The sequence below is a fragment of the Paraburkholderia solisilvae genome (genome assembly GCF_902859875.1).
Classification (GTDB): Bacteria; Pseudomonadota; Gammaproteobacteria; order Burkholderiales; family Burkholderiaceae; genus Paraburkholderia; species Paraburkholderia solisilvae.
The window spans coordinates 57,106-114,776 of the sequence record NZ_CADIKF010000019.1; the positions used below are offsets into that span (position 1 = coordinate 57,106).

A 57,671-nucleotide genomic window follows, 5' to 3' on the forward strand; every position below is an offset into this window, starting at 1 on the left:
ATCGGCGGCCTGATCGCCGTGGCGGCGGTGCGCGCGGGACATGCGGTGAGCGTGCTCGCGCGCGGCAAGACGCTCGACACGCTGCGCGCAGACGGACTGAAGGTGATCGACGGCGCGCGCGAGTCGGTGGTGCGCGTCAGTGCCAGCGACGACCCGGCCGGACTGGGTGTACAGGACTACGTGGTGATCGCGCTCAAAGCGCAGACGCTGCCGGCGGTTGCCGCGAGCCTGCGGCCGATGGTCGGCCCGGACACGGTGATCGTCGCCGCGATGAACGGTCTGCCGTGGTGGTTTCCGCACGATTTCGAGGGGCCGCTCGCCGGCCAGCATATCGACGCGGTCGATCCGGGCGGCAGCGTATCCGCGGCGTTGCCGCCGGCACGCGCGATCGGCTGCGTAGTGCATCTGTCTTCGTCGACCGATGCGCCGGGTGTCGTGCGGCGCGGCCGCGGCAATCAGCTGATTGTCGGCGCGCCGGGCGCCGCACTGGCCGCCGAGGCGGGCGCGTTTGCGCAGGCGCTGCGCGCCGGTGGTTTCGACGCCACGTTATCCGACGCAATCCGCAGCGAGATCTGGGCGAAGCTGTGGGGCAACATGAACATGAACCCGTTGAGCGCGCTGACCGGCTCGAGCGCGGACCGCCTGCTCGACGACCCGCTGACGCATGCGCTCGTGCTGCGGATGATGGAAGAGGCCGCTGCGATCGGCGCGCGGCTTGGGTTGTCGACCGGCATGACGCCGGCCGAACGGGTCGCGCTCACGCGCAAACTCGGTGCGTTCAAAACGTCGATGCTGCAGGATTTCGAAGCGGGCCGGCCGCTCGAGGTCGAACCCATTCTCGGTGTGTTTCCGGAGCTGGGCCGCAAGCTCCATGTGCCGACGCCGTTCTGTGATGCGGTGCTCGGATTGCTGCGACAGCGCGCGGCAAACAGCGGGCTGTGAATGACGCACGGGCAGCGCTGCGCGAGTCTTGCTTCGCGCAGCGGAGCGCGGGCTTTGCTGGCTGTCAGGCGTGAGGTTTGATCAGGCGTGGCATGACATGACCCGGCACGCCGGGTGCGATACGTCCGCTTTTGCCGCTCGCGTCAATTGCGCCGTTTTGTGCGGCTTGTGCCTCTTTGTGCCGCTTTCGACCGGTAGCCGATATTCAGCGTTACTGCGCGTCGCGCTCGAGCACAGCTTCGATCACCTTGTCGAGCGCCGCACCCAAAGCGGCCTTCTCGCGTTCATCAAGACAGTCGAACAGTTCGCTATTCCACTTGCGCGCAATCGGCATCACCTTCCGGTGCAGCGCGCGTCCTTCGGCGGTGAGCGAAACAAGCACGACGCGTCCGTCGTCGTCGCTTGCGTCGCGTTGCACGAGTCCCTGTTTGATCAGGGCTTCGGCTGCGCGGCTCGCTTGACTCTTGTCGAGGTTTGCATGGCGCGCGAGATCCATGATCGAAAAGGGTCCAAACGAGCCAACTGATGCAATCACGCGCGCCTCAGGCAACGTCACGCCAAGCTTCTCCAGATATCGTTCACTGATACCGCGCTCGGAGAGTTTGTTGAGTATGTGCAGACGATACGTCAGAAACTGTTCGAGTCCGGCTTTATCGGAGGCCTTCATGGTCTTCCTGTTGTGAGTGAATGCGGTCGTTGCGTTGTGATTGTTGCCGCATCCGCTGCGCCGGTCAACGCATGCTGCGCGTGTCGTATCGCAGACGCGTCAATTGCTCCGCTTCATTCGCGAGCAACCGGGCTGCGTCGCGAATCGCGGTTTCCAGCGTGATCGGTCCGGGCGCGGGAGAAAAGCAGCCGCTGAAGTGTTCGGTGAGACGCGGCAGCGCCGTCGGGTCGACCGCACCGGAGAGCAGGGTGGCCGGCACGCCCGCCGCGCGCGCATGCCGGCATGCAATGAACGGGGCCTTGCCGTGCAGCGTCTGCACATCCGAACGTCCTTCGCCGGTGATGAGCCAGTCCGCGCCTTGCAGTGCGTCGTCCAGACCGATCTGCCGCGCGACCACTTCCGCGCCCGCTTCGAACTGCGCGCCGAGCATATGCAAGGCGAAGCCGAGTCCGCCGGCCGCGCCCGCGCCCGGCAAGTCGCGCGCGGTGCGCCCGAGCGCGGGCTCGAGCAGATCCGCGAAGCGGGCAAGGGCGGCGTCGATGGCGACGAGCTGGTCCGGCTTCACGCCTTTCTGCGGACCGAAGATCGCGGTTGCGCCGTGCTCGCCGGTGAGCGGATTGTCGACATCGGACATGCCGATGAACGAGGCCTGCGCAACGCGTGCATCGAGTTGCGATGCGTCGATGCGCGTCGCGCGCACGAGTTGTTCCGGCGTCGGTTCGAGTTCGCGTCCTTGCGCATCGAGAATCCTGAGACCGAGGCCGACCAGCAATCCGGCGCCGCCATCGTTCGTGCTGCTGCCGCCGAGCGCGACATAGAAGCGTCGCACGCCTTCATCGAGCAGTGCGCGAATCGCCTCGCCCATTCCGCGCGTGCTGCGTTCTTCGACCGCGACACCCATGCCGACCGGGTCGGTGATGCCGACTACTTCGGCCGTCTCGATGATCGCGCTGCCGTCGCCGATCAGGCCGGTGGCGGCATCGCGCGCGGGGCCCGCCGCGCCGCGCACGGTCAGCGTGCGCCGCTCGCCGCCGCGCGCCAGCATCGCGTCGAGCGTGCCTTCGCCGCCGTCCGCCATCGGGCAGATGCGCACGGTCGCATCGGCGCGCGCGCGGCGGATGCCGTTGGCGATCGCCTGCGCGACCTCCTCGGCGCTGAGCGAGCCCTTGAACGAATCGGGAGCGATGACGACGACAGGCGCGGACGACGGATTGGGCATGATGTCTCTGACTGATTGGAGTTGTGGCCGTTGGGCGTGCGGGTCATGGCCGTGAAGGCCGCATGCCCGACCGCGTCCGCTAGCTTATCAGCATGGCGCGCGCGACTGAATAGGCCGGACGGCATAGCGCGGATTGGTCTGCGCACGCACGTTGCGCGAAACGACGCCGGGCTTTTCAGCGGGGTTACGCGATGCGTTCGCGGCCATTGCATGCCCGATGGGGATTTCGTCCGGCGTTCAAGGGAAAGAGGCGAAAAAGAAGCGGAAAACCGGCCGCGAATGCCGTCGAATTCGCCTCGACGTCAATTCACCGCGAACCGCGCGAATAGTTTGCTAAAATATTCGGCTCTCTGACCCAACTGCGCCTGACTGGCCCGCGGCAACAGCCGTGCGAGCAGCGAAACTGAGGAGCGGCGCCGGTGAGGCATGCGATCGTTGCGATCGCATGCCATTCGGACGCCGGCGGAAGGCGCAGACAAGATAACTGATTCGCTCGAATAATTTTAGGACGATTGAAGCCATGGCTAACGTTGTTGAGAACCTCGGCAAGCTCGAACGCCGCGTGACGATTTCCCTGCCGAAGGATGCGGTGCAGAAAGAAGTGGATTCGCGCATCCGTCAACTGGCGAAGAACGTGCGCATGCCCGGCTTCCGTCCGGGCAAGGTGCCGCTCAAGATGGTGACTCAGCAGTACGCGGGCCAGGTCGAAGCGGAAGTGCTGAGCGACAAGGTCGGCAAGGAATTCTTCGACATCAGCCGCGCGGAAAATCTGCGCGTGGCGGGCCAGCCGAGCTTCAGCCCGAAGACCGAGGCGGACGAAGCCGCGTATGCGTTCGATGCAACCTTCGAGGTCTACCCGGACGTCAAGCTGGGCGACGTGGCCACCGCTGAAATCGAACGCACCAAAACCACGATCAGCGACGCTGAAATCGATCGCACGCTGGATATCCTGCGCAAGCAGCGCGTGCATTACCACGCGCGCGGTGAAGACAGTGCGCACGGCGATGGCGGGGCCGACACGGGAGCGAAAGACGGCGACCGCGTGACGGTCGACTTCGTCGGCAAGATCGACGGTGAAGCGTTCGAGGGCGGCAGCGCGGAAGACTTCGCGTTCGTGCTCGGCGAAGGCCGCATGCTGCCGGAATTCGAAAAGGCGGCGCTCGGTTTGAAGGTCGGCGAAGCGCGTGAATTCGACCTCAAGTTCCCGGACGACTATCACGGCAAGGAAGTCGCCGGCAAGACCGCGCAGTTCACGATCACGATGAAGAAAATCGAGTGGCCGCATCTGCCCGAGATCGACGCTGAATTCGCGAAGTCGCTCGGCATCGAAGATGGCGACCTGACGAAGATGCGCAACGAGATCAAGGACAACCTCGAGCGCGAAGCGAAGCGCCGCACGCAGGCGGTCGTGAAGAATCAGGTGATGGACGCCCTGCTGAAAATCTCCGAACTGGATGTGCCGAAGGCGCTCATCGAACAGGACCAGGAGCGTCTCGTTGAAATGGCGCGTCAGGATCTCGTGCAGCGCGGCGTGCCGAATGCGGCGAACGCGCCGATTCCGGGTGAGATGTTCAAGGAGCAGGCGGAGCGTCGCGTGAAGCTCGGCCTTGTGCTCGCCGAACTCGTGAAGGCGAACGATCTGCAGGCAAAGCCAGAGCAGATTCGTGCGGAAGTTGATGAATTCGCGAAGAGCTACGAAGACCCGAAGGAAGTCGTCCGCTGGTATTATTCGAACAAGCAGCGCCTCGCGGAGATGGAAGCGTTCGTCGTTGAATCGAACGTCGTCGATTTCGTGCTCGCCAAGGCGAAGGTAACGGACAAGGAAGTGAGCTTCGAAGAGCTGGCAAGCGCAACGGCGCAACAGGCTTAATCGTTGCTGCTACGGCGTGCCGGCTGTCGGAACGATGGCCGGTACGCCGTTTTTGCGTGGGTTTGCGTCGGGCGTTATGCTTGTTCGAACGTGCTTTTTCTGCGGATGGTGCGCAGGCGCATTGAAGATCCATTGAAGATCCCTGAGCGGGCACTTGAATACCACATTCCCGCACTCACCTGTTCTGTATGACTATCTCCAGACAAGGATCCATTGCATGACTTTCCGCGCTCAAATGCTGGACACGTTGACCTCCCAGACGTTGACTTCCCAGTCGAGGGATCGGGATCTCGAAGCGCAGGCGCTCGGCCTCGTGCCGATCGTTGTGGAAACGAGCGGCCGCGGTGAGCGCTCGTACGACATTTACTCGCGGCTGCTGAAGGAGCGGGTGGTATTCCTGGTCGGCGAAGTGAACGATCAGACTGCGAACCTCGTGATAGCGCAGCTACTGTTCCTTGAGAGTGAAAATCCGGACAAGGACATCAGTTTCTATATCAACAGCCCGGGCGGTTCGGTGTCGGCCGGCATGGCCATCTACGACACCATGCAGTTCATCAAGCCGGATGTTTCGACGCTGTGCATGGGACTCGCCGCCAGCATGGGCGCGTTCCTGCTCGCCGCCGGCGCGAAAGGCAAGCGTTTTGCACTGCCCAATGCGCGCGTGATGATTCACCAGCCGCTTGGCGGCGCGCGCGGCCAGGCGTCGGACATCGAAATCCAGGCCCGTGAAATCCTGTATTTGAAGGAACGGCTGAATCAATTACTGTCCCATCACACGGGTCAGCCGGTCGAACGCATCCAGCGCGATACGGACCGCGACAATTTCATGTCGGGTGACGATGCGCAGGCGTACGGCCTGATTGACCAGGTGCTGCACAAGCGTCCTTGAGTGGAACGCAGGCGTCGCTGATCCGGCGCGTTTTTCCCGCAAATTGGGGAAAGAGCGCCGGGCAAAAACGTTGTGAAATAATAAGACCCGTCTGATCGCCTGCGGCAAACGCCGTCAGCTTTTGCACATGAGCCCGCCCCACAGATGGCGGCGCGGCAAACGGCGTATCATGTTACTCGGAGTGTCCGGAGGCTTACACATCTATGGCGGACAAAAAAGGTTCGAACAGCGAGAAGCTGTTGTATTGCTCGTTTTGCGGCAAAAGTCAGCACGAGGTCAAAAAGCTGATCGCCGGCCCGTCGGTGTTCATCTGCGATGAATGCATCGACCTGTGCAACGAAATCATTCGCGATGAAGCGGCGGGTGCCGGGCTCGAAACCGGTATGTCCAAGTCGGATTTACCGAGCCCGCAGGAAATCCGCGAAATTCTCGACCAGTACGTGATCGGCCAGGAGCGCGCGAAGAAGATTCTCGCGGTGGCTGTATACAATCACTACAAGCGTCTGAAGCATCTCGACAAGAAGGACGAGATCGAGCTCTCGAAGAGCAACATCCTGCTGATCGGGCCGACCGGCTCGGGCAAGACGCTGCTCGCGCAGACGCTCGCGCGCCTGCTCAACGTGCCGTTCGTCATTGCGGACGCGACGACGTTGACCGAAGCGGGCTATGTCGGTGAAGACGTCGAGAACATCATTCAGAAGTTGCTGCAAAACTGCAACTACGAGGTCGACAAGGCGCAGCGAGGCATTGTCTATATCGACGAAATCGACAAGATCAGCCGCAAGTCGGATAACCCGTCGATTACCCGCGACGTGTCGGGCGAAGGCGTCCAGCAGGCGCTGCTGAAGCTTGTCGAAGGCACGATGGCGTCGGTGCCTCCGCAAGGCGGTCGTAAGCATCCGAACCAGGATTTCATCCAGGTCGACACGACCAATATCCTGTTTATCTGCGGCGGCGCATTCGACGGGCTGGAAAAAGTCATCGTCGACCGTACCGAGAAGACCGGCATCGGCTTCGGCGCAAGCGTGAAGAGCAAGCAGGACCGCGACGCGGGCGAGGTGCTGCGCGACGTCGAACCGGAAGACCTGATCAAATTCGGATTGATTCCCGAACTGATCGGCCGTTTGCCGGTGGTCGCGACGCTCGGCAAGCTCGATGAAGCGGCATTGATGAAAATTCTGGTCGAACCGAAGAACGCGCTCGTCAAGCAATACCATAAGCTGTTCAGCATGGAGCGCGTCGAGCTGGAAATCCGTCCTGCCGCGCTTCAGGCAGTTGCCCGCAAGGCGATCCGGCGCAAGACGGGCGCGCGGGGGCTGCGTTCGATTCTCGAGCAGGCGTTGCTTGACGTGATGTACGAATTACCGGCAATGAAAGGCGTCGGCAAGGTCATCATCGACGACAACGTGATCGACGGCGACGGCAAGCCGCTGTTGATCTACGAAGACGCGCCGAAGGTAGCGGGTTCGAATTGATCGGCGCCTCCCGATTTTTGAGAAAAGGCCGTTCATGGCGACGTGAACGGCTTTTTTCGTTTATCTTGTGGTCAGGATGGACTGTTTCTTGGTGTCACTGAACTTTTCTCCACACGCGTAGGCTTGCAATCCTTTCTCGCGGCCTTAATTACCGAACGAACTGATTCCACTCATGGGGAAATGAAATGTCAGGAACCCAACTCCTCCCGCCGGAACGCGTCACGCTCCCGCTGCTCCCGCTGCGAGACGTGGTCGTCTTCCCGCATATGGTGATTCCGCTCTTCGTGGGGCGGCCAAAGTCGATCAAAGCGCTCGAAGCGGCGATGGAAGGCGGCAAGCACATCATGCTTGTCGCGCAAAAAACGGCGGCCAAGGATGAGCCGACCGAAAAGGACATGTACGAAGTAGGATGCGTCGCGAACATCCTGCAAATGCTGAAGCTTCCCGACGGCACCGTGAAGGTGCTGGTCGAAGGGTTGCAACGCGCAAAGACACTGTCGATCGAAGAACAGGAAACGCAGTTCTCGTGCGAGGTGATGCCGCTCGAACCCGACCACGCCGATAGCGCTGAAACGGAAGCGCTGCGCCGCGCGATCGTGTCGCAGTTCGATCAGTATGTGAAGCTGAACAAGAAGATCCCGCCGGAAATTTTGACATCGCTGTCGGGCATCGACGAAGCGGGCCGTCTCGCGGATACGATTGCCGCGCATCTGCCGCTCAAGCTCGACCAGAAGCAGCACATTCTCGAGATGTTCCCGGTGATCGAGCGCCTTGAGCATCTGCTCGCGCAGCTCGAGGCCGAGATCGATATCCTGCAGGTCGAAAAGCGCATCCGTGGGCGCGTCAAGCGTCAGATGGAGAAGAGCCAGCGCGAGTACTACCTGAACGAGCAGGTCAAGGCGATCCAGAAGGAACTGGGCGAAGGCGAAGAGGGCGCGGATCTCGAAGAGCTCGAGAAGCGCATCACCGCCGCACGCATGCCGAAGGAAGCGAAGAAGAAGGCCGATGCGGAGCTCAAGAAGTTGAAGCTGATGTCGCCGATGTCCGCGGAAGCGACCGTCGTGCGCAACTATATCGACACGCTGATTGGCTTGCCGTGGCGCAAGAAGAGCAAGGTCAACAACGACCTGACCAATGCGGAACGCGTGCTCGACGAAGACCACTTCGGTCTCGAGAAGGTCAAGGAACGGATCCTCGAGTATCTCGCGGTTCAGCAACGCGTGGACAAGGTGAAGGCGCCGATCCTGTGCCTCGTCGGGCCTCCGGGTGTCGGCAAGACGTCGCTCGGGCAGTCGATTGCGCGCGCAACGAACCGCAAGTTCGTGCGTATGGCGCTGGGCGGCGTGCGTGACGAGGCCGAGATTCGTGGCCACCGTCGTACGTATATCGGTTCGATGCCGGGCAAGATCCTGCAGAGCCTGACCAAAGTCGGCGTGCGCAATCCGCTCTTCCTGCTCGACGAAGTCGACAAGATGGGCATGGATTTCCGCGGCGACCCGTCGTCAGCGCTGCTCGAAGTGCTCGATCCGGAGCAGAACCATACGTTCGCCGATCACTACGTCGAAGTCGATTTCGACCTGTCGGACGTGATGTTCGTCGCGACGTCGAACTCGCTGAACATCCCGCCGCCGCTGCTCGACCGGATGGAAGTGATCCGTCTGTCGGGTTACACGGAAGACGAGAAGGTCAGCATCGCGCAACGTTACCTGCTGCCGAAGCAGAAGAAGAACAACGGTTTGCGCGCGGGCGAGATCGACGTGACCGAAACCGCGATTCGCGACATCATCCGCTACTACACGCGTGAAGCGGGTGTGCGTTCGCTCGAGCGCGAAGTGTCGAAGATCTGCCGCAAGGTCGTGAAGATGCTGCTGCTGAAGAAGGCGGACGGCGCGGTGACGGTCGATGGCAGTAACCTCGATACGTTCCTCGGCGTGCGCAAGTACGACTTCGGTCTGGCTGCGAAGGAAAACCAGATCGGTCAGGTCACGGGTCTGGCGTGGACGGAAGTCGGCGGCGATCTGCTGACGATCGAAGCGGCGGTGATGCCCGGCAAGGGCAACGTGATCCGTACCGGGTCGCTTGGCGACGTGATGAAGGAGTCGGTCGAAGCCGCCCGTTCGGTGGTGCGCTCGCGTTCGCGGCGTCTGGGTGTCAAGGACGAGGCGTTCGAGAAGCAGGACATCCACATCCACGTGCCGGAAGGCGCGACGCCGAAGGACGGTCCGTCCGCAGGCATTGCGATGACCACGGCGCTCGTGTCGGTGTTGACGGGCATTCCGGTGCGCGCCGACGTCGCGATGACGGGTGAAATTACGTTGCGCGGCGAAGTGCTGCCGATCGGCGGGCTGAAGGAGAAGCTGCTGGCGGCGCACCGCGGCGGCATCAAGCTGGTGCTGATTCCGGAAGAGAACGTCAAGGATCTGACCGAGATTCCGGACAACGTGAAGAACGCGATTGAAATCGTGCCGGTCCGCTGGGTCGACAAGGTGCTCGAACTCGCGCTCGAACGCACGCCTGCACCGCTGCCGGAGGAAGAGCCGAAGCCGGCGACGCCGGTGGGCGAAGCGGCCAAGGACTCCGGCGCTGCCACCGAAGTCGTCAAGCACTAAACGGCTGGTCGACCGAAGCCAAAACCCGCAGCTCAGGCTGCGGGTTTTTTATTGGGCGCGCGCACGTCACGCCGGGCGATTTGGCGCTTGCGCCGCAGCGTCCAGAGCTTCACGACCACCGTGCCGGCCGGGTTTAGTTGTGCGCGCATCGACCGATTCGCGAAGATTTGTCATGAAAACCCTGTAAAAAACCGCCTGGAATTGGGCCCAGCCCCGGTTGACACGGGGGTTTCGGCTCATTCTAATGAACGGCCCGGCATGTTTGCCGGGCCGCTTTATAAACGGCGCTTTCAAGCGCTATCAAGATGGCCAACAATATTCTCGGGGGTTGGAATGAATAAAACGGAATTGATCGACCACATCGCCGAACAAGCCGATATCTCGAAAGCGGCGGCGGGGCGTGCACTTGACGCGATGATTGGCGGCGTCAAAGGCACGTTGAAGAAGGGTGGTTCGGTCACGCTGGTCGGTTTCGGCACGTTTGCGGTCGGCAAGCGCACCGCGCGCACGGGCCGCAACCCGCGCACCGGCGCGGCGATCAAGATCAAGGCAGCCAAGGTGCCGAAATTTAGGCCTGGCAAAGCTCTGAAGGATGCGTTAAACTAATTGGCTCTCCGGTTGGGGTGAAAGGCTTTTCGAAGCAAGAAAGCGGAAGCCTTCCGCAGTCGGTAGTGGACAATCACGGAGCGGGTGCTTAGCTCAGTTGGTAGAGCGGCGCCCTTACAAGGCGTAGGTCGGGAGTTCGAGCCTCTCAGCACCCACCAGTTCCGGTCTTCCGCAGCATTGAGTATCAGGAGTGGTAGTTCAGTCGGTTAGAATACCGGCCTGTCACGCCGGGGGTCGCGGGTTCGAGTCCCGTCCACTCCGCCAGCATCCTAGCAAGGCGAACTGCGAGGCGAACTCCGGTTCGCCTTTTTTGTTGTCCGCTGTTGTACTATCGGGCGTTCCGTTTTTCGGCCCCGGTTTTGCAACCCCGTCCTCTGGACCGTTTTTGCGCTTGAAAGCATGCTCGATTTTTTCCGCAATCACCAACGACTGATGATGTTCATGCTTGTCCTGGTTATCCTGCCGGGCTTGGGCTTCGTGGGCATCCAGGGCTTCCGCGGGTTCTTTGACGAGAGCGCGAACGTCGCGAGCGTCGACGGACACAAGATCACCCGCGCCGAATACGACAACTCGATGCGCATGCAACTGGATCGCGCGCGCCAGATGCTCGGCAATCAGTTCGACATGAAGCTGTTCGACACGCCGGAGCGCCGCACGGAGATGCTCGACGGGCTGATCCAGCAGCGCGTGCTCGCCGGCGAAACGCAACGCCTGCATCTGACGGTGTCGGACGATGCGCTGCGCCGCGCACTGATGAACGACCCGGTCATCGCGTCGCTGAAAAAACCGGACGGCACGATCGATCTGGATCGCTACAAGCAGTTGCTCGCGATGCAGGGCATGACGCCCGATCAGTATCAGGAGCAGGTCCGCTATGGCATGGCGATGCAGCAACTGCCGGCGGCTATCCAGTCGACGGCGTTCGTGCCGAAGGCGCTGGCGCAGCATCTGACCGAACTGGCCGAGCAGCAGCGTGAAGTGCAAGGCCTCGCGTTCCGCGCGCAGGACTATGCGTCGAAGGTGCAGCCGGCCGATGCGCAGCTGCAGGCGTTCTACGATGCGCACAAGAGCGAGTTCCAGACGCCCGCGACGGCGACCATCCAGTACGTCGTGATGTCGCCGGCCACGCTCGCCGCCGGCGCGCAGCCGACGGACGCCGAACTTCAGAAGTACTACCAGGACAATATCGCGCACTACCGCACCGAAGGCGAAGTGCGCGCGAGCCACATCCTGATCACGGCGCCGAAAGATGCGAGTGCGGCCGACAAGGAGAAGGCGAAGCAGACGGCCGAAGCGATCCTCGCGCAAGTGAAGGCGCATCCGGACCAGTTCGCCGAACTCGCGCAGAAAGATTCGCAGGATCCGGGCTCGGCGCCCAAGGGCGGCGATCTCGGCTACTTTACGCGCGGCATGATCGCGGGCGGCAAGGCGTTCGACGACGCGGTGTTCGGCCTCAAGAAGGACGAGGTCAGCAACCTCGTGCAGACCGACTTCGGCTATCACATCATCAAGGTGACCGATGTGAAGCCGGCGCAGACCAAGCCGTTCGACGATGTCAGGCAGGCGATCGCGAAGGACGTTCAGGCGCAGCAGGCGGCCAAGGCGTTCAGCGACGATTCGGAAGGCTTCACGTCGATCGTCTATGAGCAGGCGAAGAGCCTGCAGCCGGCCGCCGACAAGTACAAGCTGCAGCTTCAGACGGCAACCGTCACCGACCATCCGAATCCCGCGCTGCCGCCGGAGAGTCCGTTGAACAATCCGAAGTTTCTCGCCGCGGTGTTCGCGAGCGACGCGGCGAAGGATCGCAACAATACGCAGGCAATCGACGTCGGCAACAACACGTTGATCTCCGCGCGCGTGACCGACTTCAAGCCGGCCGCGGTGCCGCCGCTCGACAAGATCAAGGATGTCGTGCGTCAAAAGGTGATCGCGCAACAATCGGCGGAACTCGCGCGCAAGGATGGCGCGGCGAAGCTCGAGGAACTGCAGAAGTCGAAATCGACCGCGGGCTTCTCGTCGGCGCTGAAGGTGTCGCGCAACGATTCGCAAGGCGTGCCGCCGGCCGCATTGAGCGCAATTTACAAGGTCGATGCGCAGAAATTGCCGTCCTACGTGGGCGTCGATCTCGGCAACGATGGTTATGCGATTTACCGGGTGAACGCAATCGTGCCGTCCGCGCCGATCGATCCGCAACGTCTCGCGGGGGCGCAACAGCAGATCGCGCAGGTCGATGCGCAGGCGCAGATGCAGGCGTACCTGGACGCGTTGCGCGCGCGCTCGAAGGTCAAGCTGTTCGGCTCGCTCGATAGCGCCCAAGACAGCGCGCAGTCAGCGAGCGATGGCAACTGACGCATCACGCTGAAGTCACTGAAGAAATAAGAAAAGCCCCGCAAATGCGGGGCTTTTCCGTTTGATGCGTGAACTCAACCAGACGGTTGAAAAGAAATGCGCGTTACAGACACGCGCTGATATCGCTGGTGGCGTCCGCTCCGGCACCGCCGGCGCCCGGCCGGAAACCGACCCACGTTCCCGAGCCCTGATACGACGGACGCACAACCGCAGCCGCGCCATTCGGCGGTTGCTGACCCGGTACATACACATCCACTGCGCGGTCCCAGGCCAAGGTGTCTTGCGACACGACCTGTTGTTGCGACTTGTCAGCCCACTTCTGCGCAATGCACTTGCTGACGGCTGCCGGAGCTTGCTGGCTGGTTCCAACCGACTGCACGCCGACGGGCGGCTGAGCAGCACAAGCTGAGATCGCTACGGTCAAAGCGATAAGAGGTAAGTGTTTCACGTCATCTCCTTCATAGTCGCTTACAAAAAGAGCCGGTTAAGGGGGCCGGCTGATAGTGTCAGATAGACGTCATCCGGGCACGTTCCCCCATCTTAGGAAACAAGATGTTAGCGTGCTGTTCACCGCGCAGAAGATGTGCGTAAGAACGGCTTCAGCGCGGGCCACACGTTGTCGAGTAGCACGGGCTGTGCCTGCTGGGTCGGATGGATCTGATCGGCCTGAAACATCTCGGGTTTGTCGACGATTCCGGCGAGCAGAAACGGCACGAGCGGCACATGCAGTTGCTGGGACAACGTGCCGTACATGCTGTGGAACTTTTGTGTGTAGTCGGGGCCGTAATTAGGCGGAACGTACATACCGATCAGCACGACCTGCGCCTGCGCCTGCTGCGCCTGTTCGATGATCGTGCGCAGGTTGTCCTCGGTGGTTGACAGCGGTACACCGCGCAGCGCGTCGTTCGCACCCAGTTCGACAATCACCACCGACGGCTTGAGTCGCGCGAGCAGCACCGGCAAACGCGCACGGCCGCCGCTCGTGGTGTCGCCGCTGATGCTTGCGTTCGCAACGCTATAATCGAGCCGCTGATCGGCAAGACGCCGGCGCATCAGTTCGACCCAGCCGGTATCGCGCGGCAGGCCGTACTCGGCGGACAGGCTGTCGCCCAGCACTACGATCACGCGCTTGGCCGCAACGGCCGGGGCGGCGGAGGGCGCCGCGGTTGCCACTGCAGTTGCCTTCGCAGTCGCGGCATCGGCATGAGCCGCGAACGTCGCACCAGTCGCACCCAGCGCGACGGCCGTCAGCGTGACGGCTATCCGCGCAGATCGCCCAAGCACGCGTACTTTCAACCTACGCTCCACCATGCAAAAGAAATCCGATCCAGTCATCGAAGTGCGGGGTTTGTCGAAGAAGGTTAAGGACGCGACAGGCGAGCTGACGATACTTGACAACATCGACCTGTCGATCGAAGCAAGCAGCCGTGTTGCGATAGTCGGCGCGTCGGGGTCGGGCAAGTCTACGCTGCTCGGCTTGCTCGCGGGGTTGGACAGTGCGACGTCCGGGTCGGTTCGACTGCTCGGCCGTGAGTTGTCCGAACTCGACGAAGACGGACGCGCCGCGCTGCGCAGCGGCTCGGTCGGCTTCGTGTTCCAGTCATTCCAGTTGATGCCGCATCTGACCGCGCTCGAGAACGTCACGCTGCCGCTCGAACTGCAAGGCGGGATGCCGGCGCGAGACATCGTCGCCCGGGGGCGCACGCTGCTCGCCCAGGTGGGACTTGCCGAGCGCATGCGTCACTACCCGAAGCTGCTGTCCGGCGGCGAGCAGCAGCGCGTCGCACTCGCGCGCGCATTCGTCACGCATCCGGCGATTCTCTTTGCCGACGAGCCGACCGGCAGCCTCGATGCGGCGACCGGCCACGCGGTGATCGACCTGATGTTCGAGATGAACCGCGCAAACGGCGCGACGCTGGTGCTCGTCACACACGACATCGAGCTTGCGCGCCGCTGCGACACGACGGTGACGATCGAAGCGGGGCGGCTCGTCTGACGAAGCGGCAGGGCGCGGACCCAGCACGCAAAGAGTACGCAAACAGCACGCCCAAAGCACGCCCACAGCACGCAGGCAAGACAAACGAATGCGCAAAAAAAGCGGGCACTCAACCCTCGAGGCCCGCTCCATTGCGCCAGCAGCAAAAACCAGCCGGCTTACTTCTTCAATGCCGCCCGCGCGCGCGCGATCAACGCGGACGTCGATGAATCATGCTTGCCCGCAGCGACGCTCGCCGCGGTCAAATCGGCTTCGACCACCTTGCCGAGAATCTTGCCGAGCTCGACGCCCCACTGATCGAACGAGTTGATGTCCCACACCGTGCCCTGCGTCAGCACCTTGTGCTCGTAAAGCGCGATCAGCGCGCCGAGCGAATGCGCGGTCAGCGCATCGACGAGAATCGTCGTCGTCGGGCGATTGCCGGGGAACACGATATGCGGCACGAGTTCCGGCTTGTCGGGGCCGGCGACCTTCTTCGCTTCTTCGACGGTGCGGCCGAGCATCAGCGCCTCGCTTTGCGCAAAGCAGTTCGCCAGCAGCTTCGGATGATGGCCCGCGAGCGGATGCTCGGGCGTGAGCACCGCGACGAAGTCGATCGGCACGATCGTCGGACCCTGATGCAGCATCTGGAAGAACGCATGCTGACCGTTCGTGCCGGGCTCGCCCCAGGTCACCGCGGAGGTCGCATAGTCGACCATCGTGCCGTCGAGGCGCGCCTGCTTGCCGTTGCTCTCCATCTCGAGCTGCTGCAGATACGACGGCAGGAAATGCAGCGCCTCCGAATACGGCGCGACGAGGTAGCTCTGCGAGCCGAAGAAGTTGCGATACCAGATGCCGATCATGCCGAGCAGCACCGGCAGGTTCTTCTCGAGCGGCGCGGTGCGGAAATGCTGGTCCATTTCGTTCGCGCCGGCGAGCAGTTCGTCGAAATGCTTAGGTCCGATCGCGATCATGATCGACAGGCCGACCGCCGACCACAGCGAATAGCGGCCGCCGACCCAGTCCCACATCTCGAAGACATTCTCTTTCGCGATGCCGAATTTGACGACCTCGGTCGGGTTGGCGGACACCCCGACGAAATGTTTCGCGAGCGCGTTTTCCGGGCAACCTTTCTGCAGGAACCAGTCGCGCATCGAACGCGCATTGGTCATCGTTTCGAGCGTGGTAAACGTTTTCGATACGACGATGGTCAACGTTTCTTCCGCATCGATCTGTTCGAGCACGCGGTACAGATCCGCGCCGTCGACGTTCGACACGAAGTGCGCGGAGATATCCGGCGATGAGATGTGCTTGAGCGCATGCACGACCATCTTCGGCCCGAGGTCCGAGCCGCCGATGCCGATGTTGACGATATGCCGGATCCGTTTGCCGGTGTAACCGGTCCACTTGCCGTCGCGCACCTGGTTCGCGAACGCGGCCATCTTCGCGCGCTCGGCCTGCACCTGCGCGTGGAACGGGGCGTTCGGGTCGCTGGCGCGCAACGCGGTGTGCAGCACCGCGCGGCCCTCGGTCGGGTTGACGATCTCGCCGGCGAACATCGCGTCGCGGCGCTTCTCGACGCCGGCCTCGCGCGCGAGTTGCACGAGCAGCTTCAGCGTTTCGTCGGTGATGCGGTTTTTCGAAAAGTCGGCCGCGAGGCTGCCACCCGTGTACGTGAAGCGTTCGGCGCGGGTCGGAGCGGGGTCGTTCTCGGGGGCGAACCAGTCGCGCAGGCGTGCATCGCGAATCTGCTCGTAATGCGCTTGCAGCGAGGTCCAGGCGGGGAAGGAGATCTTGGTCATAACCGTCCGTCAAACGAAGGGGCACGAAGGGAGGGCGGCGCGCCCGGGGCACACCGCGGAGGCACTGCGTGGACACGCGATACCGCGCGCCGCGGCCATGCTCCGCAAGCATCGCGAGCCACCGTCGGCGCACGTGTGCGGCACATACCGCCCGTCGCCCGCCCGGCGAGATGGCCCGGACACGCCGGCGGGGCGCCGTCGAGTCACGCAGCTACTCAGTATAGCGGCGCGCAATGCCGGCAGTCAGCGCTGCCGCTGCAGCCCCAGATAACGGGACGTGCGGCGATTGCCCGCTTCAGCGCGCGTTGCCGAACGATACGGTATCGTCGCGCTTGATCATTTTGCTCAGACCAATCGCCCGAGTGCGAGGGCGCCATCTTTGCGGGGATTCGATGTTCGTCATGCTTTGGGCCGCCATTTTTCTCGCCATTCCCGCGACGGGGCTGATCGAGCGGCGCACGATCGGGGTGGCGCTGCTTGTGATCGGTTACGGCGCGGCGCTCCTGTCCGGTTTGCTGGGCGCCGCGGCCGTCGCCGCGATCGTCGTGCTGCTGGCGCTGGCTTACGCGGTGCTGCCGCCGCGTAAGCCGGCGGTGCGCCGTGCGGCGCACGCGGTGTTTATCGTGCTCGGCGTGGCTCTGATCCTGCATTGGGTGCCGGGCTTTCACAACCCGCGCGTGATCGATGCGGAGCGCTTCACGGCGGATGCGCTGCCGTTCACGATGTACCTGAACCTCGACAAGCCGCTCGTCGCGTTCTGGCTGCTCCTGATGTTCCGCTGGGTGCGCGGCCCGCAGAACGCGACGCTGGCGCTTGCCGCGGGCATCGGCGGGTGGCTGCTTACCGCGGCGGTGTGCCTCGGCATCGCGTTCGCGCTGCGGCTCATCGTGTGGGAGCCGAAGTGGCCGGCCGATGCATGGCTTTTTCTGCTCAATAATCTGTTGCTGGTATCGGTTGTCGAGGAGGCGTTTTTTCGCGGCTATCTGCAAGGCGGACTCGCGCGTTTGCTCGATGGGCATCGATTCGGCAAGACGCTTGCGATCATCATCGCCTCCGTGTTGTTCGGCCTGATGCACTTGCCGAGCGGCGGTTGGCTGTGGGTGCTGTTCGGTGCGGTTGCGGGGCTGGGCTACGGGCTCGCGTACCGGTTCGGCGGACTCGCGGCCGCAGTGCTCGCGCATTTCGCGCTGAACGCAACACACTTTCTGTTTTTCACGTATCCGATGCTGCAGCCGCGCCTGCATGGCGCTTGACGCATCGTAGCCAGCAGCATGTCCGCCAGATTCGAGCCGCGGCGATCAAGGCCGCGGGCGCGACCGGGACCGATGCGCCGTCCGCTCGACGGCGCGCGTCCGTCCGCTGGCGCTCGAGCGCACGCGCAGGCGGACATATCAAGTCGACAAAGTGAGCAACCAGGTCGCTTACCCTTGCGCCGGATAAATCAGCCGGTTCAGCAGTTTGCGCACCATCGGCGCGAGTTCTCCGGCGGTGCATCCGGCCGGGCCGTCGCCGCGCGCGGTGAGTGCGTCCGCGGCGAGCCCGTGCAGATAGACGCCTGCCAGCGCCGCCTCGTAGCGCGGCAGTCCCTGCGCGAGCAGCGCGCCGATGATGCCGCCGAGCACGTCGCCGGTGCCGCCGGTCGCGAGCGCCGCATTGCCGGTCGGATTGATGGCGATGCGGCCGTCCGGCGCGGCGATCACCGTCCCCGCGCCTTTCAGCACGACCACACTCGCGAGGCGCTGCGTCAGCGCGCGCGCGGCGGCCAGCCGGTCGCGCTGGACGGTTTGCGCATCGCAGGCGAGAAGCCGCGCGGCTTCGAGCGGATGCGGCGTGACGATCGCCGGGTCCTGCGCCCGCGTGCCGCGCGCCGCGAGCGCGGCGGCCAGCGCGGCATCGCGTGCAAAGAGGTTCAGCGCGTCCGCATCGAACAGCTTCGGCACATCGAGTTGCAGCACGTCGCGCAGCACGTGCGTCGCGCGTTCGCTGTCGCCCATGCCGCAGCCGATCGACAGCGCATCCATGCCGTCGAGCGGTAGCGTGTCGAGCGCATGCAGCATCAGTTCAGGGTGCGGCGGGTCGTAAGCCGGACCGCCTTTGCCGATCAGCGCGACATGCACCTTGCCGGCGCCCGTGTAGAGCGCCGCGCGCGCGGCGAGAATCGGCGCGCCGCACATGCCGGTATCGCCGCCGACCACCGCAAGGCTGCCGAACGTGCCTTTGTGGGTCGCGAAGTCGCGCGGCGGGAAATGCGCGTCGAATAGCGCCGGCGCATTGAGCACCGCGCCGCCGTGCGCGAGCGCATCGACGCCGATCGGTGCGACCGTCACCTCGCCCGCGAGATCGCGGCCCGAACCCATGAAGAGGCCCGGCTTCGCGCCGATAAAGGTGACCGTGTGGTTCGCGCGCACCGCGACACCGCCGTCGACGACATTGCCGGTGTCACTGTCGAGGCCGCTCGGCACATCGAGCGCGAGCACGCGACCGCGCGTCGTCGGCCCTTGGGCTTGCGTACGCGGCGCCGCATACGGCGCCGCGGCCGACACGCCTGCGTGACCGCGCTGCCCGGCGGCGCGCGCCGCGACGCGCTGCGCGAGTTCCGCGAACACGCCGTCGAGCGGCCGCGCGAGTCCGATGCCGAACATCCCGTCGACGATCCAGCCGTACGCATCGAACGAAGCGGGCGGCGTCGACGTGATCGTGACGCCGGCTGCGCGCGCAACACCCAGCGCCCAGCGCGCATCGTCGGGCTTCACTTCGACGGGCATGCATACTTCGACCGCGACACCCGCGCGCCGCAATTCGGCTGCGACGACCAATGCGTCGCCGCCGTTGTTGCCGGGACCGGCGATCAGCAGCACTGGGCGCGCGGCGTCAGCGGCGGTGTCGTGCGCGATCTGCCCGGTGAGGAAACGGGCGGCCGCGGCGCCTGCACGGGCCATCAGCGTATGCGGCGGCAGGGTAGCGGCGGCGCCGCTTTCGAGCGCGCGCAGTTCGGCGACGGTGAAAAGCGGCAACGGGCGGTCATGCGGATTGACGAGCGTCGGCGCGGCAGCGGACGACGGCACGGACGGCAAAGCGGACGAAGACGCGGAAGACGGAGCGGCAGTCATGGCAGCGTTCTGAGGCGCACTGGATGCGCGTCGGGAGGCGAGTAAGGGGGCCGCGGGCCGCATGGTTCACGAACGAACGAACCTGCGCCGCGGCTGCGTCGATCCCTTATGGTAGTGGCAATGCGCGTACCCGTGCCGGCGGCGTGCGCGCACCCACGACTTATTTCTGGAACCGCTGCGGCGCGAGCGCGGCCACCGTCTCCTGCGGCACATCCGGCGCGCGGCCGGACATCATGTCGGCGATCAGCTTGCCCGACCCGCAGGCGAGCGCCCAGCCGACCGGGCCGTGCCCGAGGTTGACGAACAGCCGCGGATGCAGCGCATTGCCGGTCACGGGCAAGCCGTCCGGCGACAGCAGCTTGATGCCTTCCCACGGCAGCGCCTGCGAGATGCGCGCGGCGCCCGGCACCCAGTCGTGGGTTGCCTGGCCGAGCAGCGCGAGCGCTTCTTTGGTCAGCGGCTCGCCAAGCGGTTTGTCGGTTTCGCGCGCGCCTTGCAGCACCGCGCCGCCGGCGATGCGCAGCCGGTGGTTGCTGCGCGTAATCGTGATGCGCTTGACCGCGTCGATCACCGCCACGTGCGGCGCGAATTCTTCACGGGCGATCGGCGCAACGAGGTTGTGCAGCCGCAGCGGATGCAGCGGCAACGTCATGCCGAGGCGCTCGATAAGCGGCAGACTGCCGGCGCCGGCAGCGACGACGATCGCATCGGCGCCGATCACATCGACTTCGCGCGAGCGCACCGGGTCGCCGGGCCGCGGCGTGAGTTCGACGGCCGCGCGCTGGTTGTCGAGACGGATCGCGGTCACCTCGCGGCCGAACTGGAATTGCACGCCGCCTTGCGCATCGAGTGTCTGCTTGACGAGCTTGGCGAAGAGCGGGCAGTTCGCGGTGCGTTCGTCGCGAAACAGCACACCGCCCGCGAAGGGCGGATCGGCGGGCACCGAATGCTCGAACGCGACGCATTCGTTCGGCGACAGCACGTGATGCGGTACTTCGAACTGACCCAACAGGTCGAGCGCCGGCTTGATCTGCGCCCATTCCTGCGCGGTGCGCACGAGGTAGAGCTGGCCGTTCGCCTGCTCGAACTCGAGCCCGAAGCGCGCCTCCATATCGGCCAGCGCGTCGCGCGCCGATTCGATCAGCGGCCGCAGCCGCGTGTATTGCTGCGCGAACGCGTCGGGCGCCTGCCACGCGGCGAGGCGCTTGACGAACTCGCGCGCCGCGCCGTTGAAGCCGGTCTTGCGGATGATGCCGTTTTTCGCGGCCTGCCGGTGCTGCATGAAGGTGGGGCCGAACCAGACATCGAGCGGAGTGGGCAGCACGGTGCCGCCGTGGCCGTAGGTAGCGCCTTGCGCGACGGTCGCATGCCGTTCGACCACGCATACCCGGTGGCCGGCCGCGCGCAACTGATAGGCGGTGGCGACGCCAACGATCCCGCCGCCGATGACAATGACATCCATGTTGTATTTCGTGTTGCCGGCAGGACGCGAGACGCGCCCGGTCTCCGTGCGCGCCGCGTGCAGCGCCGCGCTATGTGCGCTGGCGCCGCACCGGTCTGATGAAAGGCCGCATGATAGCAGTCAAACGGCGCGCGCCGCACAAGCGTTGGGCGGCGGGTCGACGGCGCAACGGTTGCAGATCGTCGGCGGATGGCCGGCGCCGTGGTGGCGTTCGCTCGCGCGCCGCCGCCGGCCGGTGCGCCGGCAACGAGGCCAGCTCGCCCGCACCGCCCCGGCGGAGCCGCTTTCGCGCGCGCAAAACATCGATGACCGGCCCGGTCGGGCAGGCCTTCCGGGTTATAATCCCGGACTTCCCTTCGCCCCAACGTCGCTTGCGACGCGCGTGCCTGATCAACCCGGATCGGCGCACCGCGGGCGCCCCGACGTAACGTCCAGCAACGTCAAGTTCATGGCCCACTTCTCGTGTTTTCCCGGCGCTTCGGCCCTCTCTGATTTCCGTCAAACCCGCCTGCTCGACGCGCTCACCCGCATCGACGCCAATATCGTCGGCGTGCGCGGTCAGTATCTGCACTTCGTCAATGCGCACACGCCGCTCACGGGCGAAGACAGCGCGAAGATCGAAGCGCTGATGCACTACGGCGATCCGTTCGAAGCGGGTAGCGAGCGGGGCGCGACCGAGACGTTTCTGGTGGTGCCGCGCTTTGGCACCGTATCGCCGTGGGCGAGCAAGGCGACGGATATCGCGCACCACTGCGGCCTCACGCACGTGCGCCGCATCGAGCGCGGCATCGAATACACGGTGGTGCTGAAAAGCGGGCTGCTTGGCGTCGGCGGCAAGAAGGCGTTGGCGGACAGCGTACGCGAAGCCGTCGCGGCGGCGCTGCACGACCGCATGACGGAAAGCGTCACGCCGTCGCGCGACCACGCGATGCATCTGTTCGACGAACTGCCGGCGAGACCGCTGCTCACGGTCGACGTGCTCGGCAAGGAGAAGGGCGGCCGGCAGGCGCTGGAACGCGCGAATGCCGAACTGGGCCTCGCGCTCGCGGACGACGAAATCGACTATCTGGTCGATGCCTTCACGACGCTCGGCCGCAACCCGACCGACGTCGAATTGATGATGTTCGCGCAGGCCAACAGCGAACATTGCCGTCACAAGATCTTCAATGCGCAATGGACGATCGACGGGCAGGCACAGGACATGTCGCTGTTCGCGATGATCCGCAATACCGAGAAGCTCAACCCGCAAGGCACGATCGTCGCGTACTCGGACAACTCCGCGATCATGCAGGGCGCGCAGGCCGAACGCTGGTTCCCGCGCGCAGCGCAGCGCGATGGCGAACCCGCCGAGCGCTATGGGCGTCATGTAGAACTGACGCACACGCTGATGAAGGTCGAAACGCACAATCACCCGACCGCGATTTCGCCGTTCCCGGGCGCGGCCACCGGTGCGGGCGGCGAGATTCGCGACGAAGGCGCGACCGGCCGCGGCGCGCGTCCGAAGGCGGGCCTGACGGGCTTCACGGTGTCGAACCTCGAATTGCCCGACGCGCGTGAGACATGGGAAAACGCACGCGACGCCGCGCAGCCGGTCGCGCACCGCAACAGCGCGGATCAGCGCGGCGCGGACAGCGGATACGGCCGGCCGGATCGCATTGCGTCGCCGCTGCAGATCATGATCGACGGGCCGCTCGGCGGCGCCGCGTTCAACAACGAATTCGGCCGGCCGAACCTCGGCGGCTACTTCCGGACCTACGAGCAGAACGTCGCGGGCCTCGTGCGCGGCTACCACAAGCCGATCATGATCGCGGGCGGCATCGGCAATATCTCGGATGCGCATACGCACAAGCACGACCTGCCCGAAGGTTCGCTGCTCATTCAGTTGGGCGGCCCCGGCATGCGTATCGGCATGGGCGGCGGCGCCGCCAGCTCGATGGCGACCGGCACGAACACCGCCGAGCTCGATTTCGATTCGGTGCAGCGCGGCAATCCGGAAATCGAACGGCGCGCGCAGGAAGTGATCAACGCGTGCTGGCAACTCGGCGCGCGCAATCCGATCCTGAGCATTCACGATGTCGGCGCGGGCGGGCTATCGAACGCGTTTCCGGAACTGGTCGACGGCGCGAACAAGGGCGCGCATTTCGAGTTGCGCAAGGTGCCGCTCGAAGAAAGCGGGCTCTCGCCGCGCGAGATCTGGTCGAATGAAGCGCAGGAGCGCTATGTGCTCGCGATCGCGCCCGCGGACCTCGCGAAGTTCGAAGCGATTTGCGAACGCGAGCGCTGCCCGTTCGCGGTGGTCGGCACCGCGACCGCGCAACGCCAGCTGCAGCTGACCGACGAACAGGCGCACGACAGCGACGCACACCAGCCGGTCGACATGCCGATGGACGTGCTGCTCGGCAAGGCGCCGCGCATGCATCGCGACGTGACGCGCGAGCCGGTCGCGCTGCCGCCGGTCGACGTGACGCACGTGTCGCTGGCCGATGTCGCCGCGAGCGTGCTGCGTCATCCGACGGTGGCGAGCAAGTCGTTTCTGATCACGATCGGCGACCGCTCGGTCGGCGGCACGACGGTGCGCGACCAGATGGTCGGCCCGTGGCAGGTGCCGGTCGCGGACTGCGCGATCACGACCATGGACTACGCGGGCTTTCACGGCGAAGCGATGACGATGGCCGAGCGCACGCCGCTCGCGGTGATCAATGCGCCGGCGTCGGGCCGCATGGCGGTCGGCGAAGCGGTGACGAATATCGCGGCCGCGCCGATTGCCTCGCTCGACAAACTGAAGCTGTCGGCCAACTGGATGGCCGCATGCGGCAGCCCCGGCGAGGACGCGGCGCTATACGACACGGTGCGGGCAATCGGCATGGAGTTGTGCCCGGCGCTCGGCATCGGCATTCCGGTCGGCAAGGATTCGCTGTCGATGCGCACGAAGTGGAATGAAAAAGGAAACGGCGGCGCCGCAAAGGAAGTGGTCGCGCCGGTATCGCTGATCATCTCGGCATTTGCGCCGGTCGACGATGTGCGCAAGCACCTGACGCCGCAACTGCGTATCGCGGACGAGGCCGGCCACGCGCTCGACACCGTGCTGATCGCAATCGACCTCGGCCGCGGCAAGAACCGGCTGGGCGGCAGCATTCTCGCGCAGGTGACGCAGCAGGTCGGCGATGCGGTGCCGGACGTCGACGATCCGCAGGATCTGAAGCGCTTCTTCGCCGCGATCCAGGCGTTGAATGGCGCGGGCAAGCTGCTCGCGTACCACGACCGCTCGGACGGCGGCCTGTGGGCGACGGTCTGCGAAATGGCGTTCGCGGGGCACGTCGGCGTGTCGTTGAACGTCGATATGCTGGCGCTCGATGCGGGCCACGAGTTCGATTACGGCGACGCGAAGGATTGGGCGAAGCAGACCAGCGGGCGGCGCGACGATCGCACGCTGCGCGCGCTCTTCAGCGAAGAACTGGGCGCGGTCGTGCAGGTGCGCGCGGCCGAGCGCGACGCGGTGCTCGCGATGCTGCGCGAGCATGGCCTGTCCACCTGCTCGCATGTGATCGGCAAGCCGAACGGAAATGACGCGCTCGAAATCTATCGCGACGCGAAGAAGATTTACGAGGCGCCGCGTGTCGAGTTGCAGCGTGCGTGGAGCGAGGTGAGCTGGCGCATCGCACGCCTGCGCGATAACCCCGCGTGCGCGGACGCGGAGTACGACGCGCTGCTCGACGCGGCCGATCCAGGCATCACGACTCACCTGAGCTTCGATCTGTCCGAAGACGTCGCCGCGCCGTTTATCGGCAAGGGCGCGCGCCCGCGCGTCGCGATTCTGCGCGAGCAGGGCGTGAATTCGCACCTCGAAACCGCTTACGCATTCGATCGCGCCGGTTTCGACGCGCACGACGTGCATATGAGCGATCTGCTCGCGGGCCGTGCGTCGCTGGCCGACTTCGCGGGCGCGGTCGCGTGCGGCGGCTTTTCATACGGCGACGTGCTTGGCGCCGGCGAGGGCTGGGCGAAGACGATCCGCTTCAATGCGCAACTGGCCGATATGTTCGCCGCGTTTTTCGATCGCAAGGACACATTCGCACTGGGCATCTGCAACGGCTGCCAGATGATGAGCAGCCTCGCCTCGATGATCCCGGGCGCGGATGCGTGGCCGAAGTTCACGCGCAACAAGTCGGAGAAATTCGAGGCGCGCTTCTCGCTGGTCGAAGTGCAGGCGTCGCCGTCCATCTTTTTCGCGGGCATGGAAGGCTCGCGTATTCCGGTCGCGATCGCGCACGGTGAAGGCTTCGCGGACTTCTCGCAGCAAGGCGACGCATCGCGCGTCGCGGTGGCGATGCGCTTCGTCGATCATCGCGGGCAGCCGAGCGAGCAGTATCCGTTCAATCCGAATGGCTCGCCAGCCGGCATCACGTCGGTCACGACGCCGGACGGTCGCTTTACCGTGTTGATGCCGCACACCGAGCGGGTGCACCGCACCGTGCAGATGAGCTGGGCGCCGGCGCAATGGTCCGCGGCACAAAGCGACGGCAGTCCGTGGATGCGCGTGTTCCAGAACGCGCGCCGCTGGCTCGGTTAAGCCGGGAGGCCGGGCGTGCCTGGAAGCGGGTGCGCCTTGCCGTCAGCGACGGGCCGGCGCTAGCCATGCGCCGCTAGCGATCCCGTCCTGCCAAACACGCTCACACCGCTAGCGCGCTGCGCGCGCGGCGTGACCCGTACATCGCGATTGCGCCCCTATGCGTGCAGCGCCAACCACGCTGCGCAATTCACGCGTGGCTGCGCATGTAGCGCCAACCGTACATCGCCATCGCGCGCAGGCATGAGCACAGGGCCAACTACTCAGCGCTACCCACGCGCGGTTCCGCGTGCTGCGGCGTTACCGTACACCGCCATCGTGCGCCGCCATGAGCGCAGCGCCAACCACGCACCGCAACCCACGCACCGCAACCCACGCACCGCAACCCACGCACCGCTACCCGCGCACCGCCAGCAGTGCGGCCTGCTTCTTCCAGCTCTCCACGATGTGCTTCGCGAGCTCATCGTAGCGTCCGCCAAAGTGATGATCGCCCGGCGTGCGAACCAGTTCGATGCCCGTCTTCGTCAGCGACGGGCACAACGTATCCTTCTCGCCTTCGCCGTACACGCACTGGATGATGGCGGGCGGCAGCTTCGCCAGTTCGGGCTGCACCGGCAGCGCGTTGTCACTCGCCGGCATGCCGAGCCAGCCGGTCACGCGGATCTGAAAATCGGCATCGGGCGCGAAGCCGAGCAGGGACACGAACGACACCTTCGCACGCAGCGCATCGGGCAGACGGTTGTACGCGAACGGCAGCACGTCCGCGCCGAACGAATAGCCGACCAGCGCGATGGTGCGCGCGTGCCAGCGCGAGCCGTATGTTTTCAGCACACGGGCCAGGTCGTGGCTCGTCTGCGCGGGCGTCTTCTCGCTCCAGAAATAGCGCAGCGCATCCCAGCCGACCACCGACACCCCTTGCTTCTGCAACGATTCCGCGATCGTCTTGTCGAGGTCGCGCCAGCCGCCGTCGCCCGAGATCACGATGGCCAGCATGTCGGTCGGCTGGGCCGCCGGCAATTCGATCAGCGGCAGATCGGACACATCCTCTTCGTGCGAGGTGTCGGCGCGCAGATACGGCCCGGCCAGCGCCGCGAGGCGCGCCGCTTTTGTCATGCCGGCGCTGAATGTGCGATGCGCGGCGGAGGCATGCGCATTCGCCGGCGCCGCCGCGGGAATCGACGACGCGCCGTCGCTGCTGCTGCCGGCATTTCCATTGGCACGCGTCGCGCCTTGCGCCAGAAAGCCGGGCAGCCCGGTGCCGCGGCTCAACGTCGGATCGGCGGGGCACGGCGCGAAGCGCGGATCGAGCGTCTGGCCGGCATCGAGCGACACCGCGCCGGCGATCGTATTGGCCGGCGCCTGCGCGAGCGTGCGCTCGGCGAGCAGCGCGCCTTCGCCGGTGCCCGCCATGATCGGCGAGAAATAGCGGCTCGATTGCACCTGGCGCTCGAGTTGATGACCGATCTCCTCGGCGTCGCTGTAGAGCTTGTGGCAGTTTTCGCGCGTAGCGGTTGCGAGCCTGGCGGCGTAGCGCGACGTATCGACACCGACGACGAACGCACCGTCGTGCGCGAGCGCATCGGCGGCCTGCTGGTCGGACGCCGCCCAGCCGCCGGCTTCGGAAAACAGCACGACGAAGCCGCGCATTTCGCCTGCGGGCTTCGTCACGGTGACGTCGCCATAACGGCCGCCGGCGACGGTCGCAACCGTCGCGACGGTGGTTTCGGCGTGGGCATACGACACAAGCGGCCCGACCGGCACGAGCGCAACTAGCGAGAGAAGGGCCATGCATGCGCGAAGCGCGAGGCGGCGGCGTGCAGCCACGCGGCGCGCGAGTGGCCCGATTGGCGCGAGCGCGGCGAACGCGAGGGCGAAGCCCGCGTGGTGTGCAGCGTGGCCGCTTGCAGCGATGCGGCGCGCAAGCGGCCTGATCGGCGCGAGCGCAGCAAGCGAGATATGGGCGAAGCCTGCTTGACGCGCGACGCGGCGGCGTGCCGCCATGCAGTGCGCAAGCGTCACAGTCACAGCCGCACCGCATCGACATGCAACCTCGACCGCGCCGTTCCAGCAACGCACGACGTGAGTCACAACCGCAGCCCTCATGAGCGCGCCCCTCCGGCAAGCCGCGACAGATCCGCGAGCGTGAAGAACACACTCACCGAGCCGGACGCCGCCAGATAACGGGGTTCCCAGCGCGGCTGGAATTTGTCCTTGAAGCCGCGCAGTCCACGGAAGTTATAGAACCAGCCGCCGAAACGCCATGCGAGCGCCGCGCCGCGATGCCACGGCGACGCGAGCGGCGTCGGCTGCATACCCGACAGCGGCGCGACACCGAGGCTCAGCGAGCGGAAGCCCGCGTTTTTCAGATGCAGCGCGAGCTGCGTAAACAGATATTCCATCGCATAGGGCGAAGCGCCGGGCAGGTGGCGCATCACGCCCACCGTCGCTTCGGTATTGAGGTCCGTGGTCATGAAAGTGACGAACGCGAGCGGCTGGCCATGCTGACGCAGCAGCATCACCGACTGCGCGGCGAGATAGCCGTCCATGAAGGCCGCCACCGAGAAGCTCTTTTCGCGCGCGACGCGGTTCGCGAGCCACGCATCGGATATCTCGCGCAACGCCGGCAGCACGCCGGGCACTTCTGTCGATTCGATCAGCTCGATCGAGAAACCGTCACGTTCGCCGCGCTTTAGCGCATAGCGAAGATGCGCGCGATGCGAGCCCTTCAGATCGAACGTCGGCAGCGCGATATGCGCTTCTTCGCCGAGCTTCATCAGCGTAAGGCCGGCGTCCAGATAGAGCGGCAACGCGTCCGCGCGCACCTGGTAGAACGCCGCGCGGCCGCCGTGCGCATGCGCGAGCGCGACGAAGCGCTCGATCAGCGCGGGCCATTCGCTGCGCGGGCCGACCGGGTCGTGCAGCGCGGCCCACGTGCGGCCGCGTTTCGCGTACATCAGAAACGCGTTGCGCGACTCGGAGAACAGGAAGCTCTTGTCGCCCATCATCGCGAGCACCGCGTCGCTGCGCTCCTGCGCGCGCACGACGCCGGCCGCTTCGATCAGGTCTTCTTCGGCGGGTTTTTCGAAACGGCCGGCGGCCGGCCGCAGCAGTTGCCAGCAGGCGAGCGCCGCCGCGAACAGGCCCGCGGCGAGCGTCGCGCGCAGCGCACGAGGCGCACGTTCATCGAACGCGAATTGCCACCACAGATGCTGCGAGTATTCGACGTCGCGAAACGCAAAGAACAGCACCCACACCGCCAGCGCGATCACGATGCCGACCGACGCGAGCCAGCCCGGCGTAAAGCGCTCCGCGAACAGCGACGAATGGCGGTTGAAACGTTCGCGCGTGGCCAGCAGCAGCGCAATCAGCACACACAGCACGCCGGTTTCGACGAACGCGAGCCCTTTTGCGAGCGACAGCGCGAGATTGAGCGCGGCGATCACGAGCGCGAGCCACCATGCGGCGTCGAGCCGCCTGAAGAGCCCGCGCGCGACGAACAGCAGCAGCACGCCGAACAGGCTCGCGAGCAGCTGCGAGCTTTCCAGCACCCACAGCGGCAGCACCGTCTGCAGGATCGCGATGCGCTTCATGAACGCGGGCGTGGCGCCCGAAATGACCAGCATGCTGCCCACCACGAACGTGCTGATCGCGAGGAACAGCGGCGCGAGCTGCGACACGCTTTTCGCGCCGCGCTGCGCGAGCGCCGAGGCCCGCGCGGTTTTCTGCGCGTGTCCTTCGAACACGGCAAGCACGCCCGCGGAGAGGATCAGCGGCACGCCGAAATAGATCGCGCGATAGGCGAGCAGCGCGGCAAGCATCTTCGAGGTCGGCACGCTCGAGCCAAGCGCGTACACCATCGCGGCTTCGAACACGCCGACGCCGCCTGGCGTGTGGCCGATCATCCCGAGCAGCATGGCGGCTGCGTAGACCGTGACGAACTGCGCGAAACCGACATGCGCGCCGGCATGCGGTAACAGCGTCCACAGCGCGAGGCTGGCGGCGACGACGTCCGCGACCGATAGCGCGAGCTCTTCGAGCAGATCGCGGCGTGCCGGAATCGTGAAGGCGAGGCGCGCGAAGCGCCCAGACAGTTGCACGCGCTTCGGCACCGCCCGGCAAGCCGCGATCAGCACGACGAAGCCGGCGAGCCCGGCGCCGCCGAGCCCGCGCAGCACGCCAGGCGGGAGTCCGCTCATGCTGGCGAGCGTGGTCGCGGCGCCCAGCATGCCGGCTGCGGTCATCAATGCGAGGGCGAGCGCGAGCGTCACGCTCGTGAAAACCGTCATCTGGCCAACTTGCCCCGGCGTGACGCCCGCCACGCCGTACACGCGGCAGCGCACCGCGCCGCCCGTCAGCGCGCCGAAGCCGGTCGCATTGCCGAGCGCGGAGCCGACTGTCGCGCCGACCCACAGCGGCGGACGCGGCACCGCCGCGCCGACGTAACGCAGCCCGACCGCATCGCGTCCGACCAGCGCGACGAAGCTCGCCGCGGTGGCGCCGAGCGCGCCCACCCATTCGGTGGCGGACAGGTGGCACAAGTGGACGACGACCGAGCGGTAATCGACGGTCTGCGACAGATGCTGGAAGACGACGAGCAGCAGCGCGCAGACGCCGACTGCGACAGCGGGAACGACGCACTGGCGCCAGTGCTGCGCGCCGGGCAAGCGCCTCACGCGTACGAGAACGCGGGCGAGGCCGGATAAGTCTGTGTCACGCATGTATCGAGTGAATGCGGATCCGTGCCGTGCCGCCGCAGCCCCGGGTGCCGGGGTGCTGCCCTCGCAGCGGCAGGGTGGATCCTTAACGGCATTTTTATAGTCGTCGGTGCGAGCCAGCCGCGTCGCTTGCCTTCGGGCATGGCGCGGCGGGCGTTGCGCCGGTACGTGTGTTGCAAATATTGAGTAAAGACGCAACGGCTATAACGGCCGACCGGTTGACCAGCTTTAGAAAATTGTTTGGATTATTTTGTAATTTGTAAGAATTGCCGTGGGCCGGCGCGCGAGCGTCCGCCGAACGAAATGCTCGCGCCGGAAAAAGCAAAACCCCATGCTCCGGAAAGCATGGGGTCGCGTGTCAGACCGGCTGGCCCGAACGAGGGCGGGTGGTCTGAAGAAGTGTGGGCAGGCTTGCCTGACTGCCGGTCGGCTGAACCGGCGCGGTCAGTCCGGTCCGCCTGGTTAGCGGATCTTCGCGTTCTTGCGCAGATCTTCCTCGAACGCCTGCAGCTTTTCCTGCTGCATCTGCTGGACGATTTGCTGCTTGACCTGTTCGAGCGGCGGCGGCGGAGTCTCGCGCACGTCGTCGACGCGGATGATGTGCCAGCCGAACTGCGTGTGCACCGGCGTATCGGTGATCTGGCCTTTCTGCAGTTTCTCGGCCGCATCCGCGAATTCCGGCACGTACGCCTTCGGATCGGACCAGTCGAGGTCGCCGCCGTTCTTGGCGGAGCCCGGGTCCTTCGAGTATTGCTTCGCGAGATCTTCGAAGCTCGCGCCGCCCTTGATTTTCGCGATCAGGTCCTTCGCCTGCTGCTCGTTGTCGACGAGGATGTGATGCAGGTGATATTCCTTGCCGCCGCCGGCCTGTTTCACGAGCTCGTCATACTTCGCCTTCACTTCGGCATCGGTCGGCTGGTTGTTCTTCACGACGTCTTCGATCAGCGCGCGCAGCACGACCGTCTGCTGCGCGACCGCGACTTGCGCCTTGATATCCGGGCGCGCAGGCAGGCCGCGGCGAATTGCTTCCTGCATCAGGATTTCGCGATTGATCAGCTCTTCGCGCACCGCCTGCTCGAGATGCGGCGAATCCTGTTGACCTTGTGCCACGAGCTGCTGAACCAGCGCATCGGCGCGTGCTTTCGGAATCGGCGTGCCGTTCACGACGGCGATGTTCTGTGCGAATGCAGGCGCGGCCGCGCACGCGGCCAGCAAGACCCAGTAGCGGGGGTTTTTCAAGGTCATCGGAGGTTCCTGACGGAGCTAACGTAACGGGGTAATGGCAGCGGCGGGTGAGTGCAACTGCGAATGTTATTGGCAGACGCAACCAGCGGCTCGTGTGGCTACTGAGGTGGCAACTGCGGTGGCAGTTGCGCGAATTCTTGCGGGGTGTAAGCCGTGATTGCGAGTGCGTGAATGCCGCGCTGCATGGCGTCGGCCAGCGCATCATACACCATGCGATGGCGCGCGATACGCGGCCTGCCCGCGAATGCGGCGGCCACGATCGTCACGCTGTAATGCCCGCCCGAGGCGGCGCCGGCGTGTCCCGCATGCTGCGCGCTGTCGTCGCGCACCGCGATCGATTCGAGCGGCGCGAGCGCGGCCGCGAGGCGCGCTTCGATCAGTGCGATGCGCTCGGCCGGCGTGGCGGTGAGAAAGACGTCGGCGCTCATCTCATTCCTCTTTCATATACTTCGCAAGCCACAGGCTCTGCCCGACGATAAACACGACAAGGCAGCCGGTTGCGCCGAACAGCTTGAAGTTGACCCACGCGTCGGTCGAGAAGTGATAGGCGACGATCAGGTTCAGAATGCCGAGCAGCACGAAGAACACCGCCCAGATGATATTCAGGTGCCCCCAGATGCGGTGCGGCAGCGTGATCTGCTTGCCCATCATCGCTTCGATCAGATTCTTGCTGAAGGCGAACTGCGACACGATCAGCACGACCGAGAAGGCCCAGTAAAGCACGGTCGGCTTCCATTTGATGAACGTGTCGTTGTGCAGCACGAGCGTCGCGCCGCCGAACACGGTGACCACCCCGAGGCTGATCCACAGCATCGGGTCGACCTTGCGATGCCGGAACGCGACCCATGCGATCTGCACGAGCGTCGCACCGATCGCCACTGCCGTTGCAGTGAAAATGCCCCAGATCTTGAATGCGATAAAAAACAGGATGATCGGGAACAGATCGAACAGGAATTTCATTGTCAGGTCGGGAGTCCGGAGAGTGGAACGCTCATCGTGCGCGGATCGTCGCGCGTGGTGTGCAGGGGGCGGCCCGATGAAGGCTTCGGCAAAGAGCGTACACCGCCGCGCACGGCAACGGCTTGACGGCAGGCGGACGGCGGCTTGCCCGGCCGTGCGCCGGCGGCCGGCACGTCAGCCGCCTCAATCCCGCTTCGGCCAGGTTACTTGGGGTCGAATTGTAGCGCAGCCGAGTTGATGCAGTAGCGTAAGCCGGTCGGCGCCGGTCCGTCCTCGAACACGTGGCCCAGATGCGAGCCGCAGTTCTTGCACCGCACCTCGATGCGCAGCATCCCATGCGAGCGGTCGGTGAGCTCCTCGATCACTTCGCCGTTGATCGGCTTGAAGTAGCTCGGCCAGCCGCAGCCCGCGTCGAACTTGGTATCGGATTCGAAGAGCGGCGTGCCGCACGCTACGCAGTCGTAGATGCCGCGGTCCCAATGGTCCCAGTAACGGCCGGTAAACGGACGCTCGGTCGCGCCGTGCCGGGTCACCTGGTATTCGGCCTCGGACAGTTGCTTGCGCCAGTCCGCGTCGTCTTTCTGCACGGCATACGGGGTGGTCTTCGGGTCGTCTGCGTTCATGGTCTCTTCCTGATGAAAGGGCGGGTCGGGCAATGCGTGCCGCGCACGGCCCGGCTCCCTGTTTTGTCGTGTCAGCGGCGAAAAAATGACAGACGCCGCGTCGGTCTTGCTCGTGACGGGCGCGCCGTCACGATGAACAGCTCACTTCGAGCGAGGTCGCCCAGTCGGGCGGTAGCGCCGCATACGCGGCATGCTCGGGCTGTTCGTCGAACGGGCGGCGCAGTATCGCGGCAAGGCGTTCCACTTCGGAGAAGTCTTTTTCCTTCGCGCGGCGTATCGCCGTTTCCGCAAGGTGATTGCGGAGCACGAACTTGGGGTTCACGCGGTTCATTGCAAGCGCGCGCGACGCATCGTCGCGTGCTTCCTGTGACAGCCGCGCGCGGTAGTCGTTCGCCCATGCGTCGAACGCCGCGCGATCGAGAAACAGATCGCGCGCCGCCGCGTCGCCGCGCGCGTCGTGCTTCGACATCTGCGCGAGATGGCGGAAGGTCAGCGTGAAGTCGGCGCGGTTCGCGTGCATGATTTCGAACAGCCGGTTCGCGAGTGCGTCGTCGCCGTCACGCGCGGTCTCGAGCCCGAGCTTGTCGCGCATCCGGCCTTCGAGCGCAGGCGCAAAGCGCGTCTTGAACGCTTCGAGTACGCGCTGCGCGTCTTCGACCGAGCGTTCGCCGCGTTGGCTTTCTTCATACCGTGCGCCGAATAGCGGCAGCAGCGCTTGCGCAAGACAGAAGAGGTTCCAGTACGCGATCTGCGGCTGCATCCGGTACGCGTAGCGGCCTTGCGAGTCCGAATGGTTGCAGATGTAATTCGCGTCGAAGCCGTCGATGAAACCGAACGGACCGTAGTCGATTGTCAGGCCGAGGATCGACATATTGTCCGTGTTCATCACACCGTGACAGAAGCCGACCGCCTGCCATTGCGCGGCCAGGTCCGCGGTGGACAGCACCGCTTCGTTCAACAGCGCGAGATAGGGGTCGTCGTCGTCCTTGCAGGCCGGATAGAAGCGCTCGATGACATGATCGGCGAGCGCGCGCAGCGCATCGATGCGGTCGTTCGACGAGAAGTGCTCGAAGTGGCCGAAACGCACGAAGCTCGGCGACACGCGTGTGACGACCGCCGCCGTTTCCATCTCTTCGCGGCGCACCGGCTGGTCGGAGCCGGTCACGCATAGCGCGCGCGTGGTCGGAATGCCGAGGTGATGCATCGCCTCGGAGCACAGAAACTCGCGAATCGACGAGCGCAGCACGGCGCGGCCGTCGCCCATGCGTGAGTACGGCGTGCGGCCGCTGCCTTTGAGCTGCAGTTCGTAGCGCGCGCCCGCGTGTTCGACTTCGCCGAGGCTGAGCGCGCGGCCGTCGCCGAGCTGGCCGGCCCACACGCCGAACTGATGCCCGGAATAGACCGATGCGTACGGCAGCGCGTCGGCTGCCCATTCGCGCGTCGTATTACCGGAGAAATAGTCGGCGAAGCCGGGCGCGCCGGCGAGCGTCGCGGGAAAGCCCAGCAGTGCGGCGGTGTCCGCGGAGAAGCCGGCCACGTATGGCGCGGGCAGCGGTGCGGCGGGTAAGCGGGTGAGAAATGTCGAGCCGAGTTGCGCGAACGAGCCCTCGCGCTGGCTTTGGATGGCCGCTGCGGCCGCATCGAGCGGGTTCGCCGTGCGTGCGTCGGGCATGTCTGCGGTGCTTGGGGAAAACGTCATGTTGAGCGCCTCTTTAATTGCTGTATTGTAAATCCGCGTGTCTGGCGCTGCTGGCCGCGTATCTGCTTCGCATGATGACAATGACAACCGCTGCAACCATCCTGCATGGGAGGCGTGCCGATGACGGCGTCGCTGCAAGGTCAGATGATGGATATGCCGTTGACGGTGTCCGCACTGCTTGCGCATGCGGCGCGCTTCTACGGTACGGTCGAAATCGTGTCGCGGCGCATCGAAGGGGATTGGCATCGTTACACATACCGCGAATGCGAGCGGCGCGCAAAACGGCTCGCGCAGGCGCTGATCGCGCTCGGGGTGGAACCGGGCGAGCGCGTCGCGACGTTCGCATGGAACGGCTACCGGCATCTCGAAACGTACTACGGTACCGCGGGCTTCGGCGCGGTCTGTCACACCATCAACCCGCGGCTCTTTCCCGAGCAGATCGCGTTCATCATCAATCATGCGCAAGACCGTTACGTGCTGTTCGACATCACGTTCGCGCCGCTGGTCGACAGGCTCGCGCCGCAATGCCCGCAGGTGCGCGGCTGGATTGCGCTGACCGACGACGCGCATCGGCCCGACATGCGCACCCCGGTATCGAGCTACGAGACGCTGCTCGCCCCGCACGACGGCGCGTTCGACTGGCCGCGCATCGACGAGCGCAGCGCGTCTTATCTTTGCTATACATCCGGCACAACCGGCCATCCGAAAGGCGCGCTCTATACGCACCGATCGACGGTGCTGCATGCGTATGGCGCGGCGTTGCCGAATGCGTTGGGCCTGTCCGCCCGCGATGTGGTGATGCCGGTCGTGCCGATGTTCCATGTGAATGCGTGGGGCATTCCGCATGCGGGACCGCTGGCGGGTGCGAAACTGGTGTTGCCCGGCAAGGACCTCGACGGACGCTCGCTTTATGAATTGATGGAAGCCGAGCGCGTGACGTTTTCGGCCGGCGTGCCGACCGTCTGGCTCGGGCTGCTCGCGTATATGAAGGAAGCGGGGGCGCGCTTTTCGTCGCTCGAGCGCATGGTGATCGGCGGCTCCGCGTGCCCGCCCGCGATGCTGCGCGCATTCGAGGACGACTACGGCGTCGAAGTGATCCATGCCTGGGGGATGACCGAGATGTCGCCGCTCGGCTCGCTCGTCAAGCTGACGGGCGAGGAACGCCGGCGGCCGCCCGCCGAGCAGCGCAAACTGCGCGAAAAGCAGGGGCGCGCGGGCTTCGGCGTCGAGATGAAGATTGTCGGCGACGGCGGCCGCGAGCTGCCGTGGGACGGCGTCACGTTCGGCGATCTCCATGTGCGCGGTCCGTGCGTGATCGACCGCTACTACCGCACCGACACGTCGCCGCTTATCGACGGCTGGTTTCCGACCGGCGACGTCGCGACGCTCGACGCCGACGGTTGCCTGCATATCACCGATCGCAGCAAGGACGTGATCAAGTCCGGCGGCGAATGGATCAGCTCGATCGATCTCGAGAATATCGCGGTCGCGCACCCGGCAGTGGCGGAAGCGGCGTGCATCGCGCTCGCGCATCCGCGCTGGAACGAGCGGCCGCTGCTGGTTGTCGTGAAGCGCCCGGATGCGCAGGTGACGCGCGAGGAACTGCTCGCGTTCTACGCGGACAAGGTCGTGAAATGGTGGATCCCCGACGATGTCGTGTTCGTCGACGAACTGCCGCATACGGCCACCGGCAAGCTGCAGAAGCTGACGCTGCGCGAGCAGTGGCGCGACCATGTGCCGCCGTCGGCGCGCGGCGATGCCGACTGCCCGTTGACGGACGTGAGCACGGATCTGAACGCGGATCATGCCGGCTGCGTCCCGCCGAGCGATCGTGCGACGCGCTCGCCGCCTTGATCGCGCGGGTATCGCGCGGGTTGGCGCGAGTTGGTGTTTCGTCCGGGCAAGCCTGATCGAGCCGCCGTACCTTTCTGCGTATCCTGCGCGCCCGTTTGAAGACGTTCTTCGGGAATCGCGGACAATGAGCGATTCGCTCCGCTGAGTCCGCGTGCAAAGGTGCATGCGGCATGCGGTTCTTCCGGGCAAACGGAGGCACGCAGATGGCAGTCGATTACGCGACGCACGACGGCGTTGCCGTCATCACATTGAACAACCCGCCGGTAAACGGTCTCGGCCACGCGACGCGTGCGGGCATCGTCGCGGCGCTCGAGCGCGCGCAGCAGGATCCCGCGCTCGCCGCGATCGTGCTGACCGGCGCCGGCAAGGTGTTTTGCGGCGGCGCCGACATCACCGAATTCAACACGCCGAAAGCGACACAAGCGCCGCTGCTCGGCGCCGTGATCCAGGCGCTCGAACAGAGCGCGAAGCCGGTCGTTGCGGCGCTGCACGGCGTTGCGATGGGCGGCGGTCTCGAACTCGCGCTGGGCGCGCATTACCGCATCGCCGCGCGCGGCGCGCAGATCGCGCTGCCCGAAGTGAAGCTGGGCCTGCTGCCCGGTGCGGGCGGCACACAGCGGTTACCGCGCGCCATCGGCTTGGCGCGCGCGCTCGACATGATCGTGACGGGCACGCCTGCGATGTCCGACACGCTCGCGCAGACCGCGCTATTCGACAAGGTCGTCGACGGCGATCTGCTCGACGCCGCGCTCGCGTTGGCGCGCGACGCCGGGGCACGGCCGGCCCCGCATCCGCGGTTGCGCGAGCGGGCGATCGAGCAGCCGGATGCCGCCGCCTGCTTCCAGGCGGCGCGCGACCGTATCGCGGTGACCGCGAAGCACTTCCCGGCGCCGCACAAATGTATCGATGCGATCGAGGCGGGTGTGCTGAAGGGCTTCGACCACGGGCTTGCCTTCGAGCGCGAATGTTTTGTCGCGCTTGTGCGATCGCCGGAAAGCCGCGCGCTGCGTCATGCATTTTTCGGCGAGCGCGCCGCGAGCAAGATCGCCGATGTGCGCGCCGACACGCCGACCCGGACCATCGCGCGGGTCGCGGTGATCGGCGCGGGCACGATGGGCGGCGGCATCGCGATGAGCTTCGTCAACGCGGGGCTGCCGGTCACGCTGATCGAAGCCGACGAAGACGCGCTGCAGCGCGGTCTCGCGACGATTCGCAAGAATTACGACGCGACGCTCAGGAAGGGCAAGCTCGACGCGCAGGCGGCAACGGAGCGGCTGGAGCGCATTACGCCTTCGCTGTCCTACGACGATCTGACGCATGCGGACCTGATCGTCGAAGCGGTCTTCGAAGATCTCGGCGTGAAGGAGCAGGTGTTCCGGCGCATCGATGCGCTTGCGAAGCCCGGCGCGATTCTCGCGTCGAATACGTCGACGCTCGATCTGAACCGGATTGCCGCGTTCACGCGGCGCCCGCAGGACGTGGTCGGCCTGCATTTCTTCAGTCCGGCCAATGTGATGAAACTGCTCGAGGTCGTGCGCGGCGAAAAGACCGCGAAGGACGTGCTCGCGACCGTAATGAAGCTCGCGAAGACGATCGGCAAGACTGCGGTGGTCGCGGGCGTGTGCGACGGCTTTATCGGCAACCGCATGATCGAGCAGTACATCCGGCAGTCGCTCTTCATGATCGAGGAGGGCGCGTTGCCCGCGCAGGTCGATCGCGCGATCGAGGCGTTCGGGTTCGCGATGGGGCCGTTCCGGATGAGCGACCTCGCCGGCAACGATATCGGCTGGGCGATCCGCAAGCGGCGCTATCGCGAGCAGCCGCAGCATCGCTATCCGACGCTTGCCGACCGGCTGTGCGAGATGGGCCGCTTCGGGCAGAAGACCGGTGGCGGCTGGTATGACTACCAGGCGGGCGACCGGACGGCGCATCCGTCGGCGCTCGTCGACGCGATGATCGTCGCGCACGCGCAGGATCTGGCTAAGCAGACGGACATCCCACGCCGCGAATTGACGGACAGCGAAATCGTCGAGCGGCTCGTGTATGCGCTCGTGAACGAAGGCGCGAAAATTCTCGATGAAGGGATCGCCGCGAAAGCGTCCGATATCGACATGGTGTATCTGACCGGCTATGGCTTTCCGCTGTGGCGCGGCGGACCGATGCTGTATGCGGATACGATCGGTCTTGCCGAGGTCGAGCGCGCGCTGCGCCGCTATGCGGCGCAGTCGCCGAACGGCGACGCATGGGACATCGCACCGGGCCTCGTCGAACGCGCGGCGCAAGGGCGGCGTTTCAATGACTAGCACCGGCGGCGCGTGTTGCAACCGGCATCAGAACGAGGTGAGGCGATGAAGGCGGAAGCGAACTCCGGGGGCAGGCAGGCGGACGATGTGCTGCTGGTCGTCGACCTGCAGAACGACTTTATGCCGGGCGGCGCGCTCGCGGTCGCGCGCGGCGATGAGGTGGTGCCGCTCGCGAACCAGCTTGCGCGACGCTTTAGCCACGTCGTGCTGACGCAGGACTGGCATCCGCGGTCGCATATCTCGTTCGCCGCGAATCATCCGGGGCGCCAACCGTTCGAGTTCATCACGCTGCCTTACGGCGAACAGGTGCTCTGGCCGGTGCATTGCGTGCAGGAAACGCCGGGCGCCGCGTTTCACGCGGGCCTCGATATTCCGCATGCGCGCGCGATCATCCGCAAGGGCCACCACGAGCACGTCGACAGTTATTCGGCCTTCGTCGAAGCGGACCATACGACGTCGACAGGCCTTGCCGGCTATCTGCGCGACGCCGGGGTGAAACGGGTCTGGTGCTGCGGGCTCGCCACTGACTTTTGTGTCGCGTGGTCGTCGCTCGATGCGCGAGCGGCCGGGTTCGACGTGTTCGTCATTGAAGATGCGACACGCGCGATCGACCTCGAGGGCTCGCTCGACGCGGCGTGGCGCGATATGAACGCAGCCGGCGTGCGGCGCCTGCGCGCGGCGCAGGTGCTGGCTTAGCGGGTCTGCACATCCGTTGCGTGCGCAACGGGTCGCGACGGTGACGCACACTGCATCGCACACGGCTTCGCGCCTTGACGCAGCGCGCCGCGTCGCGCATCATCCAGCGGCCCTCGCGTTCCTTTACGTCCCGTGTCCGTTCCGCTCGCTCATTCGCACGCCGTCCATTCACGCAGCATCGTGCAGATTCTGCTCGCGATGTTCTGCTTCGCGCTCGTCGATGCGCTCGCGAAATCGGTCGCGCTGCATTATCCGGCCAACGAGCTGACCTTCTTCCGCATGCTGTTCGGCCTCGCGCCGGCGCTCGCAATGTGCATGCGCGGCGTGCCGCTGCGCGCGCGGCTGAAAACGCTCAATCTGCGCAGACAGACGCTGCGTGCGCTGACCCTGCTCGTCACGCTGGGGCTCTTCTTTGCCGGTCTGCCGTATGCGCCGCTCTCCGAGGCGGTGGCGATTCTCTATTCCGAATCATTGTTCGTCATTGTGCTCGCGCCATTGCTGCTGCACGAGCGGCTGCGGCGGCGCGACGCGGCGGCGGCCGTCATCGGGTTTATCGGCGTGTTGCTGATCGTGCGGCCGAGCGGCAGCCACTCGAGCTGGCTCGGTCCGCTGCTGCTGATTTCCAGCGCCATCACAGGCGCGCTGTCGATCATTCAGATCAAGCGTTTCAAGCCGACCGAGGATTCGAGCGTCGCGGTGCTGTACTTCACGGTGGTCGGCGTGCTCGTCAGCGGGTTGTCGCTGCCGTTTCTATGGCGCACGCCGACGCTCGATGCGCTCGCGATGATGGCGCTGATCGGCGTGCTCGCGGGCACCGGCCAGATCCTGATGACGGTCGCGATCCGGCAGGCGAGCGCCAGTGCGCTCGCGCCGTACAACTACACGAGCATCGTCTGGGCAACGCTGTTCGGTTATCTGGCGTGGGGCGAAACGGTCGGGCCCGTGTCGTTGGCGGGGATGGCGCTTGTGATCGGCAGTTCGGTCGCGGTCGCGTTGCGCGGCAAGCAGGCCGCGGCGCCGCTCGCGTAACGCAAAGCGGCGGCCGGCGCGACGCACGCTGCGTTTATGTGCACGTCATCTGCACCCTCATGCGCAGATGTTGCACCGCTGCGAGCGCATCTGCTCGAGGCGCGACTGCGGCAAGCGCCGCGCGCATCACGAATCCGTGCCGATATACGGAAACGGCACCGACAGCGACCCCTGATCGATAAACCGCGTGCCGCCGGCGAGGCCGATGCCGGAGAGCCGCCCGCGCAGGATGTACTCGATCTGCCCGTATTGCGAGCGGTCGACGAACACGAACAACTGATGGATCGCGCTCATCGCGGAGACCGACACCGGCACGCTCACGACCGTTTCGCCGAACGCCGGCACGCTGCCGGCCGCGGGGCTCACGCCGCTCGCGAACGCCTTGCCGTTCACTTCGAGCTCGACTGAAATGCCGCTGAAGCTGACGGGCGAACCGGACGGATTCTGGATGCGCAGCTTCATATTGAAGCGCACTTCCATGCCCTGGCTGTCGAGCGGCTCGAGGCCCGCGACGTTGACGCGCAGCGGATCCTGGCCGAACCACGCGGCGCAGCCGTTCAACGTGGCGCTCAGCGCGGCCATGGCAAACACGACGACAACGAAGCGGACAAACCGGACGACGCGATCGGAGTACATGGCCGGCACCTCGGGGAGAGCGGGGATGTGGAGGTCATTCTAGCGGGATGGCGGGATTCCGGCGCGATACGGTTACTGACTACATTTGCCTTTGTGTAATCGATTGGATACACTATCGTTACTGGCTCTACTGGCTCTGGCTCTACTGGTAACGGGGGGATTGAAACGAAGAATGAATACGATCAATCAGACCGACGAATTTCGGAACTGGCTGTCTGGCATCAAGGACAAAACCCTGAAGGGTGCGGTAATTGGACGAATCACCCGCGCGGCGCACGGGTCGTTCGGCGATTGTCACGATGTAGGCGACGGCGTGTGGGAGATGAGAGTTCATATTGGAGGAGGCGCACGCCTTTATTACGTGAGGGATGGCTTGACTGTTTATCTATTGATCAGCGGCGGAGGGAAAAAAGGGCAGGACGCCGATATTGCGGCTGCAAAAGCGCTATGGGCATCGATATTGAAGGAGCGCAGGAAATGAGCAAGACGACCGGCATCACCCCATTTGATGCATCGGAGTACCTTGACAACGAGGAAACGATCGCGGCATACCTGACCGACGCGCTTGCATCCGGAAACGAGGATGTCGTGCTCGCCGCCTTCAGGGATGTTGCCAAAGCGCGCGGTATGGCAAGAGTTGCGGCGGACGCCGGTGTGCAACGCGAAAGCCTCTACAAGTCTCTGAATGAGGGGGCCAAGCCACGTTTTGAAACGATCATGAAAGTCGCCGGTGCGCTTGGCGTCCGGCTGGTCTTCCAGGCAAACTATCCTCCGTTGCCGGAGGAGGCCAAACGTGATGCGCGGGCCATGAAAAAGGCGAAGTCGGAGTCGGCGGCGCGCAAGCCGCGTCAAAAAGCCAAGGCCCCGCAGGCCGCCAAGACGGGCAAAGCCGGTGCAGCCAGAAGCACCCGCAAGACCGATCGGGAATCGAAACATGCGCTCGCATGATTTCGATCAGCATGAATGGCAACGTAAATTTGAACATTCAATAATCGACATCAGACAGGTACAGAGATCGTGATCAGACATATCGTGATGTGGAGGTTGAAGGAAAACGCCGAAGGCGCCACGCGTGCGGAAAACGCGGTGAAGCTGAAGGAAAAGCTCGAAGGCTGCCGCTCGATTGTGCCCGGCATCCTGCATCTCGAAGCCGGAATTGCGAAGCCCGGCCTCGAATCCACGTACGACGTCGTGCTGGTCTCCGATTTCACCGACAAGGCCGCGCTCGACGCTTATCAGGTCCACCCGACGCACGAAGCGCTGAAGGCGTTTGTCGGCAAGGTGCGCGAGTCGCGCGAATGCGTCGATTACGAAGTGTGATGCCCTCTTATGAATGAATCGCAACACGCAGCGCCGCACAGCGGCGCCGCCGCCACGCCGGTCATCGAAAGCCCGTTTGTCGATCATCTCGGCGTGCGCGTGGTATCCGCCGCGGACGGTGCGAGCGAAGTCGTGCTGCCGCTCGCGCCGGACCACCTGAATACGTGGAATGTCGCGCACGGCGGCGTCACGATGACGCTCGCCGACGTCGCGCTGGCGATGGCCGCGCGCAGTCTCTCCGCGCACGGCATCGGCGTAGTCACCGTCGAAATGAAGGTGAATTTCATGCAGCCGGGGCGCGGCGAGTTGCGCGCGACCGGCCGCGTGCTGCATCGCTCCACGACGATGGCCTACTGTGAAGGCGAGATTCGCGATAGCGAAGGGCACTTCGTCGCGAAGGCGCTCGGCACGTTCAAGTACATGCGGCGGCTCGCGGTCGGCCGCGATGTCGTGCAGCAGCGCTTGCGCACCGACCCGTCGGCGAAGCCCGGACCGAGCGACGGTTGACGCTTTCCCGGCGTGCTCAAAGGGCAGAGTTTCCGTAAGCAGATCGTCAAGCTGATCTGAGCGCGACCTCATGTACCCGATGTATTGATCGCTTACGTCGCGCTGAGCGCTGCGGGTGCGCAACGCACGCGCGTGGTGCGCTTGTGTGAACGATTCGTCAAAAGAATGTTGCTGTGAGCAGATATTGCTTGAGGCAAATTTCGTAACAGCAGAATAGTCCTCGCATGCTCAATGAATCGGACGACGCCGCCTGCTCATAAGGTCGCCCGATTATTTCGGCTTGCATATTATTTCCATGCGAGGACGAATCGGATGAAAACGACAGATTCAGCAATGCCGCCGTTATCACAGACGATGTACGGCGAAGCGCAAGCCACCGGCGAGGCATCCGGAAAAGCGCCACAGATCAAGACAGATGCACGGCAACGCAATACACGGGAAGCTTCTGCCGCGCCCCCGCGCCGGCTCCGGTTTCCGCCGCCGCCCCCGCCGCCGCCGCGCACCAACGCTGTTAATCAGAACGACAGCGGGGTAACACGCGTCCGCTTGCAGGGCATCGGAATCAAGACGAGCTACACCTTGAAAGAGGTATTGAGGATGACAGGCGATGCTTTTGAAAAGCCTTTCACCTCGTTTCTAACTTATATGTCGAACGCCGGATCGCTGCTGATAGACGGGAAACCTGCCACGCAAAGCCAGAAGGACGCAATTGAAAGGATTACCAGCAAGTTCGATGCAGTCGTGGGTCTTGCGTCGAGGAGTGGGCAAATGCAATTGGCGGGAAAAATACTGCATCGGATAAACGATGCCGCTCATGGTAAGCCGTTCTCAAGAGAGGACATGGCGAGCGACCTGCTGGACGGTGTCTCGAGTGTCGACGTCAAGCTTCCAGACTTCAAGGGAGAAATGCCCGGGCGTTTGGGCAGCCCATCGTTGCAGTCTTCGTCAGCCGAGGCGTCCGGTAGCGAACCCGCTGCATCTGAAGTCGGCAAGGAGTCCGTGTCGTTGTTAAAGCAACTGGTCAGGCGTGGGCCGCCCGACCTCGTTCCTGCGGCGAACCGGCAGGCGGATCAGCAACGCATTGACGCGTTCTGCGGTCCGGTTTCCTTCTATAGAAAAGATCGCGAGGCGCCCGCTCCTGACTTTCCGTCCGTCATTCATGCAACCGAATACAAGGACCGGCGTAACGTGCTGACGGTCGGCAAAGGCAAGGACCTGACCTTTTACGACGCCGAGGAGAAGGCGGGCGTGAATGGCGACAAGGCGGCCGACATGACGCCCGAACTGGCGAATGCCAGCGTGATCCAGCTGGGCAGCGGCAAGGACGGCGTGGCGGCGGTCAACGTGTGCTTTGAAGATCTGGCTCCGGGTTCGACCACGATCGTGAGCAGCGGGCCCATGCGCGGCAGCACGATGTTGTTTACGGCGGATGAAACGGGATTTTCCGCCTACCATGCGGGCGCGTCGAAACAGACGCGCGCGAAAGCCGCGGACGCAGAGGCGTCCAGTATCGCGGAAGCTCATGAACGCTTCGGATCGACCCACGCCGATGCCACGCCGCAGCAAAACGGTATGGATGCGCTTTATCGTGCGGCGACATCCCATCCGTTCTCTGCAATCGTTTCCAGCTATGGCGATCCGCCGGCAGGTCAACCGCACCCGAAGTACGCGCCTTCGAACGACGCCGGTTTGGGCGCTGACGGGAGGCCGTGGAGCATGATGAATTTCAACTATGTCGGTGCGGACCAGAGTCCCCGCGAGGTCGGCAGCGCCGAAGCCATCATAAGAAAAGACGAGAATGGCAAAATCACCGTGCAGGTGTTGGCGGAAAGAGGCAAGTTGGGTTACAAACCCACCCGCGGCTGGAGCACCTCGCCGACTGCTTCATTCAACTATCGTCAGCTCGAGAGTGCTGTCGGACGTTATTCGGTGGACCACGCTTAGTTCTGGCTGCGCAGTGTCCGGCTGCAAGCCGGTGCGCGCGCCGCGTCGCGCCATATGGGGAGAGTAGGGATGTTCGATTTCGCAGGCAAGGTCGCCGTGATCACCGGCGCGGCGAGCGGCTTTGGCCGCGCGTTCGCGGACAAGGGCGCGGCGCTCGGCATGAAACTCGTGCTGGCCGACGTGGATGACGCAGCGCTCGCACGCGCGGTCGATGAACTGCATGCGGCCGGCGCCGACGCGATCGGGGTGCGCACCGACGTGTCGCGCGGCGACGAGGTCGAAGCGCTCGCGCAAGCGGCGCTCGACGCGTTCGGCCGCGTGCATCTGCTGTTCAATAACGCGGGCGTCGGCGCACTCGGTTACATGTGGGAGTGCTCGGCGAACGACTGGTCGTGGGTGTTCGGCGTCAACGTGATGGGCGTCGCGCATGGCGTGCGCGTCTTTACGCCGATCATGCTGCGACAGAACGAGCCGGCGCATATCGTCAATACCGCGTCGGTAGCGGGGCTGCTGTCGCCATCCGCGATGGGCATCTACAACGCGTCGAAGCATGCGGTCGTGTCGCTGACCGAGACGCTCTATCACGATCTGCACCTCGCGGGCGCGCCGGTCGGCTGCTCGCTGCTGTGTCCCGCGTATGTGCCGACCGGCATTACCGAGTCCGAGCGCGGGCGTCCGGCCGAACTGCGCGATGACGCACCGCCGAGCGAGTCGCGCCGCGCCGCGGACCGGCAACTGCAACGCGCCGTACGGGCGGGCAAAAAGAGCGCGGCCGAGATCGCCGAACTCACGTTCGACGCGGTGCGCGACGGGCGCTTCTACATCGTCACGCATGCGTCGATTCTCGAAGCGGTGAAACTGCGCCACACGGATATCGAAGAACGCCGTGGGCCGACCGACCCGATGTCGCTGCGGCGCGAGGCGAAGCGCGACGCGTGATCGACTGCGTGTCACGCGCGCGTATGCCGTCGAGACCTTCGTGGCATCATTGCCCGCTCCGTCACCGCACGGCGTACACGCCGCTCATAGCACGATGCCGCTCAACCCGAAGATCAAGGAAATCCTCGAGATGATCGGGCGCGCGAAGCGCCCCGAGTATCACGCGTTGACCGCGCAGCAGGCACGCGCATCATACGAAAAGAGCGCGCCGATTCTCGAGATCGCGAGCGCGCCGATGTTTTCGGTCGAAGATCTTGCGGCGCCGGTGCGTGACGGCGCGACGATCCGCGTGCGGCTATATCAACCGGTCGAGCCGCAGTGGGCGCAACCGTCGCCCGCGTTGGTCTATTTTCATGGCGGCGGTTTTACGGTCGGCAGCGTCGCGACGCACGACGCGCTGTGCCGGATGTTCGCGCGCGACGCGCAATGCGCGGTGCTGTCGGTCGACTATCGGCTCGCGCCCGAACACAGGTTCCCGACCGCCGTCGACGATGCATTCGATGCGCTGCGCTGGCTGCGCGAGCAGGCGGCCGGGTTCGGCATCGACGCGTCGCGCATCGCGCTCGGCGGCGACAGCGCGGGCGGCACGCTCGCGACGGTCTGCGCGGTGCTCGCGCGCGATGCGGGCATGCCGGTCGCCCTGCAATTGCTGATCTACCCGGGCACGACGAGCCATCAGCAGACCGATTCGCACGCACGTTTTGCCGATGGGTTTCTGCTGTCGGCCACGACGATCCAATGGTTTTTCGCGCAGTATCTGCGCGATGCCGACGACCGTCGCGACTGGCGCTTCGCGCCGCTCGACGGCACGCGCGGCGCGCCGGACTTCGCCGGCGTCGCGCCCGCGTGGATCGCGACCGCCGAATACGATCCGTTGAGCGACGAGGGCGTCGCGTACGCGGACAAGCTGCGTGCGGCGGGCAATGCGGTCACGCTCAAACGCTACGACGGGATGATCCACGAGTTCTTCAAGATGGGCGGCTACGTGCCCGAGGTCGCGCAGGCGCATGCCGATGCTGCCGCCGCATTGCGGGCGGCGTTCGGCATCGAGTGAACGAAGAACGGCTCGCGCGGCGCTAGGCGGCAGCACGCCGCGCGCCTTCGATATCGAACGTAAAGCTGCGCTCGTAATCGCCGGGGCGTTTGATGCGGTGCGAGCCGTTGTCGTCGCTGCGCTCGACGGTTTGCACACGCAGACGTCCGTCTTGCGCGAGCACGCGCAACGCGGTCGTGCCGCGCGTGCCGTAGTCGGGCGATTCGATAAACGGCGCGGACCACGCGCGTTCGAGTTCCAGCGATATGCCGGTCGCCGGCAATTCGTCGTCGCGGGCGATACGCGTATCGCGCATCAAGTCGATCAGACGGTCGAGCGGCGCGACCGGGTCGGCGGCGAGCGTATCGGCGAGCGCCGCGCGCTGGTTGACGAGCTTTGGCCACGGCGTGTCGAGCACCGCATTCGAGATGCCGTGCGTGCCCTCGGCCAGCAGCGCCGGTGCCTGCGGCGAGCGGTTGCAGTACCACGCGAGCTCGCGCCGCGTCCAGTCGCCGACCAGCAGGTTGAAGCCGTTGTACAGGTCGCCGTTTTGCGCGACCTCGTGCAGATAAGCGAGCGGCGTTGCGCCCGGCTCGCGCATCAGCCAGTGGCTGACAAGCGTGCCGCGCGTCGGCGCATCGGGACGTGTCGTATGCGGCGAGCGGTAGTTGGTCAGCGCGGCGAAGCGGCCGTCGCGCGTCATGCCGAGCCATGTGCCGCCGCCCGTCAGGTCGCGGCCGGCGAGCAGCGCCGGCGCGTCCTGCCACCAGTGCATCGGTTCGGCGGGGCGGCGCAGGAATTCGTCGCGGTTCGCGGTAAGCGTGAAAAGCGGGCCGCCGGTTGCGGCGGGCCGCCAGTCGAAGACGATCAGACACATCGCGTGAAGTCGCCGGTTTGAGAGTTGAAATGAGTGGCGGGCTAACCACAGCGACGTGGTGGCCGTTTTTGTGTATTCAACCCTGCATCGGCCATGTGCGCAACTGAGGCGCGACTGACATGCAACGGCGGCACATCGGCGGCACATCGGCGCGGCCGTCGCGCGCATGGGCGCGGGCGTCGGCGGGCGTGTCGCCAGGAAGAGGTGGGCGCCTGGGCTGGCGCGCCGTCGGGAGGGGGAGCCTGTCGACGGGTTTCGTCGACAGGCGGGGTGTGCTCAGGCGTCGGACGGCAGCGCGTATGGCAGCGGCAGGAATGCGAGCGCTGGACCCTCGCCGCCGCCGAGGTGGACCGTGCCGTTTTCAAGGGCCACGAGCTTGATTTCGACCAGCATATCGACGCCGCCGTCCGGCGCCGCGGCCGCGTTGACGACCATGCCGCACGGCTGGCTCGGGTCGTCCGAGTGAAACAGTTCGCTGCCCGCCAGCACGGTCTCGGGCTCGCCTGCGACGTTCGCGAGTGCGGTGCGCCGTTTGATCGTGCCGCGGTACTGGCTGCGCGCGACCACTTCCTGGCCGGGGTAGCAGCCCTTGCGGAAGTTCACGCCGCCGAGCACGTCGAAGTTGATCATCTGCGGGACGAACTGCTCGGCCACGCGTTGCGTGATGCGCGGCTCGCCTGCGCGGATGTCGAGCCAGTCCCATACGGCAGCCGACGCGCGCGCGAGCTTCGCGTCGAGCGCGGGCAGATGCGCCTCGACCTGCGCCTTCGGTCCGATCCACAAATAACGCAAACGGCCGGCCGCGTCGGGCACGCGGATGAGCGACCCGGCGGGCCCGTCGACCTTGACGTGCACGCCGTCGGGCAATGCGTCGAACACGCCGGACAGCGCGCCACGCACGTCGCCGGCCAAGCCGACCACGGCGAGTGCGCCGCTCGCGTCGGCAAGCTTCGCTTTCGCGCGCAGCACGAACATCGACAGGCGCTTTTGCACGGCCGCCTGCACGTCCCGCGACACCAGCAGACGGATCGCGTCGCCCGCGCGCCATGTGAGGAACGATGCGAGCAGACGTCCCTTCGCCGTGCAGTAGCCCGCGAGGCGGGCGCTTGCCGCGTCGAGGTGCTGGGTGTCGTTGGTGAGCTGGCTGTGCAGGAAGGCGGCGGCATCGTCGCCGGTCACGTCGATGACGCCGAACTGCGTGAGCGGCATATAAGCGCCGCGCGCGAGCGCCGCATCGAACTCGTCGCGGCCCGGCCGCGGCAACGGTGTGAGCGGGAACGCGGCCTGGGCGGACGCGGCGGCTGCAAGCGGCGCGCCTGCCGCGGCGCCGGCTACCGCACTACCGGCCGCCTGAGCACCGGCCGCCTGAGCACCGGCCGCAGGCGTACCGGCCGCGGCAATCGCAGACGGATCGGATGCGTGGGACGTGTCTCGCGCGGCACCCGAAGCTGTGCCGGACGCGGTATTCGAGCTCACTGCGTTTGAACTTTCGGTGTCCGGGCCTTGATGCGGGCCGGAGGCGGAAACAGAAGCGAAATCGTGCGGTGCATTCATGGACGCGGAAACCCCGAGGGTCATGCATGACTAAGGGTAAGGCAACCAGCTATTATATGGGTCTTCACCTGAGCCTTGTCCCGCATGACCCTTTTGAAGAAATGTCTCCTGGCCGGCGCGGCGCTCGTCGTGCTGGCCGCGGCAGCTGCCGCTGGCGGATATCACTGGGCCACCACACCGGTCAATCTGGCCTCTCCCCAACTGGACGTCACGCTCAAGCCGCACAGCAGCCTGCGCAGCGTCACCGCGCAGCTGAACCGCGGCGGCGTGCCCGTCGCGCCGGAACTGTTCGTGCTGATGGCGCGCGCGCTCGGGCTGCAAGCGGCGCTGAAATCGGGCAACTACGAGTTCAGGAGCGGCATCACGCCGTACGAGGTGCTGCAGAAAATTGCGCGCGGCGATGTGAACGAATACGTGGCGACGGTGATCGAAGGCTGGACCTTCAAGCGGATGCGTGCGGAACTGGACGCGAATCCGGCGTTACGGCACGATTCCGCGGGATTGTCGGATGCGGACCTGCTCAAGGCGATCGGCGTGCCGCCAACGCCGGGCGGCAACGCGGAAGGGCTGTTCTTCCCGGACACCTATCTATTCGACAAGGACACGAGCGACCTCGACGTCTATCGCCGTGCGTACCGGCTGATGCAACTGCGCATCGACGAAGCGTGGTCGAGCCGCGCGGCGGGGCTGCCGTACCGCACGCCGTACGAGGCGCTGACGATGGCGTCGATCATCGAGAAGGAAACCGGCAGGGCGTCGGACCGGCCGATGGTGGCCGGTGTGTTCGCGAACCGGCTGCGGGTCGGCATGCCGCTGCAGACGGATCCCTCGGTAATCTACGGAATGGGCGACGGCTACACCGGGCATTTGCACAAGCGCGACCTGCTGACGGACACTCCTTACAATACCTACACGCGAACGGGATTACCGCCGACGCCGATTTCTCTGCCGGGCGTCGCGTCGCTGCAAGCGGCGCTGAACCCGGCGCAGACGAGTGCACTGTACTTCGTGTCGCGCGGCGACGGCAGCAGCATTTTTTCAGACACACTCGGCGATCACAACAAGGCCGTCGACAAATACATTCGAGGGCAATGATGGCGCGCGGCAAATTCATCACATTCGAAGGCATCGACGGTGCGGGCAAGACCACGCATCTTGCCTGGTTCCGGGAACGGCTCGAGGCGAAACTCGCGCCGGGCGGCCGTTCAGTCGTGGTGACGCGCGAACCGGGCGGCACGCCGCTCGGCGAAGCGCTGCGCGAGATCCTGCTGCATCAGGGCATGGATCTCGAAACCGAAGCATTGTTGATGTTCGCGGCGCGCCGCGAGCATCTCGCGCAGGTCATCGAGCCCGCGCTCGCGCGCGGCGACTGGGTGCTGTCCGACCGCTTCACCGATGCAACCTTCGCGTACCAGGGCGGCGGCCGCGGGCTGCCGCGCGATAAGCTCGAAGCGCTCGAGCGTTGGGTGCAGGGCGGCTTCCAGCCGGACTTGACCGTGCTGTTCGACGTGCCGCCGGATACCGCCAGCGCACGGCGCAGCGCGGCGCGCGTGCCGGACCGTTTCGAAGGCGAAACGGACGCGTTCTTTGCACGCACGCGCGCGGAATATCTGCGGCGCGCAGAAGAAGCACCGTACCGGTTCGCAATCGTCGATTCGACGCTGAGCGTGCCGTATATTCAGAAGCAACTTGAAGAACTGATTGCAAGTATCTGAATTTAAAACATGATCTACCCTTGGCAAACCGACGAATGGGGCCGTCTGCAGGCGTTGCGCGACGCGTGGCCTCACGCGCTGCTGCTGCATGGCCAGGCGGGCATCGGCAAGCTCCACTTCGCGCAGCACGTCGCGCAGGGCCTGCTGTGCGAGGCGCCGCAGGCCGACGGCCAGCCATGCGGCCAGTGCGCGGCCTGCCGCTGGTTCGTGCAAGGCAATCATCCGGACTACCGGATCGTGTTGCCCGAGGCGCTCGCCGCGGAGGCGGGCTTCGTGGCGGCGGCGGGCGGCGACGAGAAGGCGGATAAAGCAGCGGAAAAGGCCGACGCCGACGACGGCAAGAAGACCCGTGCGCCGAGCAAGGAAATCCGTATCGAACAGGTGCGTGCGCTGCTGGACTTTTGCGGGGTCGGCTCGCATCGCGGCGGCGTGCGCGTCGTCGTGCTGTATCCGGCCGAGGCGCTCAATGTCGCGGCCGCGAACGCGCTGCTGAAAACGCTCGAGGAACCGCCCGCGGGCGTCGTGTTCCTGGTGGTGTCCGCGCGCATCGACCGGCTGTTGCCGACCATCATCAGCCGCTGCCGGCAGTGGCCGATGCCGACCCCCGCGCCCGACGCGGCGGCCGCGTGGCTGGCCGCGCAAGGTACGGGCGACGCGCGTGCATTGCTGGCGGAAGCGGGCGGCGCGCCGCTCGCGGCGCTTGCGCTTGCGCGCGACGAAAACCGCGCGCTGCGCGACTGGACGCTGCAGCAGCTTGGGGCCGGCCGCGACTGCGATCCATTCGCGTGCGGTGAAACGCTGCAAAAGCTGCCGGTGCCGCTCGTGCTCGGCTGGCTGCAGCGCTGGCTATACGATCTGCTCGCGCAGCGCAGCGCCGGCACGCCGCGCTATTTTCCGGATGCATCAGCTGCGCTCGCGCGCTGCGCCGCGCAGACGGACGCCGCGGCGTTCGCGCGTTTCATGAAGACCGTCACGCGGCAACGCGCCGTCGAGAACCATCCGTTGAACGCGCGACTGGTCTTCGAGGAACTGTTTTTCGGCTATCGCGACCTGTTCGCGTAGCCGCTGGATGCGGCTGTGCGCCGCCGTCGCAGAACCGGCCCATCGTCCGCGCCGCATGAACAGCGGTTCGTGAGACGTTGCGGCGGGGATTGACGCGAGGGTGTTTCGAACTTTGTTTGACCCGCTTGACCCGCTTCTACCTGCTTGACCTGCGACCTGCCTGACCCGTTTTGACCATAACAATCGACCGTACCGAGCCATGACGCTTTCTTACCGCGACGCCACGCCCGACGATCTGCCCGCGATCGTCGCCATCTATAACTCGACTGTGCCGTCGCGCGAAGTGACCGCGGATCTCGAACCGGTCAGCATCGACAGCCGGCGCGCGTGGTTCGATGCGCATGGACCAGAGCGGCGGCCGTTGTGGGTGGTCGAGGAAGGCGCCCGTGTGATCGCGTGGTTGAGCTTTTCCGATTTCTACGGGCGGCCGGCGTATGGGCGCACCGCCGAAGTCAGCATCTATCTGGACGAAAGCGCGCGCGGTAAAGGGCTCGGCAAGACGCTGCTCAAAGCGGCGCTCGAGGCGGCGCCGGGTCTGTCCATCGATACCGTGCTCGGCTTCGTGTTCGGCCATAACGAGCCGAGCCTGCGCCTGTTCCACGGCTTCGGCTTCGCGGACTGGGGCGTGCTGCCGCGCGTGGCGGTGCTCGACGGCATCGAGCGGGACCTCGTGATTCTCGGGCGGCGTCTCGCCGCGTAACGTTCGCGCGACGGTGCACCGGCGCGGCCGCGAGGCCAGCATGATCGCGCACGACCGGCGCTGCGACGCCTCATCTCATCGCGCGCCACACCAATCAGGATTTGCCATGTTTGTCGACTCACACTGTCATATCAATTTCGAAGGACTCGCCGAGCGCCTGCCCGAGGTGCTCGACAGAATGCGCGAGCATGCGGTCACGCATGCGCTGTGCGTGTCGGTGGATCTCGAAACGCTGCCGTCGGTGCTCGAAATTGCCGAACAACACGACAATATCTACGCGTCGGTCGGCGTGCACCCGGACCACGAGGACGCGCGCGAGCCGACGGTCGCCGAACTGGTCGACCTGGCCGCGCATCCGAAAGTGATCGCGATCGGCGAGACGGGGCTCGACTACTATCGCCTCGAAGGCCGCTCGATCGCCGATATGGAATGGCAGCGCGAGCGTTTTCGCACGCACATCCGCGCCGCGCACGCGACGAACAAGCCGCTGATCATCCATACCCGCGCGTCGGCCGACGACACGCTGCGCATCATGGCCGAAGAGCGCGCGAGCGAGCCGGGCGGCGTGATGCATTGCTTCACCGAAGCGTGGCCGGTCGCCGAACAGGCGCTCGCGCAGAACTTCTACATTTCGCTGTCCGGCATTGTCACGTTCAAGAGCGCGGTGGACGTGCAGGACGTCGCGCGCCGCGTGCCGCTCGAGCGTTTGCTGATCGAAACCGACTCGCCGTACCTCGCGCCGGTGCCATATCGAGGCAAGCCCAATGAACCTGCGTACGTCAGTTTTGTCGGACGCTTCATCGCGCAGCAGCGCGAGATGCCGGACACGGAGCTGGCTGCGGCCACGACGCGCAACTTCTTCCGTCTGTTCGGTCTTCAGGCACCCGCGGGCGCCTGAATCCGGTCTGGGCAGTTTTTGCCTTGATATCAATAAGATACTGAATATTATTAAAGTCAAATATGCAAAACTATTTCGCTGATCGCATGCCAGGCCGCGGGTTGCGCCGCCCTCTCGCCCTGCGCGCCGCGCGCACGATGCTGGCCGCCTCGGTCGCCTGCGCGGCGCTGCTTGCGCTGTTTGCGCCCTACGCGACGGCTGCGCCCGCGGATACGATGATCAAGGCCGTCAAGTTCGACGATGTGAAGGAGGTGAAGAAGCAGCTCGCGAACGGCATGGATCCGAACCTCGCCGACGACTACGGCATGCCGCTGCTGGTGCTGGCCGCGCGCGAAAAGTCGGAAAAGGTCGCGGCGGTGCTGCTCGACAATCCGAAAACGAACATCGAGATCACCGACAAGGCCGGCGAAAACGCGATGATGATGGCAGCGCTCAATGGCGACGCCGAACTCGTGAATCTGCTGATCGCGAAGGGCGCCGAAGTGAATCGCAAGGGCTGGGCGCCGCTGCACTACGCGGCCACCAACGGCAACGACGAAGTCGTGAAGTTGCTGCTCGACCATTCCGCGTATATCGACGCCGGTTCGCCGAACGGCACCACGCCGCTGATGATGGCCGCGCGCGGCGGCCACGTGTCGACCGTCAAGCTGCTGCTCGACAATGGCGCGGACCTGAACGTGAAGAACCAGCTGGGCCTGACCGCGCTCGACTTCGCGAAGCACTACAAGGAGCCGGATGTCGTCGAAGGGCTGACCGCGCGGCTGCAGCAGACGCAAAATCGCGGGCCTGCTGGCGGCGCGCCCGCCGACGGCGCTGCGCCGGCGTCGCAAAACGGTGCAAAATAGCGGACCGGCTCGAGATGGCTGAGATCGCTGGGATCGCAGCCATGACCGGATAAAATCTGCATCGCTTATACCTCGAAGGATCACCATGCTGCGGGTTCTGATTTGCGTCAGCGTGCTTGCCGTGCCGCTGTCGGCGAACGCGTTTACGGGGGCTGACCTCAACAGGCTGTGCACGAAAACCGATATCGCGTCGCGAAGCGCATGCGGTGCGTATATCGAAGGCGCGGCGGATGGCGTGTTCAATACGATCGATGCGATCGGCGGCACGACCGGACCGCGCGTCGGGCAATACTTTTGTCTGCCGCCCGAAGCCCGTTCGCAGCAACTGACCGATGCGGTGCGCAAATACATCGCGGAAAATCCGAATGCGGCAAGCTTCAATGCGAGTACCGCGGTGTCGCTCGGGCTCGGCAAGGCGTTTCCATGCAAGGGGGCGAACTGAGCTCCGCACGACTCGGCTCGGGACGCGCCATTCCGACGCTCGGGCATCGGTAGTCGCCTCGCGCGGCACGGATTCATTCGGGTGTTCGCGGTGACGATGTGCGCCGGCTGAAGCCGCTTCTCGAGCATCGGCTTCGCGCGTGTGAACGGGTTTTCGCAGCGCGTTCCGATGGGTGACGGTTCATGCTGCGTTGGTTCGTGCTCCGTTGGTTGATGCTCTGTTTGCCGGGGCATCCAGTATCAGTCGTATCCGCCCGCAATCTGCCGCGCATGTCGCGGCAATGCAGCCGCTGCCTGAAGGTCTGCGGATCCATAGGTTCGTGGATCTGCAGGGCTGCGGGTCTGCGTTTCAGAAAGCCTGTGTCAGACACAGGCACGCGCGCTGCATGTCCGTACCGTCGCCGGCTCGGTGATGGTCACTGAGGGTCACTGAGGGTCACAGCGAGGCGCGCAACGTGCGCGCCGTCAGTCGCTTCGCCGGCCATCGGTCCGGCCGCAATGAGCACGGCGTCGACGCGCATCCCGATCGAACCAACCCATACCCATGGTCGGGCGATCGATCGGACACGGTGCGCGACGCAGTTCGACGTCGCATGCCGCGATTTGCGTATCGGTCGCGCATCGGTCGCGCATCGGTTCGGTTGCCTGAGCGGTCGCCGTATCGAGTGGCCATATTGAGCCGGCTTACGCAGATCGCCCGGCACCGGCCGCTCTCCCTTTTTCCGTAACCTGAACAGGAATGACGCATTCATGGTGACGTTCGACGATTTCAGCCGCATCGCCGCGGCGCCGCTTCATGCATGGCCCGGCGCGCTGATCGTGTCCGTCTGTCTGAGCGTCGTCGCGATCGGCGTGCACTGGCTGGGGCAGCGGGTGCTGATGCGTATTGCGCGGCCGTATCCGGTGATGACCGTCGTGCTGCACCATATCGGCCGGCCGGCGCGGTTCGCGATGGCGATCGTCGCGCTCGAGATCGTCTGGTGGGAAGCGCCGGACACGCTGCTTTTCATCGGCGGCTTGCGCGACGCGGCCGCGTTCGCGCTGATCGCCGCGATCACGTGGCTATCGGTGCGCAGCGCGGCTGCGATCGGCGAAGCGATCGTCGCTGCCCATCCGCTCGACACCGTCGACAACCTGCAGGCTCGCCGCATCCACACCCAGGCGCGCGTGCTCGCACGCACGGTGATGGTGGTGATCGTGATCATCGGGATCGGCGCCGCGTTGATGACCTTCCCGAATGTCCGGCAGATCGGCGCGAGCCTGCTCGCCTCGGCGGGCGTCGCCGGTCTGGTCGCCGGTATCGCCGCGCGGCCGGTGCTCGGCAATCTGATCGCCGGCCTGCAGATCGCACTGTCGCAGCCGATCCGGCTCGACGACGTGGTGGTGATCGAGGGCGAGTGGGGCCGCATCGAGGAAATCACGGGCACCTATGTGTCAGTGCGGCTGTGGGACCAGCGGCGCCTGATTGTGCCGCTGCAATGGTTCATCGAGAATCCGTTTCAGAACTGGACCCGCAACGACGCGCAGATCGTCGGCAGCGTGTTCATGTTCGTCGACTACCGGATGCCGCTCGCGCCGCTGCGCGACGAACTCGCGCGGCTTGTCGAAACCGCGCCCGAGTGGGACGGCCGCGTGCAGGTGTTGCAGGTCACCGATGCGACCGAACGCGCGATGCAGTTGCGCGTGCTGGTCAGCTCCGGCGATTCGGCACTCAACTGGGATTTGCGCTGCCGGATTCGCGAAGGGCTGGTGAGCTTCGTGCAGCGCCACTATCCGCACTATCTGCCGCGCGCGCGCGCCGATCTGGCGGCAAACTGGGTCGCCGACGCTGACGTGGGGCGCGTGATCGCGGCCGCGGATACGGGCGAGCCGCTCGAGCGGATGCCGAACGCGACACCCGCGCCGGCGTCGAGCACCGTCGCGGATACCGCGGCCGATCCGGTGGCGGGCCACGGCGCGCGGGCGCCGGCGAGGCATCGGGGGAAACAGGCGGTGGAGCAGCAGGCAGGTGAGCCAGCGGGCCGCGCAGCAGGCGAGAGGGCTGATGACCATGAAGCAGGCCGCGCAGCAGGCCATGAAGCAGCCCGGCAACCCCCCCGCGAGCCCGGCCACGAAGCGCGCCCAGAAGCACACTGCACCGACGCGTCGCCCGAGCGCACCACGTAGCGCCGGACGGCGCGACGCAAGCGCGAATGGAAACGCGACGGTAACGCGACGCGCAACGCAACCGCGCAGCGCAAGCGCGCACCCGCTCGCGCAGCAAACCGTAACGCGCGCCGGCAGCACGAACCGCTGCGGCGCAAACCGGACGGCCTGCAACCGATCCGGCCTGCGACCGGTCGAACCCGACAGCGGGCCGCACCGGATATGAGCATGAACAGAACTTCAAGGACACCAGCATGGGCCGACTGATCGTCGTATCGAATCGCGTGGCGACACCTACCGAAACCAAAGGATCCGCCGGCGGGCTTGCAGTCGGCCTGTTCGGCGCGCTGAAGGACGCGGGCGGCGTCTGGTTCGGCTGGAGCGGGGAC

At 65.3% G+C, this 57,671-nt stretch carries 47 protein-coding genes and 2 tRNA genes (2 of these 49 only partly in view); 32 read left to right on the plus strand and 17 right to left on the minus strand.

The annotated features are described in order from the left end of the window. Positions 1–942, plus strand: partial view of a 2-dehydropantoate 2-reductase gene (locus HV675_RS13785; RefSeq protein ID WP_175111473.1) — the 3' portion only. Its footprint begins 60 nt before the window's first position; only the last 942 of its 1,002 coding nucleotides appear in the window; its start codon lies beyond the left edge, outside the window; it ends in the stop codon at positions 940–942. Between the two features lie 211 nt (positions 943–1,153). Here HV675_RS13785 and HV675_RS13790 read toward each other — a convergent pair whose 3' ends face one another. Next, the gene (locus HV675_RS13790; protein ID WP_175111474.1) at positions 1,154–1,609 is read right to left on the minus strand and encodes a MarR family winged helix-turn-helix transcriptional regulator; all 456 of its coding nucleotides are present in this window, start codon (positions 1,607–1,609) and stop codon (positions 1,154–1,156) included. Positions 1,610–1,673: 64 nt separating this feature from the next. Further along, positions 1,674–2,828, minus strand: coding sequence for a glycerate kinase (locus HV675_RS13795; RefSeq protein WP_175111475.1), 1,155 nt, complete (start codon positions 2,826–2,828; stop codon positions 1,674–1,676). Positions 2,829–3,348: 520 nt separating this feature from the next. Between HV675_RS13795 and tig the strand changes: the two genes are divergently transcribed. From tig to HV675_RS13835, 8 genes are all read left to right on the plus strand, one after another. Continuing rightward, positions 3,349–4,698 carry a trigger factor gene (tig, locus tag HV675_RS13800; protein WP_175111476.1) on the plus strand — a complete coding sequence of 450 codons (1,350 nt, stop codon included), beginning with the start codon at positions 3,349–3,351 and terminating at the stop codon, positions 4,696–4,698. A 217-nt stretch (positions 4,699–4,915) separates the two neighbouring features. After that, positions 4,916–5,587, plus strand: a complete 672-nt coding sequence (gene clpP, locus HV675_RS13805; RefSeq protein WP_175111477.1) for an ATP-dependent Clp endopeptidase proteolytic subunit ClpP — start codon at positions 4,916–4,918, stop codon at positions 5,585–5,587. 203 nt (positions 5,588–5,790) lie between these two features. Then, a complete protein-coding gene (clpX, locus tag HV675_RS13810; RefSeq protein ID WP_175111478.1) occupies positions 5,791–7,062 on the plus strand; it encodes an ATP-dependent Clp protease ATP-binding subunit ClpX in 1,272 nt (423 codons plus the stop codon). 185 nt (positions 7,063–7,247) lie between these two features. Continuing rightward, entirely contained in the window at positions 7,248–9,671 is a 2,424-nt protein-coding gene (lon, locus tag HV675_RS13815; RefSeq protein ID WP_175111479.1) for an endopeptidase La, read from the plus strand. A gap of 258 nt (positions 9,672–9,929) precedes the next feature. Beyond that, entirely contained in the window at positions 9,930–10,277 is a 348-nt protein-coding gene (locus tag HV675_RS13820; protein WP_281364054.1) for an HU family DNA-binding protein, read from the plus strand. Positions 10,278–10,359: 82 nt separating this feature from the next. Beyond that, a tRNA-Val gene (locus HV675_RS13825) sits at positions 10,360–10,435 on the plus strand. 29 nt (positions 10,436–10,464) lie between these two features. Further along, positions 10,465–10,541, plus strand: a tRNA-Asp gene (locus HV675_RS13830). Between the two features lie 135 nt (positions 10,542–10,676). Further along, the gene (locus HV675_RS13835) at positions 10,677–12,626 is read left to right on the plus strand and encodes a SurA N-terminal domain-containing protein (RefSeq protein ID WP_175111480.1); all 1,950 of its coding nucleotides are present in this window, start codon (positions 10,677–10,679) and stop codon (positions 12,624–12,626) included. 103 nt (positions 12,627–12,729) lie between these two features. Here HV675_RS13835 and HV675_RS32470 read toward each other — a convergent pair whose 3' ends face one another. Together HV675_RS32470 and HV675_RS13840 are read right to left on the minus strand one after the other, a co-directional pair. Beyond that, the gene (locus HV675_RS32470) at positions 12,730–13,074 is read right to left on the minus strand and encodes a hypothetical protein (protein WP_246270249.1); all 345 of its coding nucleotides are present in this window, start codon (positions 13,072–13,074) and stop codon (positions 12,730–12,732) included. Positions 13,075–13,193: 119 nt separating this feature from the next. Continuing rightward, positions 13,194–13,937, minus strand: a complete 744-nt coding sequence (locus HV675_RS13840) for an arylesterase (protein ID WP_175111481.1) — start codon at positions 13,935–13,937, stop codon at positions 13,194–13,196. Between HV675_RS13840 and HV675_RS13845 the strand changes: the two genes are divergently transcribed. Beyond that, positions 13,936–14,622 (plus strand): ABC transporter ATP-binding protein, encoded by a 687-nt coding sequence (locus HV675_RS13845; protein WP_175111482.1) that lies wholly within the window; start codon positions 13,936–13,938, stop codon positions 14,620–14,622. The two genes, HV675_RS13840 and HV675_RS13845, sit on opposite strands and share 2 nt — an antisense overlap. Positions 14,623–14,780: 158 nt before the next feature. Here the strand turns inward: HV675_RS13845 and pgi are convergent, their stop codons facing one another. After that, complete coding sequence (gene pgi, locus HV675_RS13850) at positions 14,781–16,403, minus strand: glucose-6-phosphate isomerase (RefSeq protein ID WP_175111483.1); 1,623 nt, start codon at positions 16,401–16,403, stop codon at positions 14,781–14,783. A gap of 392 nt (positions 16,404–16,795) precedes the next feature. Between pgi and HV675_RS13855 the strand changes: the two genes are divergently transcribed. Beyond that, complete coding sequence (locus HV675_RS13855; RefSeq protein WP_175111484.1) at positions 16,796–17,656, plus strand: CPBP family intramembrane glutamic endopeptidase; 861 nt, start codon at positions 16,796–16,798, stop codon at positions 17,654–17,656. Between the two features lie 168 nt (positions 17,657–17,824). Here the strand turns inward: HV675_RS13855 and HV675_RS13860 are convergent, their stop codons facing one another. Together HV675_RS13860 and HV675_RS13865 are read right to left on the minus strand one after the other, a co-directional pair. Further along, on the minus strand, positions 17,825–19,513 hold the full coding sequence (locus HV675_RS13860) for an NAD(P)H-hydrate dehydratase (protein WP_175111485.1): 1,689 nt from the start codon (positions 19,511–19,513) through the stop codon (positions 17,825–17,827). 160 nt (positions 19,514–19,673) lie between these two features. Further along, positions 19,674–20,975: an FAD-dependent oxidoreductase gene (locus tag HV675_RS13865; protein WP_175111486.1), complete on the minus strand. Its 1,302-nt coding sequence runs from the start codon at positions 20,973–20,975 to the stop codon at positions 19,674–19,676. A 448-nt stretch (positions 20,976–21,423) separates the two neighbouring features. Here HV675_RS13865 and purL point away from each other — a divergent pair, with 448 nt between their 5' ends. After that, complete coding sequence (gene purL, locus HV675_RS13870; RefSeq protein ID WP_175111487.1) at positions 21,424–25,545, plus strand: phosphoribosylformylglycinamidine synthase; 4,122 nt, start codon at positions 21,424–21,426, stop codon at positions 25,543–25,545. A gap of 393 nt (positions 25,546–25,938) precedes the next feature. Here the strand turns inward: purL and HV675_RS13875 are convergent, their stop codons facing one another. The 7 genes from HV675_RS13875 to HV675_RS13905 form a co-directional block, all read right to left on the minus strand. Continuing rightward, positions 25,939–27,330: a virulence factor family protein gene (locus HV675_RS13875; RefSeq protein WP_175111522.1), complete on the minus strand. Its 1,392-nt coding sequence runs from the start codon at positions 27,328–27,330 to the stop codon at positions 25,939–25,941. A gap of 311 nt (positions 27,331–27,641) precedes the next feature. Further along, positions 27,642–30,260 (minus strand): bifunctional lysylphosphatidylglycerol flippase/synthetase MprF, encoded by a 2,619-nt coding sequence (gene mprF, locus HV675_RS13880; RefSeq protein WP_175111488.1) that lies wholly within the window; start codon positions 30,258–30,260, stop codon positions 27,642–27,644. Between the two features lie 459 nt (positions 30,261–30,719). Continuing rightward, a complete protein-coding gene (locus HV675_RS13885) occupies positions 30,720–31,502 on the minus strand; it encodes a peptidylprolyl isomerase (RefSeq protein WP_175111489.1) in 783 nt (260 codons plus the stop codon). 98 nt (positions 31,503–31,600) lie between these two features. Beyond that, positions 31,601–31,930 carry a BolA family protein gene (locus HV675_RS13890; RefSeq protein WP_175111490.1) on the minus strand — a complete coding sequence of 110 codons (330 nt, stop codon included), beginning with the start codon at positions 31,928–31,930 and terminating at the stop codon, positions 31,601–31,603. 1 nt (position 31,931) lies between these two features. Beyond that, entirely contained in the window at positions 31,932–32,462 is a 531-nt protein-coding gene (locus HV675_RS13895) for a septation protein A (RefSeq protein WP_175111491.1), read from the minus strand. Positions 32,463–32,665: 203 nt separating this feature from the next. Continuing rightward, positions 32,666–33,085, minus strand: coding sequence for a peptide-methionine (R)-S-oxide reductase MsrB (gene msrB, locus HV675_RS13900; RefSeq protein ID WP_175111492.1), 420 nt, complete (start codon positions 33,083–33,085; stop codon positions 32,666–32,668). A 127-nt stretch (positions 33,086–33,212) separates the two neighbouring features. After that, on the minus strand, positions 33,213–34,784 hold the full coding sequence (locus HV675_RS13905) for a protein adenylyltransferase SelO (RefSeq protein WP_175111493.1): 1,572 nt from the start codon (positions 34,782–34,784) through the stop codon (positions 33,213–33,215). A gap of 120 nt (positions 34,785–34,904) precedes the next feature. On the opposite strand from HV675_RS13905, the gene HV675_RS13910 reads away from it, so the two are divergent. From HV675_RS13910 to HV675_RS13925, 4 genes are all read left to right on the plus strand, one after another. Beyond that, entirely contained in the window at positions 34,905–36,638 is a 1,734-nt protein-coding gene (locus HV675_RS13910) for a 3-(methylthio)propionyl-CoA ligase (RefSeq protein ID WP_175111494.1), read from the plus strand. 203 nt (positions 36,639–36,841) lie between these two features. Beyond that, positions 36,842–38,941 carry a 3-hydroxyacyl-CoA dehydrogenase NAD-binding domain-containing protein gene (locus HV675_RS13915; RefSeq protein WP_175111495.1) on the plus strand — a complete coding sequence of 700 codons (2,100 nt, stop codon included), beginning with the start codon at positions 36,842–36,844 and terminating at the stop codon, positions 38,939–38,941. 45 nt (positions 38,942–38,986) lie between these two features. Further along, positions 38,987–39,637: a bifunctional nicotinamidase/pyrazinamidase gene (gene pncA / locus HV675_RS13920; RefSeq protein ID WP_175111496.1), complete on the plus strand. Its 651-nt coding sequence runs from the start codon at positions 38,987–38,989 to the stop codon at positions 39,635–39,637. A 132-nt stretch (positions 39,638–39,769) separates the two neighbouring features. Beyond that, a complete protein-coding gene (locus HV675_RS13925; RefSeq protein WP_377700721.1) occupies positions 39,770–40,666 on the plus strand; it encodes a DMT family transporter in 897 nt (298 codons plus the stop codon). Positions 40,667–40,792: 126 nt separating this feature from the next. On the opposite strand, the gene HV675_RS13930 is transcribed toward HV675_RS13925, so the two are convergent. Then, a complete protein-coding gene (locus HV675_RS13930; protein WP_175111497.1) occupies positions 40,793–41,302 on the minus strand; it encodes an LEA/WHy family protein in 510 nt (169 codons plus the stop codon). A gap of 172 nt (positions 41,303–41,474) precedes the next feature. On the opposite strand from HV675_RS13930, the gene HV675_RS13935 reads away from it, so the two are divergent. The 7 genes from HV675_RS13935 (at position 41,475) to HV675_RS13965 (ending at position 47,066) form a co-directional block, all read left to right on the plus strand. Then, positions 41,475–41,783: a type II toxin-antitoxin system RelE/ParE family toxin gene (locus tag HV675_RS13935; protein ID WP_175111498.1), complete on the plus strand. Its 309-nt coding sequence runs from the start codon at positions 41,475–41,477 to the stop codon at positions 41,781–41,783. Further along, entirely contained in the window at positions 41,780–42,250 is a 471-nt protein-coding gene (locus HV675_RS32945; protein ID WP_175111499.1) for an addiction module antidote protein, read from the plus strand. Before HV675_RS13935 ends, HV675_RS32945 begins: the two co-directional genes overlap by 4 nt. A 69-nt stretch (positions 42,251–42,319) precedes the next feature. Further along, positions 42,320–42,622 (plus strand): Dabb family protein, encoded by a 303-nt coding sequence (locus HV675_RS13945; protein ID WP_175111500.1) that lies wholly within the window; start codon positions 42,320–42,322, stop codon positions 42,620–42,622. Between the two features lie 9 nt (positions 42,623–42,631). Beyond that, the gene (locus HV675_RS13950) at positions 42,632–43,129 is read left to right on the plus strand and encodes a PaaI family thioesterase (RefSeq protein ID WP_175111501.1); all 498 of its coding nucleotides are present in this window, start codon (positions 42,632–42,634) and stop codon (positions 43,127–43,129) included. A gap of 312 nt (positions 43,130–43,441) precedes the next feature. Then, positions 43,442–45,073: a cytotoxic necrotizing factor Rho-activating domain-containing protein gene (locus HV675_RS13955; RefSeq protein WP_175111502.1), complete on the plus strand. Its 1,632-nt coding sequence runs from the start codon at positions 43,442–43,444 to the stop codon at positions 45,071–45,073. A gap of 69 nt (positions 45,074–45,142) precedes the next feature. Beyond that, entirely contained in the window at positions 45,143–46,012 is an 870-nt protein-coding gene (locus tag HV675_RS13960; RefSeq protein WP_175111503.1) for an SDR family oxidoreductase, read from the plus strand. Positions 46,013–46,106: 94 nt separating this feature from the next. Then, entirely contained in the window at positions 46,107–47,066 is a 960-nt protein-coding gene (locus HV675_RS13965) for an alpha/beta hydrolase (protein WP_175111524.1), read from the plus strand. 22 nt (positions 47,067–47,088) lie between these two features. Here HV675_RS13965 and HV675_RS13970 read toward each other — a convergent pair whose 3' ends face one another. Next, positions 47,089–47,922, minus strand: a complete 834-nt coding sequence (locus HV675_RS13970) for an NRDE family protein (RefSeq protein WP_175111504.1) — start codon at positions 47,920–47,922, stop codon at positions 47,089–47,091. 276 nt (positions 47,923–48,198) lie between these two features. Then, entirely contained in the window at positions 48,199–49,185 is a 987-nt protein-coding gene (gene ygfZ / locus HV675_RS13975; protein WP_446687012.1) for a CAF17-like 4Fe-4S cluster assembly/insertion protein YgfZ, read from the minus strand. A gap of 375 nt (positions 49,186–49,560) precedes the next feature. Here ygfZ and mltG point away from each other — a divergent pair, with 375 nt between their 5' ends. From mltG to otsA, 9 genes are all read left to right on the plus strand, one after another. Beyond that, positions 49,561–50,571 (plus strand): endolytic transglycosylase MltG, encoded by a 1,011-nt coding sequence (mltG, locus tag HV675_RS13980; protein ID WP_175111505.1) that lies wholly within the window; start codon positions 49,561–49,563, stop codon positions 50,569–50,571. Next, positions 50,571–51,191, plus strand: coding sequence for a dTMP kinase (gene tmk / locus HV675_RS13985; RefSeq protein WP_175111506.1), 621 nt, complete (start codon positions 50,571–50,573; stop codon positions 51,189–51,191). Before mltG ends, tmk begins: the two co-directional genes overlap by 1 nt. 9 nt (positions 51,192–51,200) lie before the next feature. After that, positions 51,201–52,253 (plus strand): DNA polymerase III subunit delta', encoded by a 1,053-nt coding sequence (locus HV675_RS13990; RefSeq protein WP_175111507.1) that lies wholly within the window; start codon positions 51,201–51,203, stop codon positions 52,251–52,253. A 199-nt stretch (positions 52,254–52,452) separates the two neighbouring features. Next, positions 52,453–52,953: a GNAT family N-acetyltransferase gene (locus HV675_RS13995; RefSeq protein WP_175111508.1), complete on the plus strand. Its 501-nt coding sequence runs from the start codon at positions 52,453–52,455 to the stop codon at positions 52,951–52,953. Positions 52,954–53,059: 106 nt separating this feature from the next. Beyond that, on the plus strand, positions 53,060–53,851 hold the full coding sequence (locus HV675_RS14000; protein WP_175111509.1) for a TatD family hydrolase: 792 nt from the start codon (positions 53,060–53,062) through the stop codon (positions 53,849–53,851). A gap of 86 nt (positions 53,852–53,937) precedes the next feature. Beyond that, positions 53,938–54,696: an ankyrin repeat domain-containing protein gene (locus HV675_RS14005; RefSeq protein WP_377700728.1), complete on the plus strand. Its 759-nt coding sequence runs from the start codon at positions 53,938–53,940 to the stop codon at positions 54,694–54,696. Between the two features lie 85 nt (positions 54,697–54,781). Next, positions 54,782–55,138 carry a Rap1a/Tai family immunity protein gene (locus HV675_RS14010; RefSeq protein WP_175111511.1) on the plus strand — a complete coding sequence of 119 codons (357 nt, stop codon included), beginning with the start codon at positions 54,782–54,784 and terminating at the stop codon, positions 55,136–55,138. Between the two features lie 749 nt (positions 55,139–55,887). Further along, positions 55,888–57,303 carry a mechanosensitive ion channel domain-containing protein gene (locus HV675_RS14015; RefSeq protein WP_175111512.1) on the plus strand — a complete coding sequence of 472 codons (1,416 nt, stop codon included), beginning with the start codon at positions 55,888–55,890 and terminating at the stop codon, positions 57,301–57,303. 233 nt (positions 57,304–57,536) lie between these two features. Further along, positions 57,537–57,671: the start of an alpha,alpha-trehalose-phosphate synthase (UDP-forming) gene (gene otsA / locus HV675_RS14020; RefSeq protein WP_175111513.1), read on the plus strand. 1,281 nt of this gene lie beyond the right edge of the window; only the first 135 of its 1,416 coding nucleotides appear in the window; the start codon lies at positions 57,537–57,539; its stop codon lies off the right edge, out of view.

What these genes read in the sequence shown, in the direction of transcription:
- HV675_RS13790 (WP_175111474.1), bottom strand. Translation starts at nt 1,609, where the DNA reads ATGAAGGCCTCCGATAAAGCCGGACTCGAACAGTTTCTGACGTATCGT.
- HV675_RS13795 (WP_175111475.1), bottom strand. Translation starts at nt 2,828, where the DNA reads ATGCCCAATCCGTCGTCCGCGCCTGTCGTCGTCATCGCTCCCGATTCG.
- tig (WP_175111476.1), top strand. Translation starts at nt 3,349, where the DNA reads ATGGCTAACGTTGTTGAGAACCTCGGCAAGCTCGAACGCCGCGTGACG.
- clpP (WP_175111477.1), top strand. Translation starts at nt 4,916, where the DNA reads ATGACTTTCCGCGCTCAAATGCTGGACACGTTGACCTCCCAGACGTTG.
- clpX (WP_175111478.1), top strand. Translation starts at nt 5,791, where the DNA reads ATGGCGGACAAAAAAGGTTCGAACAGCGAGAAGCTGTTGTATTGCTCG.
- lon (WP_175111479.1), top strand. Translation starts at nt 7,248, where the DNA reads ATGTCAGGAACCCAACTCCTCCCGCCGGAACGCGTCACGCTCCCGCTG.
- HV675_RS13820 (WP_281364054.1), top strand. Translation starts at nt 9,930, where the DNA reads ATGTTTGCCGGGCCGCTTTATAAACGGCGCTTTCAAGCGCTATCAAGA.
- HV675_RS13835 (WP_175111480.1), top strand. Translation starts at nt 10,677, where the DNA reads ATGCTCGATTTTTTCCGCAATCACCAACGACTGATGATGTTCATGCTT.
- HV675_RS13845 (WP_175111482.1), top strand. Translation starts at nt 13,936, where the DNA reads ATGCAAAAGAAATCCGATCCAGTCATCGAAGTGCGGGGTTTGTCGAAG.
- HV675_RS13840 (WP_175111481.1), bottom strand. Translation starts at nt 13,937, where the DNA reads ATGGTGGAGCGTAGGTTGAAAGTACGCGTGCTTGGGCGATCTGCGCGG.
- pgi (WP_175111483.1), bottom strand. Translation starts at nt 16,403, where the DNA reads ATGACCAAGATCTCCTTCCCCGCCTGGACCTCGCTGCAAGCGCATTAC.
- HV675_RS13855 (WP_175111484.1), top strand. Translation starts at nt 16,796, where the DNA reads ATGTTCGTCATGCTTTGGGCCGCCATTTTTCTCGCCATTCCCGCGACG.
- HV675_RS13860 (WP_175111485.1), bottom strand. Translation starts at nt 19,513, where the DNA reads ATGACTGCCGCTCCGTCTTCCGCGTCTTCGTCCGCTTTGCCGTCCGTG.
- HV675_RS13865 (WP_175111486.1), bottom strand. Translation starts at nt 20,975, where the DNA reads ATGGATGTCATTGTCATCGGCGGCGGGATCGTTGGCGTCGCCACCGCC.
- purL (WP_175111487.1), top strand. Translation starts at nt 21,424, where the DNA reads ATGGCCCACTTCTCGTGTTTTCCCGGCGCTTCGGCCCTCTCTGATTTC.
- HV675_RS13875 (WP_175111522.1), bottom strand. Translation starts at nt 27,330, where the DNA reads ATGGCCCTTCTCTCGCTAGTTGCGCTCGTGCCGGTCGGGCCGCTTGTG.
- mprF (WP_175111488.1), bottom strand. Translation starts at nt 30,260, where the DNA reads ATGCGTGACACAGACTTATCCGGCCTCGCCCGCGTTCTCGTACGCGTG.
- HV675_RS13885 (WP_175111489.1), bottom strand. Translation starts at nt 31,502, where the DNA reads ATGACCTTGAAAAACCCCCGCTACTGGGTCTTGCTGGCCGCGTGCGCG.
- HV675_RS13890 (WP_175111490.1), bottom strand. Translation starts at nt 31,930, where the DNA reads ATGAGCGCCGACGTCTTTCTCACCGCCACGCCGGCCGAGCGCATCGCA.
- HV675_RS13895 (WP_175111491.1), bottom strand. Translation starts at nt 32,462, where the DNA reads ATGAAATTCCTGTTCGATCTGTTCCCGATCATCCTGTTTTTTATCGCA.
- msrB (WP_175111492.1), bottom strand. Translation starts at nt 33,085, where the DNA reads ATGAACGCAGACGACCCGAAGACCACCCCGTATGCCGTGCAGAAAGAC.
- HV675_RS13905 (WP_175111493.1), bottom strand. Translation starts at nt 34,784, where the DNA reads ATGACGTTTTCCCCAAGCACCGCAGACATGCCCGACGCACGCACGGCG.
- HV675_RS13910 (WP_175111494.1), top strand. Translation starts at nt 34,905, where the DNA reads ATGACGGCGTCGCTGCAAGGTCAGATGATGGATATGCCGTTGACGGTG.
- HV675_RS13915 (WP_175111495.1), top strand. Translation starts at nt 36,842, where the DNA reads ATGGCAGTCGATTACGCGACGCACGACGGCGTTGCCGTCATCACATTG.
- pncA (WP_175111496.1), top strand. Translation starts at nt 38,987, where the DNA reads ATGAAGGCGGAAGCGAACTCCGGGGGCAGGCAGGCGGACGATGTGCTG.
- HV675_RS13930 (WP_175111497.1), bottom strand. Translation starts at nt 41,302, where the DNA reads ATGTACTCCGATCGCGTCGTCCGGTTTGTCCGCTTCGTTGTCGTCGTG.
- HV675_RS13935 (WP_175111498.1), top strand. Translation starts at nt 41,475, where the DNA reads ATGAATACGATCAATCAGACCGACGAATTTCGGAACTGGCTGTCTGGC.
- HV675_RS32945 (WP_175111499.1), top strand. Translation starts at nt 41,780, where the DNA reads ATGAGCAAGACGACCGGCATCACCCCATTTGATGCATCGGAGTACCTT.
- HV675_RS13950 (WP_175111501.1), top strand. Translation starts at nt 42,632, where the DNA reads ATGAATGAATCGCAACACGCAGCGCCGCACAGCGGCGCCGCCGCCACG.
- HV675_RS13955 (WP_175111502.1), top strand. Translation starts at nt 43,442, where the DNA reads ATGAAAACGACAGATTCAGCAATGCCGCCGTTATCACAGACGATGTAC.
- HV675_RS13960 (WP_175111503.1), top strand. Translation starts at nt 45,143, where the DNA reads ATGTTCGATTTCGCAGGCAAGGTCGCCGTGATCACCGGCGCGGCGAGC.
- HV675_RS13965 (WP_175111524.1), top strand. Translation starts at nt 46,107, where the DNA reads ATGCCGCTCAACCCGAAGATCAAGGAAATCCTCGAGATGATCGGGCGC.
- HV675_RS13970 (WP_175111504.1), bottom strand. Translation starts at nt 47,922, where the DNA reads ATGTGTCTGATCGTCTTCGACTGGCGGCCCGCCGCAACCGGCGGCCCG.
- mltG (WP_175111505.1), top strand. Translation starts at nt 49,561, where the DNA reads ATGACCCTTTTGAAGAAATGTCTCCTGGCCGGCGCGGCGCTCGTCGTG.
- tmk (WP_175111506.1), top strand. Translation starts at nt 50,571, where the DNA reads ATGGCGCGCGGCAAATTCATCACATTCGAAGGCATCGACGGTGCGGGC.
- HV675_RS13990 (WP_175111507.1), top strand. Translation starts at nt 51,201, where the DNA reads ATGATCTACCCTTGGCAAACCGACGAATGGGGCCGTCTGCAGGCGTTG.
- HV675_RS13995 (WP_175111508.1), top strand. Translation starts at nt 52,453, where the DNA reads ATGACGCTTTCTTACCGCGACGCCACGCCCGACGATCTGCCCGCGATC.
- HV675_RS14000 (WP_175111509.1), top strand. Translation starts at nt 53,060, where the DNA reads ATGTTTGTCGACTCACACTGTCATATCAATTTCGAAGGACTCGCCGAG.
- HV675_RS14005 (WP_377700728.1), top strand. Translation starts at nt 53,938, where the DNA reads ATGCCAGGCCGCGGGTTGCGCCGCCCTCTCGCCCTGCGCGCCGCGCGC.
- HV675_RS14010 (WP_175111511.1), top strand. Translation starts at nt 54,782, where the DNA reads ATGCTGCGGGTTCTGATTTGCGTCAGCGTGCTTGCCGTGCCGCTGTCG.
- HV675_RS14015 (WP_175111512.1), top strand. Translation starts at nt 55,888, where the DNA reads ATGGTGACGTTCGACGATTTCAGCCGCATCGCCGCGGCGCCGCTTCAT.